The 57,671-nt window shown below is 68.1% G+C and carries 44 protein-coding genes and 1 riboswitch (2 of these 45 running past the window's edge); of the genes, 17 read left to right on the forward strand and 27 right to left on the reverse strand.

Going from position 1 to position 57,671, the window contains the following annotated elements:
- A protein-coding gene (locus BM252_RS12545; protein ID WP_093387871.1) for an inorganic phosphate transporter crosses the window boundary here: on the forward strand, positions 1–669 show its 3' portion. Its footprint begins 342 nt before the window's first position; 669 of the gene's 1,011 nt are visible here — the last part of the coding sequence; the start codon falls outside the window, past its left edge; its stop codon occupies positions 667–669.
- A 145-nt stretch (positions 670–814) separates the two neighbouring features.
- Here BM252_RS12545 and ycaO read toward each other — a convergent pair whose 3' ends face one another.
- The 4 genes from ycaO to BM252_RS12565 all read right to left on the reverse strand — a co-directional run bounded on the left by ycaO (position 815) and on the right by BM252_RS12565 (position 7,415).
- A complete protein-coding gene (gene ycaO, locus BM252_RS12550; protein ID WP_093387873.1) occupies positions 815–2,548 on the reverse strand; it encodes a 30S ribosomal protein S12 methylthiotransferase accessory factor YcaO in 1,734 nt (577 codons plus the stop codon).
- 386 nt (positions 2,549–2,934) lie between these two features.
- Positions 2,935–3,795, reverse strand: a complete 861-nt coding sequence (locus BM252_RS12555) for a transposase (RefSeq protein WP_093387874.1) — start codon at positions 3,793–3,795, stop codon at positions 2,935–2,937.
- Positions 3,796–3,947: 152 nt separating this feature from the next.
- Entirely contained in the window at positions 3,948–6,296 is a 2,349-nt protein-coding gene (locus BM252_RS12560; protein ID WP_093387876.1) for a GspE/PulE family protein, read from the reverse strand.
- 222 nt (positions 6,297–6,518) lie between these two features.
- Positions 6,519–7,415 carry an MBL fold metallo-hydrolase gene (locus BM252_RS12565; RefSeq protein WP_093387877.1) on the reverse strand — a complete coding sequence of 299 codons (897 nt, stop codon included), beginning with the start codon at positions 7,413–7,415 and terminating at the stop codon, positions 6,519–6,521.
- 395 nt (positions 7,416–7,810) lie between these two features.
- On the opposite strand from BM252_RS12565, the gene BM252_RS12570 reads away from it, so the two are divergent.
- The 10 genes from BM252_RS12570 to BM252_RS12625 all read left to right on the forward strand — a co-directional run bounded on the left by BM252_RS12570 (position 7,811) and on the right by BM252_RS12625 (position 26,245).
- Positions 7,811–9,427: an HD family phosphohydrolase gene (locus BM252_RS12570; RefSeq protein ID WP_093387879.1), complete on the forward strand. Its 1,617-nt coding sequence runs from the start codon at positions 7,811–7,813 to the stop codon at positions 9,425–9,427.
- A 36-nt stretch (positions 9,428–9,463) separates the two neighbouring features.
- Entirely contained in the window at positions 9,464–11,752 is a 2,289-nt protein-coding gene (locus BM252_RS12575; protein WP_093387880.1) for a CHASE2 domain-containing protein, read from the forward strand.
- A gap of 44 nt (positions 11,753–11,796) precedes the next feature.
- Entirely contained in the window at positions 11,797–12,087 is a 291-nt protein-coding gene (locus BM252_RS12580) for a nucleotidyltransferase family protein (RefSeq protein WP_093387882.1), read from the forward strand.
- On the forward strand, positions 12,084–12,473 hold the full coding sequence (locus BM252_RS12585) for a HepT-like ribonuclease domain-containing protein (RefSeq protein WP_093387883.1): 390 nt from the start codon (positions 12,084–12,086) through the stop codon (positions 12,471–12,473). Before BM252_RS12580 ends, BM252_RS12585 begins: the two co-directional genes overlap by 4 nt.
- A 386-nt stretch (positions 12,474–12,859) precedes the next feature.
- Positions 12,860–14,452, forward strand: a complete 1,593-nt coding sequence (locus tag BM252_RS12590; RefSeq protein WP_093387885.1) for a ShlB/FhaC/HecB family hemolysin secretion/activation protein — start codon at positions 12,860–12,862, stop codon at positions 14,450–14,452.
- Between the two features lie 27 nt (positions 14,453–14,479).
- Positions 14,480–20,095 (forward strand): two-partner secretion domain-containing protein, encoded by a 5,616-nt coding sequence (locus tag BM252_RS31655; protein ID WP_245774228.1) that lies wholly within the window; start codon positions 14,480–14,482, stop codon positions 20,093–20,095.
- Complete coding sequence (locus BM252_RS12610) at positions 20,064–20,927, forward strand: FecR family protein (RefSeq protein ID WP_093387886.1); 864 nt, start codon at positions 20,064–20,066, stop codon at positions 20,925–20,927. Before BM252_RS31655 ends, BM252_RS12610 begins: the two co-directional genes overlap by 32 nt.
- A gap of 123 nt (positions 20,928–21,050) precedes the next feature.
- Positions 21,051–23,399, forward strand: coding sequence for a heavy metal translocating P-type ATPase (locus tag BM252_RS12615; RefSeq protein ID WP_245774229.1), 2,349 nt, complete (start codon positions 21,051–21,053; stop codon positions 23,397–23,399).
- Positions 23,396–23,815 (forward strand): Cu(I)-responsive transcriptional regulator, encoded by a 420-nt coding sequence (cueR, locus tag BM252_RS12620; RefSeq protein ID WP_093387888.1) that lies wholly within the window; start codon positions 23,396–23,398, stop codon positions 23,813–23,815. The genes BM252_RS12615 and cueR overlap by 4 nt, the downstream gene beginning before the upstream one ends.
- 22 nt (positions 23,816–23,837) lie before the next feature.
- Positions 23,838–24,056, forward strand: a riboswitch (cobalamin riboswitch).
- 68 nt (positions 24,057–24,124) lie between these two features.
- A complete protein-coding gene (locus BM252_RS12625) occupies positions 24,125–26,245 on the forward strand; it encodes a TonB-dependent receptor (protein ID WP_093387890.1) in 2,121 nt (706 codons plus the stop codon).
- Between the two features lie 120 nt (positions 26,246–26,365).
- Here BM252_RS12625 and BM252_RS12630 read toward each other — a convergent pair whose 3' ends face one another.
- On the reverse strand, positions 26,366–27,127 hold the full coding sequence (locus BM252_RS12630; protein ID WP_093387891.1) for a sulfite exporter TauE/SafE family protein: 762 nt from the start codon (positions 27,125–27,127) through the stop codon (positions 26,366–26,368).
- A gap of 311 nt (positions 27,128–27,438) precedes the next feature.
- Between BM252_RS12630 and BM252_RS12635 the strand changes: the two genes are divergently transcribed.
- Positions 27,439–29,076 (forward strand): patatin-like phospholipase family protein, encoded by a 1,638-nt coding sequence (locus tag BM252_RS12635; RefSeq protein WP_093387893.1) that lies wholly within the window; start codon positions 27,439–27,441, stop codon positions 29,074–29,076.
- Positions 29,077–29,542: 466 nt separating this feature from the next.
- Positions 29,543–30,265 carry a glutathione S-transferase gene (locus tag BM252_RS12640; protein WP_093387894.1) on the forward strand — a complete coding sequence of 241 codons (723 nt, stop codon included), beginning with the start codon at positions 29,543–29,545 and terminating at the stop codon, positions 30,263–30,265.
- A 9-nt stretch (positions 30,266–30,274) separates the two neighbouring features.
- Here the strand turns inward: BM252_RS12640 and BM252_RS12645 are convergent, their stop codons facing one another.
- The 4 genes from BM252_RS12645 to BM252_RS12660 all read right to left on the reverse strand — a co-directional run bounded on the left by BM252_RS12645 (position 30,275) and on the right by BM252_RS12660 (position 32,785).
- The gene (locus BM252_RS12645; protein ID WP_093387896.1) at positions 30,275–30,475 is read right to left on the reverse strand and encodes a heavy-metal-associated domain-containing protein; all 201 of its coding nucleotides are present in this window, start codon (positions 30,473–30,475) and stop codon (positions 30,275–30,277) included.
- 73 nt (positions 30,476–30,548) lie between these two features.
- Positions 30,549–31,607, reverse strand: coding sequence for a hypothetical protein (locus tag BM252_RS12650; protein WP_093387897.1), 1,059 nt, complete (start codon positions 31,605–31,607; stop codon positions 30,549–30,551).
- Between the two features lie 213 nt (positions 31,608–31,820).
- Positions 31,821–32,105, reverse strand: a complete 285-nt coding sequence (locus tag BM252_RS12655; RefSeq protein ID WP_093387899.1) for a type II toxin-antitoxin system HicB family antitoxin — start codon at positions 32,103–32,105, stop codon at positions 31,821–31,823.
- A 212-nt stretch (positions 32,106–32,317) separates the two neighbouring features.
- Complete coding sequence (locus BM252_RS12660) at positions 32,318–32,785, reverse strand: winged helix-turn-helix transcriptional regulator (RefSeq protein WP_093387900.1); 468 nt, start codon at positions 32,783–32,785, stop codon at positions 32,318–32,320.
- A 174-nt stretch (positions 32,786–32,959) separates the two neighbouring features.
- Here BM252_RS12660 and BM252_RS12665 point away from each other — a divergent pair, with 174 nt between their 5' ends.
- Positions 32,960–34,240: an MFS transporter gene (locus BM252_RS12665; protein WP_093388101.1), complete on the forward strand. Its 1,281-nt coding sequence runs from the start codon at positions 32,960–32,962 to the stop codon at positions 34,238–34,240.
- 102 nt (positions 34,241–34,342) lie between these two features.
- Here the strand turns inward: BM252_RS12665 and BM252_RS12670 are convergent, their stop codons facing one another.
- Complete coding sequence (locus BM252_RS12670; RefSeq protein WP_093387902.1) at positions 34,343–35,407, reverse strand: SDR family oxidoreductase; 1,065 nt, start codon at positions 35,405–35,407, stop codon at positions 34,343–34,345.
- A 147-nt stretch (positions 35,408–35,554) separates the two neighbouring features.
- Here BM252_RS12670 and BM252_RS12675 point away from each other — a divergent pair, with 147 nt between their 5' ends.
- Positions 35,555–36,187, forward strand: a complete 633-nt coding sequence (locus BM252_RS12675) for a TetR/AcrR family transcriptional regulator (protein ID WP_093387903.1) — start codon at positions 35,555–35,557, stop codon at positions 36,185–36,187.
- Positions 36,188–36,344: 157 nt separating this feature from the next.
- Here the strand turns inward: BM252_RS12675 and BM252_RS12680 are convergent, their stop codons facing one another.
- The 10 genes from BM252_RS12680 to BM252_RS12725 all read right to left on the reverse strand — a co-directional run bounded on the left by BM252_RS12680 (position 36,345) and on the right by BM252_RS12725 (position 47,061).
- Positions 36,345–38,216, reverse strand: a complete 1,872-nt coding sequence (locus BM252_RS12680; RefSeq protein WP_093387905.1) for a PhoH family protein — start codon at positions 38,214–38,216, stop codon at positions 36,345–36,347.
- A gap of 272 nt (positions 38,217–38,488) precedes the next feature.
- Positions 38,489–38,968, reverse strand: a complete 480-nt coding sequence (locus BM252_RS12685; protein WP_281249351.1) for a peroxiredoxin — start codon at positions 38,966–38,968, stop codon at positions 38,489–38,491.
- A 162-nt stretch (positions 38,969–39,130) separates the two neighbouring features.
- The gene (locus BM252_RS12690; RefSeq protein WP_245774230.1) at positions 39,131–40,144 is read right to left on the reverse strand and encodes a polysaccharide deacetylase family protein; all 1,014 of its coding nucleotides are present in this window, start codon (positions 40,142–40,144) and stop codon (positions 39,131–39,133) included.
- A gap of 4 nt (positions 40,145–40,148) precedes the next feature.
- Complete coding sequence (locus BM252_RS12695) at positions 40,149–41,201, reverse strand: bifunctional UDP-4-keto-pentose/UDP-xylose synthase (protein ID WP_093387906.1); 1,053 nt, start codon at positions 41,199–41,201, stop codon at positions 40,149–40,151.
- A 20-nt stretch (positions 41,202–41,221) separates the two neighbouring features.
- Complete coding sequence (locus tag BM252_RS12700) at positions 41,222–42,208, reverse strand: formyltransferase (RefSeq protein WP_093387908.1); 987 nt, start codon at positions 42,206–42,208, stop codon at positions 41,222–41,224.
- Positions 42,205–43,194: a glycosyltransferase gene (locus BM252_RS12705; RefSeq protein ID WP_093387909.1), complete on the reverse strand. Its 990-nt coding sequence runs from the start codon at positions 43,192–43,194 to the stop codon at positions 42,205–42,207. Before BM252_RS12705 ends, BM252_RS12700 begins: the two co-directional genes overlap by 4 nt.
- Positions 43,195–43,203: 9 nt before the next feature.
- On the reverse strand, positions 43,204–44,343 hold the full coding sequence (locus BM252_RS12710) for a DegT/DnrJ/EryC1/StrS family aminotransferase (RefSeq protein WP_093387911.1): 1,140 nt from the start codon (positions 44,341–44,343) through the stop codon (positions 43,204–43,206).
- Between the two features lie 138 nt (positions 44,344–44,481).
- Positions 44,482–44,853, reverse strand: a complete 372-nt coding sequence (locus BM252_RS12715) for an SMR family transporter (protein WP_093387912.1) — start codon at positions 44,851–44,853, stop codon at positions 44,482–44,484.
- Between the two features lie 160 nt (positions 44,854–45,013).
- On the reverse strand, positions 45,014–46,672 hold the full coding sequence (locus BM252_RS12720) for a glycosyltransferase family 39 protein (protein ID WP_093387914.1): 1,659 nt from the start codon (positions 46,670–46,672) through the stop codon (positions 45,014–45,016).
- On the reverse strand, positions 46,669–47,061 hold the full coding sequence (locus tag BM252_RS12725) for an Mth938-like domain-containing protein (RefSeq protein ID WP_093387915.1): 393 nt from the start codon (positions 47,059–47,061) through the stop codon (positions 46,669–46,671). The genes BM252_RS12720 and BM252_RS12725 overlap by 4 nt, the downstream gene beginning before the upstream one ends.
- 253 nt (positions 47,062–47,314) lie before the next feature.
- Between BM252_RS12725 and BM252_RS12730 the strand changes: the two genes are divergently transcribed.
- Positions 47,315–48,547 (forward strand): pyridoxal phosphate-dependent aminotransferase, encoded by a 1,233-nt coding sequence (locus BM252_RS12730; RefSeq protein WP_093387917.1) that lies wholly within the window; start codon positions 47,315–47,317, stop codon positions 48,545–48,547.
- An 87-nt stretch (positions 48,548–48,634) separates the two neighbouring features.
- Positions 48,635–49,957, forward strand: a complete 1,323-nt coding sequence (locus BM252_RS12735; protein ID WP_093387918.1) for a homoserine dehydrogenase — start codon at positions 48,635–48,637, stop codon at positions 49,955–49,957.
- An 81-nt stretch (positions 49,958–50,038) separates the two neighbouring features.
- Here BM252_RS12735 and BM252_RS12740 read toward each other — a convergent pair whose 3' ends face one another.
- The 7 genes from BM252_RS12740 to BM252_RS12770 all read right to left on the reverse strand — a co-directional run.
- A complete protein-coding gene (locus tag BM252_RS12740) occupies positions 50,039–50,296 on the reverse strand; it encodes a Txe/YoeB family addiction module toxin (protein ID WP_093387920.1) in 258 nt (85 codons plus the stop codon).
- Positions 50,271–50,570 carry a type II toxin-antitoxin system Phd/YefM family antitoxin gene (locus tag BM252_RS12745; protein ID WP_093387921.1) on the reverse strand — a complete coding sequence of 100 codons (300 nt, stop codon included), beginning with the start codon at positions 50,568–50,570 and terminating at the stop codon, positions 50,271–50,273. Before BM252_RS12745 ends, BM252_RS12740 begins: the two co-directional genes overlap by 26 nt.
- 254 nt (positions 50,571–50,824) lie before the next feature.
- A complete protein-coding gene (locus BM252_RS12750) occupies positions 50,825–51,151 on the reverse strand; it encodes a BON domain-containing protein (RefSeq protein ID WP_093387923.1) in 327 nt (108 codons plus the stop codon).
- A 217-nt stretch (positions 51,152–51,368) separates the two neighbouring features.
- A complete protein-coding gene (locus tag BM252_RS12755; RefSeq protein ID WP_093387924.1) occupies positions 51,369–52,802 on the reverse strand; it encodes a sigma 54-interacting transcriptional regulator in 1,434 nt (477 codons plus the stop codon).
- The gene (locus tag BM252_RS12760) at positions 52,799–53,416 is read right to left on the reverse strand and encodes a hypothetical protein (protein ID WP_245774231.1); all 618 of its coding nucleotides are present in this window, start codon (positions 53,414–53,416) and stop codon (positions 52,799–52,801) included. Before BM252_RS12760 ends, BM252_RS12755 begins: the two co-directional genes overlap by 4 nt.
- A gap of 12 nt (positions 53,417–53,428) precedes the next feature.
- Complete coding sequence (locus tag BM252_RS12765) at positions 53,429–54,940, reverse strand: sensor histidine kinase (RefSeq protein WP_093388108.1); 1,512 nt, start codon at positions 54,938–54,940, stop codon at positions 53,429–53,431.
- A 191-nt stretch (positions 54,941–55,131) separates the two neighbouring features.
- Positions 55,132–57,671: the 3' portion of a putative bifunctional diguanylate cyclase/phosphodiesterase gene (locus tag BM252_RS12770; RefSeq protein ID WP_174900515.1), read on the reverse strand. It continues 607 nt past the right edge of the window; only the last 2,540 of its 3,147 coding nucleotides appear in the window; the start codon falls outside the window, past its right edge; the stop codon is at positions 55,132–55,134.

The raw sequence follows: 57,671 nt of genomic DNA on the forward strand, positions 1-57,671 counted from the left end.
GGCGGCCTGGTCGGCGCCGCCGTCGCCAAGTCCGGCACCGGCGCGCTGGCCGGCGGCGGCCTGCTCAAGACGGTCGAATGGATCGTGTTGTCGCCGCTGCTCGGCTTCATCTTCGGCTCGATCATCATGCTGATCGTCTCGTGGATCTTCGTGCGCTCGACGCCGCGGCGGGTCGACAAGTGGTTCCGCCGCCTGCAACTGGTGTCGGCCGCCAGCTACAGCCTGGGCCACGGCGGCAACGACGCGCAAAAGACCATCGGCATCATCTGGATGCTGCTGATCGCCGCCGGCCACAGCTCGGTGGCCGACAAGTCGCCGCCGTTGTGGGTGATCATCTCCTGCTACGCGGCGATCAGCTTCGGCACGCTGTTCGGCGGCTGGCGCATCGTCAAGACCATGGGCCAGAAGATCACCAAGCTCAAACCGGTGGGCGGCTTCTGCGCCGAGACCGGCGGCGCGCTGACCCTGTTGATGGCCAGCTTCTTCGGCGTGCCGGTGTCGACCACCCACACCATCACCGGCGCCATCGTCGGCGTCGGCTCGGCGCAGAAGATGTCGGCGGTGCGCTGGGGCGTGGCGGGCAACATCGTCTGGGCCTGGGTGTTCACGATTCCGGCCTCGGCCTTCGTCGCCGCCATCGCCTGGTGGGTCGGCCACCACATCATGTAATTGTTTGTCCATCCGCCGCTGGCGGACGTGAAAAAAGGGAGCCGTTCGGCTCCCTTTTTTACTGCGCGCCCATGTGCCGGCGGCGGCATTGAGGGTCAGACCCTAGGGTCTGACCCTGATTCCGTGCCGGTGGCTCGGCGCTGAACTACGCCGCGTCGGCGGCGAACAGCTTGTCGTAGGCGGCCAGCAGGGTCTGGTGCATGGCGCTGCCCTCGAAGTCCGGGCCCAGGGTGTCGAGGCCGAAGAAGCGCTCGCTGCCGTCGAGCAGGGCCTCGGCCAGCTGCAGCGTTTCGGCGCCGAACAGCAGGGCCAGCGAGCGGGTGTAGTTCTCCGACTCGTCGTCCTCGTCGAGCTTGACGATGGCCTCGACGCAGCGGTACACCAGGCGGCGCGCCGGCGCCAGGTCCTTGAAGTGGTGGATCCAGTCGCAACCCTCGAGGATCGCCTCCTGGTCGCCCACCACCAGGGCCAGCAGGGTTTTCAGCTCGCCGATGCGCAGCTGCTTCCACGGCGTGCCCAGCGGGATGGCCAGGCCGAGGATCTCCCACAGCGGGCGCTCGTCGTTCAGGTTCGAGGTCTGCAGGTCGGCCAGCAGGCTGGTGCATTCCTGCACGCTCAGATCGTGCAGGCGCACCAGCAGCGGACGCAGCTCGTTGCCGATGCTGTTGTTCTCCCACTCCAGGTCCTCGACCGGGTAGATCTCCGAGAAGCCCGGCACCAGGATGCGGCAGCTGTAGGCGCCCTGTTCGCTGAAGTCGGCCACGTAGATGTCCTTGCCCTCGGCGTGGACGGCGTCGACCAGCCACTGGTAGTCCTCGTCGGTGGTGCTGCTGAAGTTCCAGTCGCAGAAGGGGAAGTCCGGCGTGTCGCTCATGAAGTTCCAGCTGATCACGCCGCTCGAGTCGACGAAGTGGATCTCCAGGTTGGCCACGGCGTTGATCTCGCTCATGTCGAAGCCCGGCTCGGGGAAGCCCTCGAGCGAGTCGAGGGCGCGGCCCTGCAGCAGCTCGGTCATGGCGCGTTCCAGCGCGATCTCGAAGCGCGGGTGCGCGCCGTAGCTGGAGAACACGCCCTGGTCCTTGGGATGGACCAGGGTGACGTTCATCACCGGGTACTTGCCGCCCAGCGAGGCGTCCTTGACCAGGATGCCGAAGCCGGCCTTGCGCAGGCCGGCGATGCCGGCGGCGATGTTGGGGTAGCGGGCGACGACGTCGTCCGGCACCTCGGGCAGGCACAGGCCCTCGGCGATGATGCGGTACTTGATGGCGCGCTCGAAGATCTCCGACAGCGCCTGGCTGCGCGCCTCCTTGACGGTGTTGCCGGCGGCCATGCCGTTGCTGACGTACAGGTTGCCGATGATGTTGACCGGGATGTAGGCGGTGCTGTCGTCGCGCAGGCGCTTGTACGGCAGGGCGCAGATGCCGCGCTCGACGTTGCCCGAGTTCAGGTCGACCAGCACGCTGCCGTCGATCTCGCCGTCCGGGTTGTAGAAGGCGTGCAGCTCGGCGTTGAGCATCTCGGCCGGCCATTCGCCGTCGGCGCCGGGCTGGAACCATTTCTCCTGCGGATAGTGGACGAAGGGACGGGCGGCGCGGGTCGCGCCGAGGTTGAAGTGGGTCCAGAAGTAGTGCGTGCCGAGGCGCTCGAAGAACTCGCCGTAGGCGCTGGCGCGGGCGGCCAGCTCGGTGGCGCCCTTGCCGTTGGAGAACAGCATCGGACACTCGCTGTCCTTCATGTGGGTCGACCAGATGCCGTCGACCTCGTGCAGCAGCGACGACTCGTTGAGCTTGAAGCCGCGCTTGGCCAGCTTGGCCTGCATGGTGGCGATGGTCGTTTCGAGGGCGGCATCTTTGCCGGGGATAAAGGTTTCAGTAGTCATCAAGACGTCTCGTAAAGAAGGGACGGGCGGGCGCGAACGGGGCGCCCGGCGATAGGGTGGAACAGTGACGCCGGTGGCGCGCGTCGGGCATGGCGGAGGCTAGTTGCTGGCCCGGAACGGCGCGTGCCGCTGGGCAGGGTGGTCAATGCGGATGCGCGTGCTGCTCACCCGAAGCATACCATTGCCGGCGCTTGCGCGACAGCGGGCGCGGCGATTTGGCGGGGCGTGCGTCCAGGCCGTCGGCGCCGGCCCGACCTTGTCGCAAGGGCAATTCTGCGCTATGTTGGCGGCATGGAAAAGCTTGAGTACACAACTATTGTCGCGCAGGAAGACCCGGACACGGCGGACGCGTAAGGCGGGGTCAGTGCCGACATTCGGACACGACCTCAACAATGGCGCTCGGATGCCAGTAGCGCTTCGAATTTTTGTACGGCGCGGCCAACCGTCTTGTATGACACACCGAATTGTTCGCCGATCTGCCGCATGGTGAAGGCGGTCGAATAGTATGCCTGGGCCATCGCCTCGTCGCGACTGGCGTACTTCTTCTCGTACTCGCCCAGCGGCAAAGCGAGTGAACGTCTCTGCACTTTGGACACTGCGCGAATGAGATCTGGCTGTGGCGGTTGGCGATGGTGCGCGATGAAGGCCTCGTCGCCCAAGAGTACTTGGTGAGAAGTCTTGTTCAGGGGATTGGATAGGCCGTGGCCCGCAACAACAAAATTCTCATAGGCCGACATGGCTTCCTGGCGGGACGCGCCGAATTGATTGAGTAGCCAGTCGGTGTTCAGCCAAGTGGGTGCGGCTGTGCGACCCATCGTGAAATGGTGGCTACTCCATGGCCAGTCGCCCAGTTTTTTCACCACGTTCGCCCTCAAAGGATTCAGCACGATATAGCGCGCCAGCTCCAATAGGTAGCTGTCCTTCTGAACGAGGATGGCTTTATAGCGCCCTTGGAAAAGATGGCCGACTACCCCATGACGTCGGTTGAAGTGCTGCGAATACAGGCCGTTCAATTGCCGCATTCCCTGTGATAGGTTTCCTTCCCTGGTTTCAAGCAACAGATGGTAGTGGTTGCCCATTTGGCAGTAGGCATGGACCACGAAGTTAAATCTTGCGGCGGTCAATCCCATTATTTCTAACCAGGCGTATCGGTCGCCGGTATCGCAATAGATGTCCTCGCTACGATCGCCCCGTGAGGTGACGTGGTATAGCGCGCCGGGAAATTCCAGTCTGAGAGGTCGGGTCATTGTGTGAGCCTAACTGTAGGCCGAGCTGGCGGAGGTGATCCAGCTCAGGGAAATGGCAGTTTGGATTCTTAGCTACAGTCGAGCTCGTGTCCGAATGTCGGCACTGACCCCGCCGTTCTGAGGTCACAACTTGTGACCTCATTCCCGCTGGACTATTTGATGCACACCGCCCGCACCATCTTGATGTCGGTGATGCCCAGCAGCACCTTCTCGATGCCGTCCATCTTCAGCGTCAGCATGCCGTCCTCGAGCGCGGCGGCGAGCAGCTGGGCGACCCGGCTGTGCTCCTGCAGCAGGCGCTTGACCTTGTCCGTGCCGAGCATCAGCTCGTGCAGGCCGACGCGGCCCCGGTAGCCCTTGTTGCAGGCCGCGCAGCCGACGGCGCGGTACAGCGTGAAGCGGCCGTCGCGGTCGGCGTAGCGCTGGCGCCAGCCGGCCAGCACGGCGCCGCGCCCGGCCGCCGCGTCGGCCTGGAAGGCGGCGGTGTTGAGCAGCTCCTCGCAGTATTCGTCCAGCAGCAGCTCGAGCTCGGCGGCGTCCGGCTGGTAGGCCTGCTTGCAGTCGCCGCACAGGCGCTTGGCCAGCCGCTGCGCCAGGATGCCGAGCAGGGCGTCGGCGAAGTTGAACGGGTCCATGCCCATGTCGAGCAGGCGCACGATGGACTCGGGCGCGCTGTTGGTGTGCAGGGTGGCGAACACCAGGTGGCCGGTCAGCGAGGCTTCGATGCCCATGCCGACGGTCTCCTTGTCGCGCATCTCGCCGACCATGATGATGTCCGGGTCGGCGCGCAGGAAGGCGCGCATGACGGTGGCGAAGTCCATCCCCGCCTTGCGGTTGACCTGCACCTGGCGCAGCCCCTTCTGGGTGATCTCGACCGGGTCCTCGGCGGTCCAGATCTTGGTCTCGGGCGTGTTCAGGTGGTGCAGCACCGAGTGCAGCGTGGTGGTCTTGCCCGAGCCGGTCGGGCCGCAGACGAAGAACAGGCCGTAGGGCTTCTCGATGGCGCCGCGCAGCCGCGCCAGGTTGAACGGCAGCACGCCGAGCTGCTCGAGCGGGATCGGCTCGCCGGCCGCCAGGATGCGCATGACGATGTCCTCGACGCCGCCGGCCGAGGGGATGGTGGCGACGCGCAGCTCGATGTCGAGCGGGCCGTATTTCTTGAACTTGATCTTGCCGTCCTGCGGCTTGCGCCGCTCGGAGATGTCGAGGTCGCACATGATCTTGACGCGCGCCGCCAGCGCGCTGCGGTAGCTGGCCGGGATCTCGATGTAGGGCACCAGCGTGCCGTCCTTGCGGAAGCGGATGCCGGTCTTGCCCTTGCCCGGCAGCGGCTCGATGTGGATGTCGGAGACGCCCTGGCGGTAGGCGTCGACGATGATCTTGTTGAGCAGCTTGACCAGCTCGTTCTCGACCGCCTCGGACACCTCGCCGCCGCCGCCGTCCTCCTCGTCGTCGCCGTCCATGCCCGACAGCAGGTCGCCGACGCTGCCCGAGTCGGCGGCGGCGCCGTAGAACAGCTCGACCATCTGGCCGAACTCGCGGCCGCTGGTGACGCGGTAGTGCTCCTTGGCCTTGGGGAAGATCTGCTTGACGATGTGGGCCTGCGCCACCCGCTCCGGGTCGAGCGCCACCACCAGCAGGCCGTCCTTGCCGTCCTCCAGCGGCAGCCAGCCGTTCTCCTCGATGTACTGGCGCTTCAGGTGGCGCAGCAGCTCGACCGGCTTGAGCCGCTCGGCCCGGTGCGGCTCGTAGGGCACGCCGTAGAAGCCGGCCAGCGCGCGGCCCAGCGCGGCCGGCTTGAGCTGGAACTGCTCGACCAGCACTTCTTCGATGTCGCGCCCCTGCTGGCGCGCCGTGCGGGTGGCCTGCTCCAGCTCGGCGGCCGACAGCAGCGCCTCGGCGACCAGCCCGTCGTACTTGCCGCGCACCAGCTGCGGCGGCCCGAGGCGCTGGCTGAGGGCCACCGACAGCGTGTCGCACAACTGCTCGACGCCGTCGACGGCGATGGCGGGGAAGGGGCCGCCGCCCCGGTGGTTGATGAACTGCACCACGCCGAGCAGCTCGTGCGACTGCACCGCCAGCAGCGGCGCCACCAGCATCTGCCGGGTGCGGTAGCCGGTGCGCTGGTCGACGCCGCGCTGGAAGCGCAGCTCGGTCGAGTGGCGGCGCAGCTCGGCCTCGTCGTAGACGTCGGCCAGGTTGACGGTGCGCAGCGTCTGGGCGACGTAGCCGGCGATGCTGTGCGGACCGATCGGCAGCTTCAGGTCGCGGAAGGTGGTCAGCCCGGTCTTCACCTTGGAGACGATATGCTCGCCGTCGATGGCGTACAGGGTGAAGCGCTCGCAGTTGAACAGGTCGCAGAACTCCATGCCCAGGTCGAGCATGATCTCGTCGAGCTGCCGGGTGGCGTGGATCTTGGTGCTCACCGCCTGCAGCTTTTGGAGGAAGGCCAGGCGCAGGTCGAGCTCGCTGGGCGGGACGCGGTTGGCGGTGTCGTTCATGCTGGCACTCCTTGGCAGGGAAGGCGCGACAAGATGCGGAAAAGGCCCGACCGGCGGCCCGGATTGTGTAGTGTTGCGTTCTTGGGGGCGCAAATAAAAATGATGCGTTTGCCCGCCAGGCTAGGCGCACACCGGAGCGATAGCGGGCTATCGCGAGGATTTGCAACGACGCATGGCTGGCAAAGGCGCATTTTTATGCGCCAACAAGAACGTAACACTGCACTAGTGCAGCTCGACCTCCAGCCCCTCGTAGGCGAGGAACACCTGCAGCCCGCCGGGCAGCGGGGCGTGGCGGGCGATGACGTCGGCGAACACCGCCTCGAGCTCGTCGTCGCCGCGGGTCGGCTCGTGGTGGGTGCAGTACAGCCGCTTGGCGCCGGTGCGCGCCGCCAGCGCCAGCGCCGCGTCGAAGGTGCCGTGGCCCCAGCCCTGCTTGGCCGGATACTCCTCGCGGGTGTAGGAGCAGTCGACGATCAGCGCGTCGACGCCGCGCACCACGGCGTCGATGGCGGCGCTGCGCTGCTCGATGTGGGCCTGGTAGGCGGCGTGCTCGGGGTGGCCGGGCGGGTGGATGTTGTAGAAGGGCTCGTGGTCGCCGGTGAAGAAGAGCGAGCGGCCGTTGCACTCGACCCGGTAGCCGAGGTCGGTCACCGGGTGGTTCATCAGCACGTTGTGCACCACCGCGTCGCCCACGGCGATCGGCGCGCCGACGGCCAGGGTGGTGTATTCGATGGTGGCGTCCATCTGCGTCTCGCTGACCGGGAAGTAGCTGTTTTGCAACTGCACGCCCATCACGTGCTCGATGCCGTTGCCGGTCACCGGGTCGGTGGCGCCGTGCAGGCGCACCCGGCTGCCGCGGATGAACAGCGGCGAGAAGAAGGGCAGGCCGTGGATGTGGTCCCAGTGGCTGTGGGTGATGAAGATGTTGGCCTGCACCGGCGCGCGGCCGCGCGCCAGCAGCGACTGCGCCAGCGCGAAGATGCCGGTGCCGCCGTCGATGACGATCAAGGTGCCGTCGTCGCTGCGCACCTCGATGCAGGTGGTGTTGCCGCCGTAGCGCGCGGTGCGCGGCCCGGGCGAGGGGATGGAGCCGCGCACCCCCCAAAATTTGAATTTCATGCTGTGTCCCTGTCGCCCATGCGGCCCGTTCCCTCTATCGTTGTGGGTGCCGCCACGCGGGCGGCCCGATCTGTTGGCCCCGCCGCATCAACATGGTGGAATAGGCAAGGCGCGATCCCCCCGATCATAGCCTCTTTTTCGCCGCGCCTGCGGGCAAACTGCGCCCGGCCCGGCACAGTCGGTCCGTCCGGCGCGGCCGCGTGCGGCACAACAGGGGCGAATTCGGTGGCAAATTGCGACATGTCGAGCGACATTTCGCGGCCGCCGGCGCCGGCCGGCGCAATTGTCGATGTACAGGCGCTTGCGCTGCGGCTACACTTCCCATCAGCATGTCTAGGATTGCGATTTGTCAAATCCGCGGCCGCTTCCCCACCTCTACGGGCACGATCACCACCATGCAAGAGTTGAACCACATCCGGATCGCCGAGCGGCTGGACCTGTTGACCGAGCTCAGCGTCGAGCTGGGCAGCGGCCACGACGTCGACTCGCTGCTCGAGCGCATCCTGCTGGTGGCCAAGGGCATGACCGGCGCCGACGGCGGCACCCTGTACCGCCCCAGCGCCGACGGCCGCCAGCTGTGCTTCCACATCTCGGTCAACGACAGCCTGGGCCTGCGCCTGGGCGGCGCCAGCGGCGCGGCGGTCGACATCCCCGGCGTGCCGCTGTACGACGCCGCCGGCGAGAAGAACCTGGCCTCGGTGGCGGCCTACGCCGCCAACTTCGGCCAGTCGGTCAACATCGAGGACGTCTACCAGGCCGACGTCTTCAACTTCTCCGGCATGCGCTCGTTCGACCAGCACTACGGCTACCACTCGCAGTCCTTCCTGACGGTGCCGATGACCGACCACGAGGGCGAGCTGGTCGGCGTGCTGCAACTGATCAACGCCAAGGACGGCGAGAGCGGCGCCATCCACGCCTTCTCCAGCACCGACCAGCGCTTCATCGAGGCGCTGGCGGCGCAGGGCGCGGTGGCCATCACCAACCAGCGCCTGATCCTGCAGCTCGAGCAGCTGCTCGAGTCGCTGGTCAACCTGATCAACATCGGCATCGACGAGAAGTCGCCCTACACCGGGCGCCACTGCCAGTTCGTGCCGGAGCTGACCATGCTGCTGGCCGAGGCGGTGCACGACACCGAGAGCGGGCCGCTGGCCGAGTTCCGCATGAGCGAGGCCGACCGCAAGGAGCTGTGGCTGGCCGGCCTGCTGCACGACTGCGGCAAGATCACCACGCCGGTCCACGTGGTCGACAAGGCGACCAAGCTGGAGACCATCTTCGACCGCATCGGCATGATCGACACCCGCTTCGAGGTGCTGCGCCGCGACGCCGAGCTGGCCGCGCTGCGCGCCCAGTGCGGCGGCGCCGACCCGGCCGGCTGCGCCGCCGGGCTGGCGGCGCGCCTGGCCCAGCTCGACGGCGACCGCGACTTCCTGCGCCAGGCCAACATCGGCGGCGAGGGCATGGCGGCGGCCGACCAGCAGCGCGTGCGCGAGATCGCCGCCTACCGCTGGCGCGGCCCGGACGGCGGCGAGCAGGACTTCCTCTCGGCCGAGGAGGTGGCCAACCTGACGATCCGCTACGGCACCCTGACCGAGGCGGAGCGCAAGGTGATCAACAACCACATCGTGGTGACCATCCGCATGCTCGAGGCGCTGCCCTGGCCCAAGCATTTGCAGCACGTCGCCGAGTACGCCGGCGGCCACCACGAGCGGATGGACGGCAAGGGCTATCCGCGCGGCCTGGTCAAGGCGCAGATGTCGGTGCAGGCGCGGGTGATGGCGATCGCCGACATCTTCGAGGCGCTGACGGCGCGCGACCGGCCCTACAAGAAGGGCAAGACGCTGTCGGAGTCGCTGCGCATCCTCGGCAACTTCAGCCTGAACGGCCACATCGACCCCGACCTGTTCGACATCTTCATCCGCCGCAAGGTGTACCAGGCCTTCGCCGACAAGAACATGGACCCGCGCCAGATCGACGCCGTCGACGAGGCGCTGATCCCGGGCTACCGGCCCTAGCCCGATGGCGCGTCCGCACACGACAGGGGAGGCCGCTTGCGCCTGATCCCGCCCCGCTGGGCCAAGCGGCTGCGCAAGCACGGCGCGCGCTGGGCGCTGGGCCTGCTGCTGACCGCGCTGGCGGCGCTGTACACGCTGGACTACCTGCCGCTGGCGGCGCCGGCCCACCTCGACACCTTCCTGTCGGACCAGCGCATGCGGCTCGAGCCGGCCGTGCTCGACCCGCGGGTGGTGATCGTCGACATCGACGAGAAGAGCCTGAGCGAGGTCGGCCGCTTCCCCTGGAGCCGCGACGTGATGGCGCGCCTGGTGGCGCGGCTGGCCGGGCACTACCAGGCCGGCGCGATCGGCTTCGACATCTCCTTCCCCGAGCCGGACACCTCGTCCGGCTACGCCGTGCTGCAGCGCCTGGCGCAGGGGCGGCTCAAGGACGTGGCCGGCTTCGAGGCCAGCCTGGCCGGGCTGAAGGCCGAGCTGGACTACGACGGCCTGCTGGCGGCGGCCATCGCCGGGCGCCCGGTGGTGCTCGGCTACAACGTGTCGGACAAGCAGCTCAAGGGCGTGCTGCCGGCGCCGGCCTTCACCGTCGCCGGGCTCAACGGGCGCGCCGTCAGCGCCTACACGGCGCGCGGCTACGAGGCCAACATCGCCCGCCTGCAGCAGGCCGCGCGCGGCGCCGGCATCTTCACGGCGATGACCGACGGCGACGGCGTGGTGCGCTCGTCGACCCTGCTGCAGCGCATCGGCGACGGCTACTACCCCTCGCTGTCGCTGGCCGTCTGCGCCGTCTACCTGAACGCGCGCGCCATCGCGCCGTATTTCGACGAGACCGCCGACAGCCTGTCCGCCGCCGAGCTCGACAACGGCGGCCTGGACTACATCAGCCTGTTCGTCGACGGCCCGCGCGGCAGGGGGCAGATCGGCATCCCGGTCGGCGAGGGGCTGACCACCACGGTGCAGTTCCGCGGCCGGGGCGGACCGGAGGGCGGCGCCTTCCGCTACGTGTCGGCGGCCGACGTGCTGGCCGGCAAGGTCGCGCCGGCCCTGCTGAAGGACGCCATCGTGCTGGTCGGCACCACCGCGCCCGGCCTCAACGACGTGCGCGCCACCCCGGTCAACGCCGAGTACCCGGGGGTCGAGGTGCACGCCAACCTGATCAAGTCGATCCTCGACAACAGCTTCAAGTCGCGCCCCTCCTACGCCCTGGCGCTGGAGTTCCTGCAGGTGGTGGCGCTGGGCCTGCTGCTGACGGCGGCGCTGGCCGTGCTGTCGCCGCTGCCCTCGGTGCTGCTGGCGCTGGCGGCGACGGCCGCCGTCGTCGGCTTCAACTACTACCTGTACAGCGCGCAGGACGCCGTGCTCAACATGGCCGCCGCGCTGCTGTTGGTGTCCGCGCTGTTCATCGTCAACCTGGCCTGGGGCTATTTCTTCGAGGTGCGCCGCGGCCGCGCGCTGGTGTCGCGCTTCGGCGAGTACGTCGCCCCCGAGCTGGTCGCCGAGATGGCCGACGACCCGGAAAAATACACCATGGAGGGCGAGAGCCGCGAGCTGACCGTGTTGTTCGTCGACGTGCGCGGCTTCACCACCATCTCCGAGGGGCTGACGCCGAAGGCGCTGCGCGAATACATCAACCTGTACCTGACGGCGATGTCGGAGGACATCCGCGACAGCCACCGCGGCACCCTCGACAAGTACATCGGCGACGCCGTCATGGCATTCTGGGGCGCGCCGGTGGCCTTCGCCGACCACGCCAGCCGGGCCGTCGCCACGGCGCTGCTGATGCAGGCCAGCGCGGCGCGGCTGAACCTGGACTTCATCGCGCGCGGCTGGCCGCCTTTGAGGATCGGCATCGGCGTCAACAGCGGCCTGATGCACGTGGGCGACATGGGCTCGAAGATCCGCCGCGCCTACACGGTGATGGGCGACGCGGTCAACCTCGGTTCGCGGCTGGAGGGCATCACCAAGGTCTACGGCGTCGGCATCGCGGTGGGCGAGTCGACGCGGGCGGCGGCGCCGGAGTTCGCCTACCGCGAGCTGGACCTGGTGCGCGTCAAGGGCAAGCACGAGCCGGTCGCCATCTACGAGCCGCTGGCGCCGGCGGACCAGCTCGACGCCGCCACCTTGGCCGAGCTGGCGCGCTGGGACGCGGCGCTGGCCGCCGTGCGGGCGCAGGACTGGGACCAGGCCGAGCGCCTGCTGGCCGAGCTGGGCGCGGCGGCGCCCGAGCGCGGCCTGTACGCGCTGTACGCCGGCCGCGTGGCGTGGTTGCGCGCCCACCCGCCCGGCCCCGGCTGGGACGGCGTGACCACCTTCGACACCAAGTGAGGTAAGATTGGCGGCATGCTAAGGCTGATTGAAGGGAAACTTGTATGAAGCCATCCATTGCCCTGCAACTGCATCGCGAAGCCATCCGGCGCATCGTCGCGTCTCACCGCGCCGGCAATGCCCGCGTCTTCGGTTCCGTGGTACATGGCAACGACACCGAGAACAGCGATCTCGACATCCTGATCGACCCGACGTCTGAAACGACCTTGTTCGATATCGGCGCCATCCGGCACGAGTTGTTGCAACTGCTGGGCGTTCCTGTCGACGTGTTGACGCCGAAGTCGCTCCCCGAAAAATTCCGTTTCGCCGTGCTTGCCGAGGCGTTGCCGGTATGAGCCGCGACCAGCAACGGCTGGTTGATTACTTGGCGCATATTCTCCAAGCCATCGAGCGTGTCGGTCGCTATACCGAACTGATGGACGAGTTGACGTTTTTGAACAACGAACTGGTGCAAGACGCCGTGATTCGCAATTTTGAAATCATTGGCGAAGCGAGCAACAACGTGGAGCGACATTTCCCCGACTTCGCGGCGAGCCATCCAGAATTGCCGTTGGCTTTCGCATACCAAATGCGTAACGCGGTGGCACATGGCTACTTCAAGGTGGACTTCGAAATCGTCTGGAAGACGATTCAGAACGACCTGCCAGGATTGCGAAGATTAGTGAGTACGTTGGCAAATGACTTGTCAAACGATAACGCTATGTCGAGGCCGAGGCCGTAGTCATATCGCCGCGCCGCCCGCAGTGCGTCTGCCTCGACAACCCGGGGATCGCACGGAAGTTGCTGGCGAGGCGGGCAAAGCAGGCTAGACTCCGGCTAACAACAATTTCCTCCGGGCTAGTTTTGCGCGATGGCGCCGGCCGGCAGGACTCGGCCGTGCCCGCGGCCCGTCCCGCCCGGCAAAGCCGCCGGGCCGCTTCCTCGCGCCGCAGCAGGCGCGCAGCAGCATGGCGTCGCCGGCCGCCTTGTTTTTGAGATGGCGCAAGCGCTTCGTCACAATTGAAAAGTGTTGCCTCTGGACACTAAATGCAAGGCGGGAGGGGTTTTTCCGTGCCCCACTATGCTAGCATCGGAGCAGGCAACTTCATCCACAGCGCAAGAAAATCCATGACCCGACATTTGACACTGCACCTGCTGAGCTTGCTCGCGGGCTCCCTGCTGGCCACCGCGTCGGCGCCGGGCTGGAGCGCCGGGGCCGACGCGCCCATCCGTTTCGACATCAGCCGTTTCGACGTCAGCGGCAACACCCTGCTGCCGGCGGCGCAGATCGAGCAGCTGCTGGCCCGCTACACCGGCAAGGAGCGCGACTTCGGCGACGTCCAGCGCGCCCTCGAGGCGCTCGAGGCGGCCTACCACGCGCGCGGCTACAAGGTGGTCACCGTCGAACTGCCGGAGCAGGAGCTGAACCGGGGCGTGGTGCGCTTCAAGGTGGTGCAGACCAGCATCGGCCGGGTCGGCGTGAAGAACAACCAGCACTTCGACGAGGCCAACATCCGCCGCAGCCTGCCGGCGCTGCGGGAGGGCCAGGTGCCCGACCTGGGACAGATTTCCACCGAGCTCAGGCTGGCCAACGAGAACCCGGCCAAAAAGGTCAACCTGAAGCTGCAAAGCGGCGAGCGCGACGACGAGGTCGACGCCGTGCTGGAGGTGGCCGACGAGCGCCGCTGGAAGGCCATGCTCAACCTGGACAACACCGGCAGCGAGCAGACCGGCAAAACCCACGCCGGCGTGGTGCTGCAGCACGCCAACCTGTGGGGCCGCGACCACGTCGCCAGCCTGCAATACACCACCACGCTGGAACACCCCAGCCGGGTCAAGGTGTACGGCGCCGGCTACCACATCCCCCTGTACGCGCTGGGCGACGCGCTCGACCTGTACGCCAGCTATTCGAACGTCGACTCGGGCACCGTCAGCGCCGGCGTGTTCGACCTGGCCGTCAGCGGCAAGGGCGCGGTGTACGGCGCGCGCTACACCCACAACCTGGCCAAGCGCGGCAACTACGAGTCGCGCCTGCTCTACGGCGTCGACTACAAGGCCTTCAAGAACAGCGTCGAGCTGCTCGGCCAGCAGCTCGGCAACGACGTCACGGTGCGCCCGCTGAGCCTGGGCTACCTGGGCATCTGGACGCTGGACAAGGGCGAGGCCAGCGCCTCGCTGACCCTGCTGCGCAACATTTCCGGCGGCGCGAACGGCGGCCAAGGCGCCTTCACGCTGGCGCGCGCCGGCGCCAGGGCGGACTACACGGCGCTGCGCTTGGCCGCCAGCGCCAGCCGCGCCCTGGCCGGCGACTGGCAGCTGCGCGCCATCGTCAACGGCCAGTACAGCGCCGACGCGCTGATCCCCGGCGAGCAGTTCGGCGCCGGCGGTTCGAGCTCGGTGCGCGGCTTCGCCGAGCGCGAGATCTCCAACGACAGCGGCCTGGGCGCCAACCTGGAGGCCTACACGCCCAACCTGTGCGCCGGCAGGGAGGGCTGGAACTGCCGCCTGCTGGCCTTCTACGACAACGCCTGGGTGCGCCGCAGCCACGCCCTGCCGGGCGAGTTGGACAGCACCTCGATCGCCAGCGCCGGCCTCGGCCTGCGCTGGCTGGTCGGCAACAACCTCAATCTGCAAATCGACTACGGCCATGTGCTGCGGGCCGGCGCCACCGCGCGCGCCGACGCCAACCGTCTGCATCTGCGCCTCGGCCTGTCTTACTAGGCGGCCCGGCCACACCAGGACACGATGATGAAAAACCTCTACAGCCAGCACCCCCTCCGGTCCGCCAACACGGCGGCCTCCCTGCATCTGCGCCGCAAACTGCTGGCGGTGGTGGTGGCGGCCTGCTTCAGCACGGCGCAGGCCAACCCCGTCTCGCCGCAGGTGGTGCACGGCCAGGCCACGTTCAACCAGCAGGGCGCGCTGTTCTCGATCACCAACACGCCCAACACCATCATCGACTGGAAGAGCTTTTCAATCAATCCGGGCGAGCTGACCCGTTTCATCCAGCAGGGCGGCGACAGCCGGGTGCTCAACCGCATCACCGGCCAGGACCCCAGCCAGATCCTCGGCGCGCTGCAGTCGAACGGCAAGGTGTTCCTGATCAACCCGAACGGCGTGCTGTTCGGCAAGGACTCGCGGGTCGACGTCAACGGCCTGGTGGCCTCCAGCCTGGCGATCTCCAACGCCGACTTCCTGGCCGGCAAGAACAACTTCGTCGCCGGCGCCAACGCCGGCAAGGTGGCCAACGCCGGCGCCATCACCACGCCGGGCGGCGGCCAGATCTTCCTGCTGGCGCCCGAGGTGGAGAACAACGGCCTGGTCACCGCGCCCAACGGCGAGGTGGTGCTGGCGGCCGGGCGCAGCGTGCAGCTGGTCGACTCGAGCAATCCGGACGTGCGCGTGCTGCTGGCGGCGCCGGCCGACCGCGCCCTGAACCTGGGCGCCATCGTCGCCAGCGGCGGCCGGGTCGGCATCTACGGCGCGCTGGTCAGCCAGCGCGGCAGCATCAACGCCGACACGGCGGTGCGCGGCGCGCAGGGCCAGATCATCCTCAAGGCCAGCGGCAGCACGCTGCTCGAGGCCGGCAGCAGCACCAGCGCCGTCAACGCGGCGGGGCAGGGCGGCCACATCGAGCTGCTGGGCCGCCAGGTCGGCCTGAACGGCAACGCCCTGGTCGACGCCAGCGGCGCGGCCGGCGGCGGCAGCGTGCTGGTCGGCGGCGACTACCAGGGCGCCAACGCGGCTGTGCAGAACGCGCAGCAGACCTTCGTCGCGCCGGCGGCGCAGATCCGCGCCGACGCGCTGGCGCGCGGCGACGGCGGCAAGGTGGTGGTGTGGGGCGACGCGGCCACGCGCATGCACGGCGCCATCTCGGCGCGCGGCGGCGCGGCCGGCGGCAACGGCGGCCTGGTGGAAACCTCGGGCCATTATCTGGACGTGGCCGGCGCCAGAGTCGACGCCGGCGCGCCGGCCGGCGCGCGCGGCCGCTGGCTGCTCGACCCCTACGACATCGAGGTGGTGCTCGCCAACGGCAGCGCCTCGCTGGCCGACGTGGCGCTGTTCGCCAATCCGCCGTCGACCGGCCCCAGCCAGGTGAACGCCGCGCTGCTGTCGGCCGCGACCGCCGACGTGGTGCTGCAGGCCAACCACGACATCACCTTCAGCAGCGCCGTGACGATCGTCAACCCCGGCACGGGCTTGACGGCGCTGGCCGGCAACGACATCAACGTCAACGCCGCCATCAGCAGCGCCGGCGGCGCCATCACCTTGCGCGCCAACGACGCCGGCGGCAGCGAACACGGCAGCGGCGCGTTGACGATCAACGCCGGCGGCGCCATCGCCAGCGGCGGCGGCAACCTCAACCTGAGCGGCAGCAACGTCAGCATTCTCGACGCGCTGACGCTGGGCGGCGGCGCGCTGGCCGTGACGGCGAGCGAGGCGAACGGCGGCATCGTCGTGGGCAGCAACGGCAACATCAGCGGCGTGGCGAGCGCCACCCTGCTGGCCGACAACATGACCCTGGGCCACGGCATCGACGCCGGCGGCAACAGCGGCAGCGGCAGCGTCACCCTGGCGCCGCTCACGAGCGGGCGCGCCATCACGCTGGGCGGCAAGGCCGGCGGCACGCTGGGTCTGGAGTCGGGCGAGCTGAGCGGCATTTCCAGCCACACCCTGACCTTGGGCAACGGCAGCGCCGGCGCCATCGCCAGCGCCGCCAACCTGGGCCTGGACGACCTGGTCGACCTGAACCTGATCAGCGGCGCCGCCATCACGCTGAACCACAACATCACCCTGGGCGACGCCAACGCCACGCTGGGCGCCATCGCCGGCGGCGGCGTGCTGACGGTGGGCGGCGGCGCGCAGCTGCAGGCGCCGAGCATCGCCCTGCGCGCCGACCAGATGACGCTGGGCGGCGCCCTGAGCGCGGCCACCGTCAAGCTCGACACCTACGCCAGCGCCAGCGTCATCAACGTCGGCAACGGCGCCGTCGACGGCACGGGCGTGCTCGGCCTGAGCGAGGCAGAATTGAAGACCAGCAGCGGCGCCAACCTGGCCATCGGCGGCTATGGCGGCCACTACGGCGCGCTAACCGTGGTCGGCACGCTGAATTTGGGCGAGAGCGGCGGCAGCGCGCAGAGCAAGCTGAGCCTGACGGGCGGCAGCATCGCCGTCAACGGCGCCGTCACGCTGCAGGGCGCGCTGGCCCTGCACGCCATCGGCGAGGGCGGCGCCATCACGCAAAGCGCGGCGATCAACGCCGCCAGCCTGTCCGCCATCGGCGCGGCGGTCACGCTGAACGGCAACAACACGGTGGGCCACGTGTCCGGCCACAGCACCGAGGGGGCCTTCCAGTTCAAAACCGGCGGCGCCTTGACGGTCGACAGCGGCAGCGAGTTCAGCGGCATCAGCGGCGCCACCGGCGTCACCCTGGCGGCCGGCTCGATCGAGCAGAACCCGTATGCGCCGGTGGTGACCCCGCAGCTGACTCTGCTGACGGCGGGCCAGGTCCACCTGGGCAGCATCTCCAACCAGATCGCCGCGCTGACGGCGGAGAACGTCAGCTTGCTCAGCCTGAGCAACCTCGGCGCGCTGACCCTGGGCGCGGTCAGCCTGAACAACAACAACGACACCTACCTGAACATCAGCACCAGCGGCCAGCTGAAGGTCGAGCAGGCGCTGTCGAGCCACGGCGCCAATGTGCAGCTGAGCGGCGATAGCATCGTGGTCGGCAACAGCACCACGCCGGGCGCGGCCAGCGTCACCGGTGGCAACACCACACTCAGCGCGACGGGCAGCGGCGGCATCAGCCTGGCCAGCGGCGCCAGCGTGTCCGGCGCCAACATCACCTTCCACGCCGACCGCGTCGTGCTCGATTCCGGCGCGGCCGTGCACGGCGTGATGCCGTACAGCGCCGCGGAGGGTTTCTACCCCAGCGTCAATTTCGTCACCCACAGCAACAGCCGCCCGATCGAGCTCGGCGCCACCGCCAGCGACGGCGAGGGCGGCCGGCTGGCGCTGACCGACACGATGCTGAAAACCATCACCGGTGCCGGCATCGGCATCGGCCAGAGCGGCCACACCGGCGGCATAGCCGTGGTCGGCGCGCTCGACCTGAGCGGCGCGGCCAACACCGCCCACAAGTTGACGCTGCAAACGGAGGGCAACCTGACGGTGGGCGGCGCCATCACCACCGGCGGCGGCATCGGCCTGGAGGCGGGCGGCGTGCTGAGCAACAACAGCATGCTGAGCGCGTCCTACGTCTCCCTGCGCGGCGACAACATTGTGCTCGGCGGCAGCGCCGGCCAGGGCATCCTCGCCACCGGCGGGGTGGTCGAACTGGCCACCCGCTCCGCCGGCATGGCGGCCGAACTGGGCACCGACACGGCCAGCGGCGACAAGCTGCGCCTGTCGAGCGCCGGCCTGGCCAGCATCAGCGCCGCCAAGCTGCACATCGCGGCCGACGGCAATCTCGACGTGCTCGGCACGCTGTCGATGCCGGCCAGCGTGCTCAGCCTGACCAGCCAGGGCAGGATCACCATCGGCCAGGCGATCACCACCGACGTGCTCAAGCTCAAGTCAAACGAGCTGAGCATCGGCGACACCGTCACCGCCAACCTGGTCAGCATGTCGCCCGCCACCAGCGGGCGCGGCATCGTCGTCGGCGCCGCCTGCGCCACCGGCCCCTGCCTGTCGATCACCGACCTGTCGCGCCTGAACGCCGCCACCGTCGGCATCGGCTCGACCGACAACAACATCCTGACCGGCGACATCAACGTCGCCGGCATCACCGTCGGCGTCAGCGCGTCGACCGACCGCAACGCCACCACCACCCGCATCGGCCTGCTGGGCAACGGCCAGATCAGCCAGAGCGGGCCGATCGAGGTGCGCGACCTGGGCATCGAGACCAACGGCACGGTGAGCCTGGTCAACACCGGCAACAAGGTGCAAAACCTGGCGGCGCACCAGAGCGGCAACGGCAACCACTTCAGCTTCGTCAACAACCGCAGCCTGGCCATCGCCCGCCTGATCGGCGGCGGCAATGCCGACTCGCAGTCGTACGATGTCGACGGCGTCTACTCGCAGGGCAACGTGTCGCTGGCCATCGCCAGCGGCGCGCTGAGCGGCGCCATCACCCGCGCCGACGGTTCGATCGTGCCCGGCGGCAGTATCACCGCCGCCGCGCTGACGCTCGACGCCACCCAGGGCATCGGCACGGCCGCCGCGCCGCTGCTGACCCAGGTGTCCGAGTTGACGGCCGAGAACAAGGCCGGCGGCCACAGCACGGCGACGATCAACATCACCAACGTCAACAACCCGCACCACCAGGCCGAGGGGCGGCCGGTCGAGCTGCTCGTGCACAAGCTGTGGCAGACCGACGTGACGACGCCGAACGACGGCGCCATCACGCTCGACAACACCGGCGGCGTGGTCGTCGCCGTCGGCGACGGCATCAAGACCGGCGCCGGCGCGATCACCGTGCAAACCCACAGTCCGCTGACCGTGCTGGGCGGTGTTACCTCGACGTCGGGCAACATCCACCTGACGGCAGGCGGGCCGAGCAACGCCACCGACGACATCTTGACCATCTCCGGCAGTGTTGCCTCGGGCAGCGGCAACATCGCGCTGGCCGCCGGCCACAGCATCATCGGCGTCACCAACAGCACCGTGCACAGCAGCAGTGGCCAGGTCAGCAGCGCGCCGAACCAAAACGTGCCGGCGCCGACCCCCACGCCGACGCCGACCCCCACGCCGACGCCGGACCCGACCCCCACGCCGACCCCCGAGCCGACCCCGACTCCGGTGCCGACGCCAACGCCGGTGCCGACGCCAACGCCGGTCCCGACGCCCGTGCCCACGCCAGTGCCAACGCCAGTACCAACGCCGGTGCCAACGCCGGTGCCAACGCCGGTGCCCGTGCCGACGCCGGTACCAACCCCGGTACCAACGCCGGTACCGGTGCCAACACCGGTGCCAACCCCCACCCCGACCCCCACCCCCACGCCGCCACCGTCGGCCGACATTTGCACGATCGCGCCGAACTCGGCGCTGTGCCAGGTGCTGTCGCCGCCAACGGCCAGCGAGCCGGTCAAGCCGGTGCAGCTGGCCGGCAACGAGATCATCAAGACCGTCACCGCCAGCACGCCGCGTTATGACGCTCCGGTGGGCTTGGGCCAGGGCGGCTCGTCCGGCGCCGGCTCCGGCAGCAGCAGCGGCGGCGGCACCGGCAGCAGCGGCGGCGCCGCCACCGCCAGCACGCCGGACGACAGCAAGTCCGACAAGAAATCGGACACCAAAGAAACCGCAAGCAACGAAAAAACCGGAACGAAAAATGAACCAGTTAAAAAAATGTATTGCAATTAGGGCCTGGCTGCTGCTGGTCTTGTGCTGCTGCGGCTCGCTGGCGCTGGCGGCCCAGGTCGCCGGTACGGTGACCCAGCTGAGCGGCCCGCTGCTGGCGCGCAAGGCCGACGGCGCCGTCAAGATCCTCTCGCTCAAGTCCGAGGTGGAGAGCGGCGACACCCTGGTGACGGAGAAGAACACCTACGCCCTAGTCAAGTTCATCGACAACAGCGAGATCACGCTCAAGCCCGGCACCACCTTCAAGATCGACAACTTCTCCTTCGACGCCGGCAAGCCGGGCGGCGACGCCGCCTCGTTCAGCCTGGTCAAGGGCGGCTTGCGCTCGCTGACCGGCCTGCTCGGCAAACGCAGCAAGGAGCGCTTCGAACTGAAGACGCCGAGCGCCACCATCGGCATCCGCGGCACCACCTTCATCGCCGAGTGGGAGCCCGAGGCGGAGGTCAGTGTCGCCGCGCGCCAGGCCTGGCGCATGGCCAGCACCGCCGCACTGGGCGGCAGCGACGCCGCGCCGCTGATGCCGCTGCGGCCGCTGCCGCCATTGCCATCATTGTTGCTGGCACAGGGGCCGCTGCCGCCGTCGCCGGGGGCGCGGGCGCCCGGCCTGTACGTGCAGGTGATCGACGGCCTGATCCATGTGGCCAATCCCGCCGGCACGAGCAATTTTAGCGCCGGCCAGTTCGGCTTCACCCCCTCGTTCAAGGCGCCGCCGGTGCTCTTGCCGACCAATCCCGGCATCCAGTTCACGCCGCCGGCGGCCTTCAGCGCGCCCACCAACGGCAGCGCGGCCAACGGCGGCAACAAAGCAAAAACCGTCGACTGCGAAGTACGCTGAGCGGGGTGGGTGGTGGCGGGCGCGCAGCACGCCCCCGCCGCCCCGCACGCTAGAAAACGCTTGACCTTCCTATCATGGGATGGTTGATGCTACAGTGATCCCGTAGCCATCCGAGTACCGCCCATGAGCCCGTCCGACACCATCCCCTCCCAATCCGCCGCCGCCGTGGATGCCGCGCTGTCCCAGTCGATCCGCATCGAAGGCATGAGTTGCGCCTCCTGCGTCGGCCGGGTCGAGAAGGCGCTGGCCGCCATGCCCGGCGTGCGCAGCGTCAGCGTCAACCTGGCCACCGAGATGGCGCGTGTCGAATCGGCCGCGCCCTTGTCCTTCGCCGCGCTGGCCGAGGTGGTCGAGCGGGCCGGCTACCACGCCGCGCCGCCGCCCGCCAAACCCGAGTCGGCCGCCGTCGCCATGGCGCACAGCGGCAACGACGGCCGCGCCGTGGTGTTCGCCGCGCTGCTCTCGCTGCCGCTGCTGGGGCCCATGCTGCTCGACTTTTTCGGTGTGCACGCCATGCTCGACGGCCGCCTCCAATTCCTGCTGGCCACGCCGGTGCAGTTCTGGCTGGGCGCGCGCTTCTACCGCGCCGGCTGGAAGGCGGCGCGCGCCGGCAGCGGCAATATGGACCTGCTGGTCGCCCTGGGCACCAGCGCCGCCTACGGCCTCAGCGTCTACCAGCTGCTGGCCGGCAGCCACCTCGACGCCATGGGCGCACCGGTGCTGTACTTCGAGGCCTCGGCCGTGGTGATCACCCTGGTGCTGCTGGGCAAATGGCTGGAGGCCCGCGCCAAGCGCCAGACCACGGCGGCCATCCGCGCCCTGCAGGTGCTGCGCCCCGAGTCGGCGCGCGTGCGCCGTGGCGGCCAGGACTTGGAAATGCCGATCGAGCAGGTGGCGCTGGACGACCTGGTGGTGATCCGCCCGGGCGAACGGGTCGCCGTCGACGGCGTCGTCGTCGAGGGCGCCAGCCAGCTCGACGAGTCGCTGATCAGCGGCGAGAGCCTGCCGGTGGCGCGCCAGGTCGGCGAACGGGTCACCGGCGGCTCGATCAACGGCGACGGCCTGCTGCTGGTGCGCACCAGCGCCGTCGGCGCCGAGACCACGCTGGCGCGCATCATCCGCTTGGTCGAGGACGCGCAGGCGGCCAAGGCGCCGATCCAGCGCCTGGTCGACCAGGTCAGCGCCGTCTTCGTGCCGGTGGTGCTGGTGCTGGCGCTGCTGACCTTCCTCGGCTGGTGGCTGCTCGGCGGCGACGCCGAACTGGCCATCATCAACGCCGTCGCCGTGCTGGTGATCGCCTGTCCCTGCGCGCTGGGGCTGGCCACGCCGGCCGCCATCATGGCCGGCACCGGCGTGGCGGCGCGCTACGGCATCCTGATCAAGGACGCCGAGGCGTTGGAGATCGCCCACCACACCACCACCGTGGTGTTCGACAAGACCGGCACGCTGACCGAGGGCAAGCCGACCCTGGCCGCCGCCGTGCCGTATGAGATTGGCGAACGGGAGCTGCTGCAACTGGCCGCCAGCGTGCAACGGGGCAGCGAGCACGCGCTGGCCCGCGCCGTGGTCGAGGCCGCCGCCAAGCAGCTGGCCGAGGCCGGCAGCGCCGGCACCGCGTCGAACGGCATCGCGGCGGCCGGCGCGGTGCCGTTCGACGCGGCCGCGCCGGCCCAGACACAGCCGGCCGCCGCGCCGGCCTTCCGCGCCGGCCCGGCCAGCGAGGTCAGCGCCCTGCCCGGACGCGGCGTCGCCGCCGTCGTCGACGGCCGCCGCCTGCTGCTCGGCAGCAGCCGCCTGATGGAGGAACAGGGCGTGGCGCTGGCGCCGCTGGCCGCCCGCGCCGCCGCGCTGGAGGCCGAGGGCCGCACCATCTCCTGGCTGGCCGAAAGCGCGCCGCCGCGCCTGCTCGGCCTGCTGGCCTTCGGCGACCGCGTCAAGCCGAGCGCGCGCGCCGGCGTGCAGCGCCTGCACGCGCTGGGCATCCAGACCGTGCTGCTGACCGGCGACAACCAGGGCAGCGCCGACGCCGCCGGCGCCGCCCTCGGCATCGGCCGGGTGCTGGCCAACGTGCTGCCGGGCGGCAAGGCCGAGGCCGTCGCCGCGCTCAAGCGCGAGGGCCAGCGCGTCGCCATGGTCGGCGACGGCATCAACGACGCGCCGGCGCTGGCCGCCGCCGATGTCGGCATCGCCATGTCGACCGGCACCGACGTCGCCATGCACGCCGCCGGCATCACCCTGATGCGCGGCGACCCGGCCCTGGTGGCCGACGCCATCGCCATCTCGCGCCGCACCTACCGCAAGATCCGGCAGAACCTGTTCTGGGCCTTCATCTACAACCTGGTCGGCATTCCGCTCGCCGCGCTCGGCCTGCTCAACCCGATGGTGGCCGGCGCCGCCATGGCGCTCAGCTCGGTGAGCGTGATCAGCAACGCGCTGCTGCTGCGCCGCTGGAAGCCGGAGGGCGAGAAATGAACATCGGCCAGGCGGCCAGCGCCACCGGCGTGACGGCCAAAATGATCCGCTACTACGAGAGCATCGGCCTGGTCGCCGAGAGCCGCCGCAGCGGCGCCGGCTACCGCACCTACAGCGAGGACGAGCTGCACGCGCTGCGCTTCATCAAGCGCGGCCGCACGCTCGGCTTCTCGCTCGAGCAGATCCGCGAGCTGCTGTCGCTGTGGCAGAACAAGGAGCGCGCCAGCGCCGACGTGAAGGCCATCGCGCTCGTTCACGTGGCCGAACTCGACGAGCGCATCGCCGCCCTGACGGAGATGCGCGACACCCTGCAACAACTGGCCGGCAGCTGCCACGGCGACCAGCGCCCGGACTGCCCGATCCTGCAAAGCCTGGGCGCGGTGGGCGCGGATTGTTGCACGGCTAGCAAGAAGTAATAGACCCCCGGGCGGCGCGACCGTATAATCGCGCTGTTTTGGTGCCCGCGCGTCCGCCCGGACGTGCAGTTAAACGGGAAACATGGAGCCGCCCACGCGGTCAACATGTGCTGCCCCCGCAACGGTAAGCAAGCGTCGTCGTCGACGACAAGCCGCTACTCAATACCACTGTGCGTTCGCACGGGAAGGTGGAGCGGTTCGCCTTGCCAGCCCGGATACCGGCCAGGACAGGTGGAGGCGTTCGCGCGCCTTCTGTTCAATCGTGCCCACGGGGAAGTGGGTGGATTGCCGCTGTCTATCGGATCTATCATGCTGTTATTTTTCACGCCACGGCCCCGCCGCGCGCTAGCCATTCCGCGCGCCCGTTTCACCCTGCTCGCCATCCCTGCCGCGCTCGCCGCGCTGGCCATTCCCTGCGCCGCCGCGCGCGCCGACGAGGCGCCGCCGGCGGCCGCCGTTGCCGCCACGGTCGAGGTGCTGGGCCACTACGACAACGGGGTCGGTACCTCCGGCGCCGCCAGCCAGGGCATGGTGACGGCCACTTTGATCGCCAACCGGCCGGCGCTGCGGCCCGGCGAACTGCTCGAATTCGTCCCCGGCGTCATCGTCACCCAGCACAGCGGCGACGGCAAGGCCAATCAGTACTTCCTGCGCGGCTTCAACCTCGACCACGGCACCGACTTCGCCACCTTCGTCGACGGCATGCCGATCAATATGCGCAGCCACGCCCACGGCCAGGGCTACACCGACCTGAACTTCCTGATCCCCGAACTGGTCGACCGCATCAACTACAAGAAGGGGCCGTACTATGCCGACGAGGGCGACTTCGCCTCGGCCGGCGCCGCCCACCTGGGCCTGTTCAACAAGCTCAAGCAGGGCATGGCCAGCCTCACCGTCGGCGCCAACCAGTACCAACGCGGCATGCTGGCCGGCTCGACCGCGCTGGCCGGCGGCAACCTCTTGTATAGCGCCGAGTACGCCCACAACAACGGCCCGTGGCAGACGCCGGAGGCCTTCCACAAGAACATCGGCGTGCTGCGCTACAGCAGCGGCGGCAGCGACAACAACTTCAGCCTCACGGCCATGGGCTACAAGGGCGCCTGGCACGCCAGCGGCCAGATCCCGCTGCGCGCGGTGGACGCCGGCGCCATCGACCGCTACGGCGTGGTCGATCCGAGCGACGACGGCGACACCTCGCGCTACAGCCTGTCGTTCGGCCTGAAGCGGCGCAGCGCCGAGCAGTTATTCACCGCCAACGCCTACCTGGTGCAGTCCAGCCTGACGCTGTACAACAACTTCACCTACTTCCTCGACGACCCCGAGCGCGGCGACCAGTTCCGCCAATCGGAAAAGCGCCGCATGGCCGGCGGCGAGGTGGCGCAGACCTGGTTCGCCAAGCTGGGCGGTTTGGACGTCAACACCAAGCTCGGCCTGCAGGGCCGCTACGATTATCTCGACCCGCTGGCGCTGTACGCCACCGAACGCCAACAGATACTGCGCACCATCAGCGAGTCCCGCGTCAAGCAGGCCAGCCTGGGCGCCTACGTCGAGAACACCGTGCAGTGGAGCGACTGGCTGCGCAGCGTGGCCGGCCTGCGCCACGACCGCTACCGCTTCGACGTGCGCAGCAACCTCGCCGAGAACTCCGGCAAGGCCAGCGCCGGCGTCACCTCGCCCAAGCTGTCGCTGGTGCTGGGGCCGTGGCGCCAGACCGAGTTCTTCCTCAACTACGGCCAGGGCTTCCACAGCAACGACGCGCGCGGCACCACCGTCCACCTGACGCCGCGCGAGCTGGAGCCGACCGAGCCGGTCACGCCGCTGGTCAAAACGCGCGGCGCCGAGCTGGGCATGCGCAGCGAGATCGTGCCCGGCCTGCAAAGCTCGCTGGCCCTGTGGCGCCTGCGCTCGGCCTCCGAGCTGGTGTTCTCCGGCGACGCCGGCGACACCTCGGCCAGCCGCGCCAGCCACCGCTCCGGCGTCGAGCTGAACAACCACTACATCGCCCGGCCGTGGCTGCTGTTCGACCTCGACCTGGCCTACTCGCGCGCCCACTACAGCGAGGACGACCCGGCCGGCAAGCACATCCCCGGCGCGGTCGGCAAGGTGGCCTCGTTCGGCGCCACCGTCAGCGACATCGGGCCGTGGTCGGGCGCCTTCCAGCTGCGCTACTTCGGCCCGCGTCCGCTGGTCGAGGACAACAGCCGGCGCTCCGCCTCGACGGCGATCGCCTACGCCCGCCTGGGCTACCGCGTCGACCGGCGCTGGCAGCTGTCGCTGGACGCCTTCAACCTGTTCGACCGCAAGGCCAGCGACGTCGACTACTACTACGCCTCGCGCCTGCCGGGCGAGCCGGCCGAGGGCGTCGACGACATCCACACCCACCCGGTCGAACCGCGCAGCCTGCGCCTGACGCTGCGCGCCACGTTCTAAACGGCATTGGCCGGCCGGCCAGCCACGCCATCTAAGCCAGCGGCGCGCATCGAGGGTCAGACCCTGAGGGTCTGACCCTGGCACTTAGCCGGTGGGCCCGGGCGCGCCCCCTCCATCCGCCTAGCGCACAAACATCCACACCGTCAGCAGCGCGCCGATCAGCACGACGGAGCCGCGCATGATTTTCTCCGGCAGCCGGTGGATCAGCCACGAGCCGCACAGGCCGCCGGCGATGCCGCCGGCGCACAGCGCCAGCGCCGCCGGCCAGCTGATCAGCTTGGAGGTGGCGAAGATCATCGTGGCGGCGGCGTTCATCGCCATCGCCAGCATGTTCTTGGTGGCCGTCGCCATGCGCACCTGCTGGCCGGCGATGGTCAGCGCGGCCAGCATCAGGAAGCCGATGCCGCCGCCGAAATAACCGCCGTACACGGCGATGCAGCTCTGCACCAGCACCAGCACCCAGGTCGGCATGCCGCTGACGGCGTGCAGCGGCTTGCGGCGGAAACTGCCCCAGGCGAACATGCTGGTGGCGAACAGCACCAGCCAGGGCACCAGCCGGGCGAAGAAGCTGACCGGCGTGTTGAGCAGCAACAGCGCGCCGAGCACGCCGCCGACCACGCTGATCAGGAACAGCTGCTTGAAGGTCAAGGCGCCGACGTCGCCGACCAGCTTGCGCCCGGCCACGGCCGAGGTGGTCTGGCTGGGGAACATGGCGATGGTCGAGGTCATGTTGGCGGCCAGCGGATTCAGGCCGGCCAGCAGCAGGGCGGGGAAGGTGATGAAGGAGCCGCCGCCGGCCAGCGCGTTTTGTATGCCGGCAAAGAAGCCGGCGGCGGCGATCAGCAGGACGATGGGGAGCTCGAGCGGGGGAACGGGCAACATGAACAGGGCACAGACATAAAGGCAAGAGTGGAACGGCGGCACCGTCGGACGCGGGAGCGGGATCGGGCCGTTCCGGCCGGATCGCGGCGGAACCAGCGCTGGCGGAGGATCGGGTCCCAGGCTTTGATTGGTGTGGGGAATTATAACCGCCGTAAACCGCTTTGCCTTTGGAGAAGCGCCGGCGCCGTTGTTGTCATTGTGCTTAATGTAACACCAATAAATAGTTGACAAGTCTTTGCTTCGACCACAAGATGCTTGCTTAAAGTTGTTTTTTAGATATTCATATTCATCGCCACTTGCAAGGGGCCGGCATGAGCATCAAAGTACAACTTGTGCTGCAAGGCGGCGGCGCCAAGATCTACGCGATCATGGCCTTCCTCGAGGCCTTGCAGGACATCGCGGCCGACAAGAAGCAGAGGCATATCGAGGTGACCTCCATCGTCGGCAGCTCGGCCGGGGCGATCGCCGGCACCTTGTTCGCCGCCAAGATCGATCTTTGTGCCCTGCGCGCGGCGTTCAAGGCCGACGGCGCTGGCTACAGCCTGGTGAAGGAGTTTTCCGAAAGCAAAAGCCGCTTTTGGAAGTTCATCCGGCTGTGCAAACTGATCTTGCTGCGCGCGCCGTTCTGGTCGCAGCGCCCGCTCGAGGTCTTCCTGAAGAACCAGCTGGACGCGAAGAAGATCAAGACCTTCGCCGACATCAAGAAGCTGAGCAATATCGACGTGCATGTGCTGGCGACCGACCTGACGCGCCGCGAGGCCCATATCTTCAAGGAGAGCGACGATGTCGTCGAGTCGCTGCTGCATTCGGCGGCGATCCCGTTCTTTTTCCGCAGTTGGCATTCCAGGGGCGACAGCAAGAGCCAGTTGCTGGTCGATGGCGGCATCGCCGAGAACTTCCCGGCCAGCGCGCTCAAGCTGCCGTCGAATGTCTACCGGCTCGGCGTGAGCTTTGTCGAGCAGTCGACGGCGACGCCGACCTCGGCCACGACCTTCACCGTCTCGCTGCTCGACGCGGCGATGAGCGTGTCGGCGCAAAACTCCATCCGCTCCCTGCCGGCGGAGGACGTGTACCGGCTCGATTCCTCGATTTCCACCTTCGAGTTTTCCAAGCTGATCGGCGAGAACGGCGCCTTCGCCAAGGAGTACGACCTGTTGAAGCTGCAGGCCGGCGAATGGCTGCGCGCCTTCATCGCCCGGAAGTCCGACAGCCTGTCGCCGTGGGAACTGAATCCCTGGTCGGAGGAGAACCAGACGGCGGTCAAGCTGATGTGCGGCCTGTACCGGGTCTACAACGAGTACGAGAACAAGATCGCCTACAACTACCACTCGCTGCTGTATCGGGTGGTGGCCAACAGCCTGCTGCTGGGCAAGGCCGAGCCGGACGAGTTCGAGTGCGAGGTGCGCTTCTCCGCCGAGGACAATGACGTCAGGGTGCTGGGCTTGCAGTTCATGGACTCGCTGGCCTGGGGCATGGTGCGGCGCGACAGCGCGATCGAGATTCTCGACAGCAATCAAAACCACCGCAACTTCGAAGTGCTGCCGGTGATGGACCAGGAGCGCTCCGGCCATCGCATCCTGCTGGTGTTCCTGGCGGAACCGATCGCCGCCAAGGACGGCGTCTTCACCATGCGCTACCGCGACAAGGCGCGCACCTTCTTCCCCGGCCTGGTCGACAAGGCGGCCGTCGGCTTGCCCGGTTGCGACGAAATGGTCGTCAATCCCAGCCGCGCCAAGTCGGGCATCGACAAGGTGCAGTTCCTGCTGGAGATTCCCGCCGCCATGTACAACAAGGTCACGCTGGCGGACAAGCCCGACAGCCAGCCGGGCAAGGCGATGAGCCAGCAGGAATGCAACGCCCATGGCATGGTCAAACACAATTTCAAACGCATAGGATGGGTCGGCACGGGCATCGCCGGCCGATGGGGCGTCGACGTCAGGCTTGGCTAGCCGGCATTGCGCAGTCGGGAAATATGCACTATGCTTTAGACAGCAATTTGATTTCCGTACGGCAATCCATTTGGGCAAGGAAGCATTCAAACTATGGAGGTGCTAATGTACATTGAACTGCGTATTTGATGTAGGCCGCAAGGATGCCAGGCATCCTACCGCCTTGGATATGACCAGGCAGAATTCAAGCTGAAGAGGTGTGAAGCGCGTCATTCCATGCTTCCGCGTCGTCGCCCATGCTTAGGTCGACCGACTGGGTCTGTCGATCGAAGCATGGACGGTGGCCGACCCGCTTTCCTCCCTTCCAGCCTGACACGACGGCCTGCCCTGTTCCGCAGAACCCCTTCCCACCGCCCGTCCGCCCGTCCGCCCCGCACACGTCGCTGCCGGCCACGCCGCGCCCGCGATCTGGCCATTGCTGAAATCCAGTACATGGATCAAGCGCGGGAGGTGATATCATAAAAACATGACAAATCCATACGAACTCTACTACTGGCCCGGCATCCAGGGGCGCGGCGAATTCGTCCGCCTTGCCTTGGAGGAGGCCGCCGTGCCCTATCGCGACGTGGCGCGGCGCAAGAGCGGCATGCCGGCCTTGCTGGCCAGCCTGGACGGCGACGCCGTCGAGCACCCGTCCTTTGCGCCGCCGGTATTGAAGGCGGACGGGTTGCTGATCGGGCAGACCGCCAACATCCTGCTCTTCCTCGGCGCCAAGCACGGCCTGGCGCCGCGCGCGCTGGCCGGGCGCTTGTGGGCCAACCAGCTGCAGTTGACCATCGCCGACATCGTCAACGAGGCGCACGATACCCACCATCCGATCTCGACCAACTTCTACTACGAGGACCAGAAGCTGGCCGCGCGCCGGCGCGCCGCCGACTTCACGGCGCGGCGCATCCCCAAGTATCTGGATTATTTCGAGGGCGTGCTACAGCACAACCGCAGCCGTGGCGGCTACGCGGTGGGCGCCCGCTTGTCGTATGTGGATTTGTCGCTGTTCCAGTTGCTCGAAGGCTTGCACTACGCCTTCCCGCGCGCCATGGAGCGCCTGGCGCCCGGCCACCCGGGCTTGATGGCGCTGCGCGAGCGCGTCGCGCAGCGGCCGAATGTCGCCGCCTATCTGAACTCGAAGCGGCGCATCCCCTTCAACGAGGACGGCATCTTCCGCCGCTACCCCGAGTTGGACGAATAGTCCGCCCGTTCAAGCCGCGCTGGTGACCGGATAGCCGGCCGCGACAATGGCCGCGCTGATCTGCGCCAGCGCGCTGGCCGACTCCACCGTGACCCGCTTGCTGGCCAGGTCGACCTGCACCGTCGCGCCGGCGTCGAGCGCCTGCACGGCCTTGGTGACGGCGCCCACGCAGTGACCGCAGCTCATCTTTTCCACTTGTAGTTGGTACATGGTCCGACTCCTTAACTCGTTTCGATAGCGTCACTGTAGCCCTTCCCGCCATGGGAAGGTCAAGCGCAATCGCTCAATCTATTTTCAGCTCGTGCATGCACACGCCTGGCCTGGCTACGTGCTCGAGTCGGGCACGCAGGGCATCGATAAAGCGAGCCGGATCGTCGACGGCCAACACAATGGTGTCATAGTCCTTGGTTCCGAACAGGCCGGCGATCTGCGTCATGGGTCTGAGGGCGATCCGGACATTCGCTGTGCCGCCGGCGGGCGTGCGGCGCAGCAGGCCGCGCCGGCGTCGCAGTCGTATCGCGCAGCGTTCCACGGCGTCGATGGCGGACAAGGGGACGCGCTCGTCGCCCAACAAGCCGTAGCGTAGGTGGAGGTCTTGCTCGTCCACCGAGACCGGACGCAGCAGCGTGGCGCGGTATTCGCCCAGCATCCACGCGAAACCGTACAGCGAGAGGCCGGTCAAGACAAGTGCCGCTGTGGGACTCCACAGCCAGACGAAAAAGTGGACAAACGGAATTTCGACGCCGAGCACGACCAGGAAGCCGACCTGGTTGCTGGCGTTCCCCTCATGCCGGTGGATACTGAAGTGTTCCCGGCCTGCGTAGCGGTAGTCCTTGGCACGCCACGACAACAAGGCGTAGAACCACATCAGCAGTTCGACGGTCAGCAGGCGGGTGCCGGCCTTGTCGCCCAGCGCGCCGCGCATCGCCTCGGCAATGTCGGTGTCCGGCGTGGTGCTCGAGCGCAGCTTTCCCAAGGAACGGAACAGTATCAACATCACCCACAACTCGCCGGCGCCGAACCCTAGCACCACCACCCAGCGCAACTGGTCGATATAGTGCCAGACATGCTTGGACTCGGCCGGCAACACGAGGCTGCCAAAAAGCATACCTGCGGCGACGGGCAGTATCGCCGACCGTGCCTTGCGATTCTGCGGATTGCGCAACAAGAAAAACAATAACGGCCAGAGCACGAACACCTGGACCAGAAGCAGCAATTCGAATTGCTGCAGGGCGCCTGGCGGGAGCGGCATTCGCAGCGCCAGGTAGTTGGCCGCCATGGAGACGGCGACAAAGCCGGCCAGCCATGCCGTGCGGCGGTTTGCGCCCACGCCCGCGCTCATATCGGGGCTGCTCGGTAGTGTGCATCGGGAAGATGCCGCGCCAACTTGGCGGGGGAAGAACGGGACTGGTTCCGCATGGAAGTGGCTTCAATATTGCTGAATTTGCACTATATCATGCGGACGGCACGGTGCCGGGTGGTCGTGTTGACCTGGACCTGCGGGGGGTGTGGCACAGTCCGAATGCGTCGGCTCGGCGCTTAGGACGAGGGCGCTTCAGACGTCGAGCTTGGCCAAGTCGACGCTGACCAGCGCCCAGATGCCGCCGGCATAGTCCGGCTCCTTGGACAGCTCCTCGAATGGCGAGGGCTTGATCTCGAACGCCCGGCCTAGCCGCAGCAAGGTGCCGACGTGGCCGTAGATGGCCTGGGTGACGTTGCGCATGGCGTTGTCGACTGTGTCGCCGGACGAGGTGCAACCGGGGATGTCGGGCACTGTCACCCCGTACTTGCGGCGGCTATCTCTCGCGCTGTCGGTCTGGATCAGGATGGGAATGTCCATGGTCTTGCCTCGGTTGCGATGGCCAGTCTGAGGGGTGAAAATTCCTGTGTTGTGTGTAGTGTCATACAGCTTGCCGCCGGTATCAAGCACTTTCGTGCTTGGGCTCGCATGCCAAACGCGGCGGAATTGCATTCCGGAACCAACGCTGGCAAGGCTGCCAACGCTTTGTTTTTGCTAGATTTTTCTCCCGAGCCAGATTGCCGCGCCGCCCGCTACGTTTCCGGACGGACCTTCGGCGGCAGTTTCTTGAGCACCGTGTCGGCGGCGCGCAGCACGCGGCCGTCGCGGCTGTGCGGCAGCATGGGCGGCAGCGCCGCGCCGCTGTCCTTGTCGAGCAGCAGCGAGTGCTTCTCGCCGCGGCGGAACAGGTGCTGCTCGCCCCACTGGCGCAGCGCCAGCACCACCGGGAACAGCTGTTCGCCTTTCGCCGTCAGCACGTATTCCTGGTAGGCGCTGCCGTCGGAGGCCGGCTGCACGGCCAGAACGCCGTCCTCGGTCAGGCCGTGCAGGCGGTCGGTCAGGATGTTGCGGGCCACGCCGAGGTTGCGCTGGAAGTCGCCGAAGCGGCGGCTGCCGTCGTAGGCGTCGCGCACGATCAGCATGGCCCAGCGGTCGCCGATCACCTCGAGTGCGCGCGCCACGGGGCAGGGGTCGTCCTTCATGCTCTTGCGTTTGGCCATGGTGTGCAGATTCTTGTGGACGGTTTCGATGGTTGCATTTTAAAACCACTCTGCCTATACTTCAACTGGTTTTAATTTGAAACTACTTTTGAAGGACGCCACATGCCCCGATCCACATCCTCCCCGCCCGCCGACGCCGGCATCAACCACGGCGCGGCGCGCGCCGACAGCGCCATGCCGCGCGGTGTGCTGCTGCTGTTCGCCTGCGCCAGCGGCCTGAGTGTCGCCAACGTCTACTATGCCCAGCCATTGCTGGATTTGTTGGCGGCCGACTTCGGTATCGGCCTGGGGGCCGTCGGCGGCGTGGTCGGCGCCAGCCAGGCCGGCTGCGCGCTGGCCCTGCTGTTGTTGGTGCCCTTGGGCGACCGGCTCGAGCGCCGTCGGCTGATGCTGGCGCAGTTGCTGGCGCTGGTGGCGGCGCTGGTCGCGGTGGCCATGGCCGGCAGCGCCGTGGCGCTGCTGGCGGCCATGCTGGCGGTGGGCCTGCTGGGCACGGCGATGACGCAAGGCTTGATCGCCTACGCCGCCACGGCGGCCGCGCCGGCCGAGCGGGGGCGCGTGGTCGGCGCGGCGCAGGGCGGCGTGGTCATCGGCCTGCTGCTGGCGCGGGTGATGGCGGGGCTGGCCGCCGACCTGGCCGGCTGGCGCGCCGTCTACCTTGGCGCGGCGGCGGCCATGCTGCTGCTCGGCGCCGCCTTGTGGCGCGCCCTGCCGGCGCTGGCGCCGCCGGCCGCGCCGTTGTCCTACGCGCGCCTGCTGGCCTCCATGTTCACGCTGCTGGCGCGCCAGCGGGTGCTGCAAATTCGCGGCGCGATCGCCTTGCTAATGTTCGCCGCCTTCAGCATTTTCTGGAGCGCGCTGGTGCTGCTCTTGAGCGCGCCGCCGCATGCCATGTCGCACACGGCCATCGGCGCCTTCGGCCTGGTCGGCGTGCTGGGCGCCCTGGGCGCGGCGCGCGCGGGGCAGTGGGCCGACCGGGGGCAGGGCCAGCGCACCAGCGGGCTGGCGCTGGCCCTGCTGCTGGCGTGTTGGTTGCCGCTGTGGTTCGGCGCGACGTCGCTGTGGGCGCTGCTGCTGGGCATCGTCGCGCTCGACCTGGCAGGGCAGGCGATCCACGTGACCAATCAGAGCATGATCTTCAGCGTGCAGCCGCAGGCGCACAGCCGGCTGGTGGGCTGCTACATGCTGTTCTACGCGGTCGGCAGCGGCCTGGGCGCGCTCGGCGCGACCGCCGCCTACGCCCGCGCCGGCTGGGGCGGCGTGTGCCTGCTCGGTGCTGGCGTCAGCTTGCTGGCGCTGCTGTTCTGGGCCGCAACAGTAGGCGTAGGCGGGGTCAGCGTAGGCGGGGTCAGTGCCGACATTCGGACACAGACTCAGCAGCGTAGGCGGGGTCAGTGCCGACATTCGGACACAGACTCAGCAGTGAAGAGCCTCTGTGGCAGAGACAATGGTTGAGGTCGTGTCTGAATGTCGGCACTGACCCCGGGGGCTGACCCCGGGGGCGCGGGGGCGCAGGGCGGGCGGCGGGACGGCGCGCCGCGCCGCCACGCTAGATGGCTAAGCCGCGCCGGCCTTGTTCGTCGCCGCCGGCTGCGGCAGCCAGCCGTGGCCGCGATACCAGGCCAAGGTGTCGGCGATGGTCTGTTCCAGCGGACGGAAGCCCAGGCCGAGCTCGCGCTCGCTCTTGGCGTGCTCGAAGTGGCTGCGGCCGGCCTCCCTCACCATCAGCCGCACCGTGGCCAGGCTGAGCAGCACGGGCTTGCCGCTGATCCGCGCGTACAGCTCCTGCGCGCCGGCCAGCGCGTACAACAGCGGCAGCGGCAGGCGGCGCGTCGGCGTCTTCACGGCGGCGAGGCGGCCCAGCAGCGGCACCAGCTCGCCCATCGTCATATGGCGGCCGGCGGCCAGGTAGCGCTCGCCGCTCCGCCCCTGCCGCGCCGCCGCGATCTGCGCCAGCGCCACGTCGCGCGCGTCGACCACGGAAAAGCTGCCGGGCACCAGGCCGGGCAGCTTGCCCAGCACCACGTCGGTGACGAACTGCCCCGACGAGGTTGGGCCGATGTCGGCCGGCCCCCACATCCAGCCCGGCAGCACCAGGCTGGCGTGCATGTCGGCGTGGCGCGCCAGGAAGGCCAGCACGGCCTCGTCGGCCAGGATCTTGCTGCGGTAGTAGTCGTCGGCGTCGGCCGGCGCGCGCAGGCAGGTCTCGTCGATGGGCCGGCCCGGTTCGCCGTTGAGCACGGCGATCGACGAGGTCTGCACCAGGCGCCGCACGCCGGCCAGGTAGGCCTGCTCGATCAGCGCGCGGGTGCCGTCGACGTTGATGCGCTGCAGCTCGGGCCAGTGGCTGCCGCCCTTGTAGTTGTCGCGGAAGTAGGCGGCGGTGTGGAACACCACGTCGCAGCCGACCATGGCCGGGGCGAAGGCGGCCACGTCGGCCATGTCGCCGCGCACCAGCTCGACGCCGTCCAGGCCGGCGAACTGCTGTTCGCCCTTGGCCAGCGAGCGGACCAGGGCCTTGACGAGGATGCCGCGCGCGCGCAGCTCGCGCACCAGATTGTTGCCGAGCAGTCCGGTGGCGCCGGTGACGAAGGCGCAATGCAGTGTATGGGTTTGGGTCATGGTGTGGTTTCAAAGTTCATGTGATATGCGAATGTAGCGCGATCCATTCCGGATATCAAGTGATATTTGAAAATGGTGGCGCCGTGCCGCTCAGCCGGAATCCGAGGTTCGACCGATATCCAGGGTGCGTGTGATATCTTTACGCCCATGAAACCAAGCATTGCCACCCCGGCCACACCGACCACCGCGCCGCGCCTGAGCCGCGAGCAAAGCCAAGCGCGCACCCGCGAGCGCCTGATCGAGACGGCGCGCCAGCTGTTCGTCGCCAACGGCTACGGCGGCACCTCGCTGCGCGACATCGCCGAACAGGCCGGCTATTCGCAGGGCGCCTTCTATTCCAACTTCGCCGGCAAGGAGGCGGTGCTGCTGGAGCTGCTGCGCCGCCACATGGAGGCCGAGGCGCTGCAGCTGGCCGGCCTGACCGGCGCCGCCGGGCGCAGCCCCGAGCAGCTGCTGGCCGGGCTGGAGGCTTGGGCCGCCACGCTGAACCACGACGCCGACTGGTCCATGCTGTCGATCGAGCTGCAGCTGCACGCCAGCCGCAGCCCGGCTTTCGCCGCCGAGTACCAGCAGGTGTGGGACCGCCACCGCGCCGCGCTGGGTGGCGTGATCGCCGCGCTGTTCCGCCAGCTGGGCCGCACGCCGCCGGCCGCGCCCGACGAGCTGGCCGCCGGCTTCATGGCGCTGGCCCATGGCCTGGCGCTGCAAAGGGTGGCCGGCCGGCCCGACCCGTCGGGCCGCTTGATCCTGTTGTTCCTGCGCGGGCTGCTGGCGACCTAGCCTAAACCCGCACAGCAAAGGGGGCTGACCCCGTGCGGGGTCAGACCCCGGCTTCGATGTCCCGGGGTGGGGCGACGTAAAAAAGCCCCGCGTGCATCGCTGCGCGCGGGGCTTTCTGGACTCTGCCGGCACGGGGCCGGCGTCTGCCGCTACTGCCTTACAACACTTCGCTGGCGTGGTCCGCCAGGCGCGAACGTTCGCCGCGCGCCAGGGTGACGTGGCCGCTGTGCGCCCAGCCCTTGAAGCGGTCGACCACATAGGTCAAGCCGCTCGAGCCTTCGGTCAGGTAGGGCGTGTCGATCTGCGCGATGTTGCCCAGGCAAAGGATCTTGGTGCCCGGACCGGCCCGCGTGACCAGGGTCTTGACCTGCTTCGGCGTCAAGTTCTGCGCCTCGTCGATGATCAGGAACTTGTTCACGAACGTGCGGCCGCGCATGAAGTTGAGCGACTTGATCTTGATGCGCGAACGGATCAGGTCCTGCGTTGCCGCCCGACCCCACTCGCCGCCGTCGGAGTCCGACTTGTTGAGCACTTCGAGGTTGTCGTCGAAGGCGCCCATCCACGGCGACATCTTCTCCTCCTCGGTGCCCGGCAGGAAACCGATGTCCTCGCCGACCGGCACCGTGACGCGGGTCACGATGATTTCGTTGTAGAGCTTGGTTTCCAGCACCTGCGCCAGACCGGCCGCCAGGGCCAGCAGGGTCTTGCCGGTGCCGGCCTGGCCGAGCAGGGTGACGAAGTCGCATTCCGGATTCATCAACAGGTTCAAGGCGAAGTTCTGCTCGCGGTTGCGCGCCGTCACGCCCCACACATTGTTCTTGTTGTGGCTGAAGTCGCGCAGGGTTTGCAGCACGGCGGTCTTGCCGGTGATTTGCTTGACCTGGCCGTAGAACGGCGTTTCGCCGTTTTTCGGCTCGAGGAAGATGAACTGGTTGACCAGCATCGACGGCACGAACGGGCCGGTGACGCGGTAGAACGTGGCGCTCTGGCCGTTCTTGTTCTCCTGCCAGGACTCCATGTCCTTGCCGTGCTTGTTCCAGAAGTCGTCCGGCAGCTGCACGATGCCCGAGTACAGCAGGTCGGTGTCTTCCAGCACGTGGTCGTTGAAGTAGTCCTCAGCCGGCAGGCCCAGGGCGCGCGCCTTGATGCGCATGTTGATGTCCTTCGACACCAGCACCACCGGACGGCCCGCCTGCTCCGACTCGAGCGAGCGCACCACGGCCAGGATCTGGTTGTCCGCCTTGCCGACCGGCAGGCCGACCGGCAGGTCGGCGCTTTGCAGGCGGGTCTGGAAGAACAGGCGGCCCTTGGCGTCCTTGTTGCCCAGCTTGGACAGCGGGATGCCTTTTTCGATGGCGTCGTCGTCGGTGTTGGAGACCAGGCCGTCGAGCGTGCGCGAGACTTGGCGGGCGTTGCGCGCCACCTCGGTCATGCCCTTCTTGTGGTTGTCCAACTCCTCCAGGGTCATCATCGGCAGGTAGACGTCGTGCTCCTCGAAGCGGAACAGCGACGAGGGGTCGTGCATCAGCACGTTGGTGTCGAGCACGAACAGCTTGGTCTGGCCGGTTTGGTCGGCGTGGCGGCTGGTGGACGACTTCAACGGCACTTCGACCGGCTTGTGCTTGGCCGGATGCGGCGCCTCGGCGACGACCGGGGTCAGCTTGCCGCGACCGGCCGGAACCGCCTTGGCCTTGACCTTGGCCGGCTCCGCAGCCGCCACTGGCGCCGGGGCGGCAGCGACGACGATAGGCGCCGGCGCGGCCTTCAGCACGGCGGCGACGGCCTTGCCCTTGGCGGCGCTTTTCGGCGCCGCCTTGGCGGCGGCGACGGCCACGGTGGCAACAACGGGCGCCGGCTTGACCGCCTTGGCCGTCGGCGTGGCTTTGACCGGCGCGGCTTTGACAGACGCCGCTTTCTTCGGCGCAGGCGCTACGTCCGCCAAGGACGCTGGCCGCGTCCCTGTCGATGTTGGGTAATCTTTCGCCAGCAGTATAGTCGCTGGCTTACTTGGTAGTTTTGGCAGTGGCATCAGGATCTCAATCAAAAAATATCTGGAAGAATCCGCCCATGGGCAAGGCACACGCGCTTGCGTGCTCCTGGTCGCCGGATGGGGTGGATGCGAGGTAAAACGGAATATAAGGCTGCCAACGGGCGCTCGTCTGGCCCGGGGAAGGTACCGCGTGGCGACCGGCTGGCCGCCAGGGAGGGTAGGGAGAGGTACAGTGTTGACTCAAAATCAGGCTGATGCACTCAAAGTTCTGCTGCGGTTGGGCAACTCTTCCGGAAAGGCTGCAACGCGCATTAGTCCTGACGCGCTACAAATTCCAGCACTTCGTCGACGTGACCTGCTACCTTCACGCCTCTCCATTCTTTCACCAATCGGCCCTGGGCGTCAATGACAAACGTGCTGCGCTCGACGCCGCGCACGGTCTTGCCGTACATCTGCTTCATCTTCATGACGCCGAACTGCAGGCAAACGGCCTCGTCCGGGTCGGAAATCAGCTCGAAGGGCAGGCCCAGCTTGGCTTTGAAGCTCTCGTGCGAGCGCAGCGAGTCGCGGCTGACGCCGTAGATCTCGGCGCCGGCCGCAGTGAACTGCTCATGCAGGTCGCGGAAGGCCATGTTTTCGGTGGTGCAGCCGGGCGTGTTGTCCTTCGGGTAGAAGAACAGCACGGTGTGGCGCGCCGGCCGGCCGCGCAAGGTGAAGGTCTGGCCGCTGGTCATGGCGGCGGAAAAATCGCTGATCGGGGCGTCGGGTGCTACGGATTGGCTATCAGCCACAGGCTCTCTCCTGAACGGTGAACATCAGCGCTGTTGGGAGCCTGCAGCGCAAGCAGGCGGAACAATTGGCGGGGCGGGGGCGGCTTGGCTTCTTGCCAGCCACTGGGATGACAATCCAGGGTCAGACCCTAGGGTCTGACCCTGCTTCGTTGCCGCAGCGCCTTAACTTAAAGTCTTCGATGCCGGGCCCTGCACGATCAACTGGCCGGAACGTCCCGGCAGCTCGCCCCAGGTGATCGGACAGACCGGCATGGCCTGGTCTTTCACTTTGGCGTACAAATCGGCCATCGAGGCCAGCTGGTAACCCTGCGCCTTCCATCCCGCCAACAACTGCTCGAAGATGGGGGCGAGTTTTTGTCCTTCAAGCTCGGCGTGCAAAGTATACACGTGGTCGCGCGTGGCGCCCTCGGTCAGCTTGAGCAGGAAGGCGGCGATGTTGCCGGTCGTGATGGTGGCGCCGTCGATCTCGCGGCCGAGCAGCTCGTCGAGCGTCGGCAGGGTGGTCGGCAGCTGCACGCAGGACAGCACCCGGGCGCCGTCGGCCAGCCGGTGCGGACCGAAGGCCGGGTCGGCCAGGCGGCCGTCCGCGCGCAGCACGGCGCGGCCGTCCGAGGCGTAGGCGTAGCCGGCGCCGGCACTGGCAACCTCGTGTTCGGCGAAGGCGGCGGCGTTCATCTGCCAGCCGGCCGCGCCGTGGGTGAGCGGCGCCGTGCCGAACACCTGGGCGTAGCGGGCGGCGGCCTTGCGCATCATGGCGACGGTCCACTCGGCGCCCTTGTTGGCGACGTTGTCCTGCCACAGCACGTGGTCCCAGGTGTGGATGCCGCATTCGAAGCCGGCGTCGCGCACCGCGCGCATCTCGTCGGCGCAGTCCTTGCCGATGTCCGGTCCCGGCAGCAGGGTGCCGTACATCAGCGTTTTCAGGCCGTAGTGCTCGACCACCGAGGTGCGCGAGACCTTGCTGAAGAAACCGGGCCGCAGGGCGCGGCGCAGCGCCCAGCCGGTGTGGTCCGGGCCGAGCGAGAACAGGAAGGTGGCGTGGGCGCCGTGCGCCGACAGCGTGCGCACCAGATTGCCCACGCCCTCGCGGGTGCCACGGTAGGTGTCGACGTCGATTTTCAGCACCAGCAGCGGCGCCTGCCGCTGCTGTGTGCCGGCTTGCAGAGTGTCGGTCAAATCATCAATCCATCAAGGCTTGGGCTTGTGCCACCTGGCCGCGGTAGGCGTCGAAGATCTTCTTCAGCGCGTCGGCCATGCTGGTGGTCGGCGCCCAGTTCAGCTCTTCGCAGGTGTTGGTGATCTTCGGCACGCGGTTCTGCACGTCCTGGTAGCCGGCGCCGTAGTAGGCGCCCGAGGTGGTTTCGACGATCTTGACCTGCTTGGCGCCGGCGGCGTACTCGGGGTAGTGGTGCGCCAGTTCCAGCATCATGCCGGCCAGTTCGCGGATCGAGTAGTTGTTGACCGGGTTGCCGATGTTGTAGATCTTGCCGGAGGCGGCGCCGTCCTTGTTGGCGATGATCGCCATCAGCGCGTCGATGCCGTCGTCGATGTCGGTGAAGGCGCGCTTCTGGGCGCCGCCGTCGACCAGCGAGATGTTCTCGCCACGGACGATGTGGCCGAAGAACTGGGTCACCACGCGCGAGGAGCCTTCCTTCGGCGTGTGGATCGAATCCAGGCCGGCGCCGATCCAGTTGAACGGACGGAACAGGGTGAAGTTCAGGCCTTCCATGCCGTAGCCCCAGATCACGCGGTCCATCAGCTGTTTGGCGTTGGAGTAGATCCAGCGCGGCTTGTTGATCGGGCCGCAGACCAGTTCGGAGTTCTCCGGGTCGAACTCGGCGTCGTGGCACATGCCGTAGACTTCCGAGGTGGACGGGAACACCAGGTGCTTGCCGTACTTGGCGGCCGAGCGGACGATCGGCAGGTTGGCCTCGAAGTCCAGTTCGAACACGCGCAGCGGCTGCTTGACGTAGGTCGACGGCGTGGCGATGGCCACCAGCGGCAGGATCACGTCGCATTTTTTGACGTGGTACTCGACCCATTCCTTGTTGATGGTGATGTCGCCCTCGAAGAAGTGCATGCGCGACTTGTAGGCCTCGTTCTCCAGCACGTCGGTGATGCGGTCGGTGCTCATGTCCATGCCATACACGTGCCAATCGGTCGTTTCCAGGATGCGTTTCGACAGATGGTGGCCGATGAAGCCGTTGACGCCGAGGATGAGGACTTTTTTCATGGGATATTCTCTGGTTATGTTCATTGTCCGCTGGCGGATGCGGCCAGGCGGGAGTGCAACTGCTGGGCCGAGACGGCGGCGCCGTCGGCCGACAAGGCGGAAATCGTGAGCATGCGGCCATCGCCGCACACGCCAAAGATGCAATTATCCACTACTGCCAAGCCCGGTGGCAAACTTAGCGCGGCAACGTTGCTTATCTGCTCACAGGTGTCCTTGCCCAGGCGGGCCCGCTCGATGACGTAGCGCACGCCGGCCACATCGGTGAAGGCGCCGGGGTAGGGCGGCGCCACGGCGCGGTGCAGATTGTAGACCTGCTGGGCCGGCAGCTGCCAGTCGATGCGGCCGTCCTCGGGGGTGCGGCCGCCGAAGTAGCCGCCCCGCGTCAAGTCGTTGGGCAGGCGCGGCGCCGTGCCGGCCAGCAGCGTGGGCAGCACGCGCCACAGCGCCTGTTCGGCCGCCACGGTGACCTTGCCGAACACCTCGAAGGCGCTGTCGTCGGGCAGGATGGGCACCTCCATCTGCGCCACGATGGCGCCGGCGTCGGGCTTGACGGTCATCTCGTGCAGGGTGGCGCCGGTGACGTCGGCGCCGTGCAGCACCGCCCAGTTGACCGGCGCGCGGCCGCGGAACTCGGGCAGCAGCGAGCCGTGCATATTGTAGGCCGGCGCCACCGCCAGCAGCTCGGCCGGCAGCATGTGGCGGTAGTAGAAGCTGAACATCAGCTCCGGCTGGGCCGCGCGCACCCGCGCCAGCAGCTCGGCCGACTTGGCGTCGGCCGGCGTGGTGTAGGCGATGCCCTCGCTGCGGCACAGCGAGACGACCGACTCGAACCAGATGTTCTCGTTGGCGCTGTCCTCGTGGGTGACCACCAGGGCGACGTCGACGCCGCCGGCCAGCAGCACCTTCAGGCAGCGCACGCCGACGTTGTGGTAGGCGAACACCACGGCGCGCCGGCCGCGCGCCGGGTGGCGCAGCGGAGTGGCGACGGTGATGCCGGCGGCGCTCATCGGCCCACCGTGCGTTTTTCCAGCGCGTCGGCGGCCAGCGGCTCGTGGCCCGGCGTCGGCTGTTGCAGGATGGTTTGCACGACGTAGCGCGGCCGGGCGCGCACCTGCTGGAAGATGCGGCCGATGTACTCGCCCAGGATGCCGATGCCGAACAGGATCACGCCCATCAGGAAGAAGGCGATGGCGAACAGGGTGAACAGGCCCTCGGCCTCGGCGCCGAGGAACAGGCGGCGCACCAGCAGCACGCAGACCAGCACGCCGGAGATGATCGCCAACAGCATGCCCATCATCGAGAACAGTTGCAGCGGCACCAGCGAGAAGCCGGTGACCAGGTCGAAGTTCAGGCGGATCAGGCTGTACAGCGAGTATTTCGACTCGCCGGCCGAGCGCTCCTCGTGCTCGACCATGATCTCGGTCGGCTTGCGGGCGAAGCGGTAGGCCAGCGCCGGCACGAAGGTGTTGACCTCGCCGCACTGGTTGACCAGGTCGATGACGTTGCGGCCGTAGGCGCGCAGCATGTTGCCCTGGTCGGTGATCTTGATGTTGGTGATCTTCTCGCGCAGGTGGTTCATGGCCTTCGAGGCGTAGGTGCGCCAGGCCGAGTCCTGCCGCTTGCGGCGGATCGAGCCGACGTAGTCGTAGCCCTCGCGCATCTTGGCGACCAGGTGGTGGATCTCCTCGGGCGGGTTCTGCAGGTCGGCGTCGAGGGTGACCATGATCTCGCCGCGCGAGGCCTCGAAGCCGGCCAGGATCGCCATGTGCTGGCCGTAGTTGCCGTTGAACAGCACCACGCGGGTGACGTCGGGGCGGGCGCGGAACTGCTCGGCCAGGATGGACACCGAGTTGTCGCGGCTGCCGTCGTTGACGAAGACGATTTCATAGCTGCTGCCGATGGCGTCGAGCGCCGGGTACAGGCGGTCGAACAGGGCCTGCAGGCCGGCCTGCTCGTTGTAGATCGGGATGACGACGGATATTTCTGGTTTCATTGCGGAACTTTACTTGGTCAGGATGGCCTTGACGGCGGCGGCGGCGCGCTCGACGTCGGCGCTGGTCATGGCATAGAACATCGGCAGGGTGACGGTCAGGCGGCCGATCTTCTCGGACACCGGCAACATGCCCTCGGTGAAGCCGCGCTCCTGGTACAGGGTGAACAGGTGGATCGGCGCGTAGTGGAAGCCGGTGCCGACGTTGAACTCGTCGGCCATGCGGCGCATGAAGGCGGCGCGCGTGCCGGGGCCGTGGTCGGGCAGGATGATCTGGAACAGGTGCCAGTTGCTGTTGTCGAAGTCGGCCAGCGGCAGCTGGGCGCCGGTCCGCGCCTCGAACTCGCTGCCGAACTGGGCGAAGTAGTGGCGCGCCAGCGCGCGGCGGTGGGCGGTGACCGCCTCGATGTGGGCGAACTGGCCCAGGCCGATGGCGGCGGTGATGTCGGTCATGTTGTACTTGCCGCCGAGCACGTCGACGTCGATGCCGTCGACGCCGCTGCGCGAGACGCCCTGCAGGCGGTACTTCTCGGCGAGGCGGGCCTCGTCGGCGTTGTTGAGCACCAGGCAGCCGCCCTCGCCGGTGGTCAGGTTCTTGTTGGCCTGGAAGCTGAACGAGACGAAGTCGCCGAAGCTGCCGATGCGCCGGCCGTTCCAGCTCGAGCCGAAGGCCTGGGCGGCGTCCTCGACCACGCGCAGATTGTGCTTCTTGGCGATGGCGTACAGGCGGTCCATGTCGACCGGCAGGCCGGACAGGAAGACCGGGATGATCGCCTTGGTGCGCGGCGTGATGGCGGCCTCGACCTTGTCGAGGTCGATGTTGCGCGTCACCGGGTCGATGTCGGCGAACACCGGGGTGGCGCCGACCTCGATGATGACGTTGGCCGTGGCGACCCAGGAGATCGAGGTGGTGATGACCTCGTCGCCGGGGCCGACGCCGGCGATGCGCAGCGCGATCTCCATGGTGCAGGTGCCGGAGTTGAAGGTGCGCACCGGCCGGCCGCCGAAGTACTCGGACAGCTGGGCCTCGAAGGCCGCCACCTTCGGGCCGCTGGTGAGCCAGCCGGAGCGCAGCACCTCGCCGACGGCGGCGATGGTGGCCTCGTCGATGGTGGGTTTGGAGAAGGGCAGGAAGGGCAGGGCAGCGCTCATACAGTGTTCACTCGCAGGTAAATTCGGGTCGCTCGGCCGCATGGGCCGCCCGGGGCAGCGCATATTTTAAAGCGTTATCGATTTGAGGGGCGGATTTGTTAATCGCTTGTCAGTGAAGATTATCTGAAATGCAATGGCTCAGCTGCGTGCCAGCAGGGCCACGCCGAGCAGGATGATGCCGATGGCCAGCAGGCGCTGCCAGCTCAGGGCCTCGCCGAACAAGTACCAGGCGCCGACGGCGGTGACGACGTAGCCGAGCGAGAGCATCGGGTAGGCGATCGACACGTCGACGCGCGACAGGGCGATGATCCACAGCACGACCGAGGCGACGTAGCAGGCCAGGCCGCCGATGATGGGCAACTGGGTGGCCACCTGCAGGCCGACGCTGAACCAGTTGTCCATGCTCAGGTGGATGGCGCCGACGTTGCGGGTGCCGGCCTTGAGCAGCAGCTGGGCCAGGGCGTTGAGCAGCACGCCGCTGACGATGAAACTGAAGGTTGCGAGGTTCATGAGGTGTGTTTGCTTGAGTGGTGTGAAGTGGCGGCATGGGCGCCGCGAACGGTAGGGCAACCCCGAGGCGCAAACCCGGGGTCAGACCCCGTACGGGGTCTGACCCCCGCTTCACGCCTCGGGGTAAGGTTGGCGCCGCCGGCGCCTTGGCCGGGCCGGACTACCGGTTGGCGACCACCATGCGGCGGCTGTCCTCGGCCACCACGCGCATGGCCACGCCGCGCTGTTTCAGCTCGGCATAGGTGTCGTGCTCCATGATGGCCAGCGCCTTGACGCCGGCGCCGGCGGCCTGGTTCCACTGAGCGACGAAGCCGTCGACGGTGGGAATCGACAGCTCGGGCTGCTGTTTCAGGCCGAAGGTGAACTCGTCCCAGTAGTCGACCAGCACCACGGTGCGGCGCAGGTAGAAGGTGAGCGACTGTTCGTAGGTCGACACCGAGTAGATCTTGGTGTCGGCACTCAGCTCGGCCTGGATGGCCGGCACCAGCGCGGCGCCGGCGCGCATCTTGCCGTAGGGCTCGAAGCCGGCCAGGATGGCCTGGGTGGCCAGGAAGCCGGCCAGCGCCAGGGTCAGCACGGTGGCGTCGCGGCGCAGGTGGCGGGCGTGCATCAGCGCCAGCGCGCCGCCGCCGGCGGCCAGCAGCGCGGCGGCCAGCACCCAGGGCTGGTAGGCCTCGAGCAGCGCCGTCTCGGACGGGTGGCGCACCTGCATGCCGGCGATGCCGGGCACGAAGGCCAGGCCGACCAGGCCGACGGCGACCAGCAGGCCGGCGGCCAGCATGCGTTGGCGGCGCGAGGCGTTCTCCAGGTAGACGGCGACCAGCAGGGCCAGCGCCGGGAAGATCGGCAGGATGTAGCCTGGCAGCTTGGAGCTGGAGTAGCTGAAGAAGAAGAAGATGAACACCGCCCACACCAGCAGCATCAGCTTGGGCTGGAAGGTGCTGCGCTCGCGGCGCAGCGCGGCGAACAGGCTCTGCGGCAGCACGCCCAGCCACGGCAGGATGCCGGGGATCAGCATGACGAAGAAGTAGTACCAGGCGCCCTCGCGGTGGTGGGTCTTGAGCAGGAAGCGCTCGAAGTGCTCGTGGATGAAGAAGAAGTGCGGCTGCTCCGGGTTCTTCAGCGCCACCAGCACGAACCACGGCGTGGCGATGGCGAAGAACAGCAGCAGGCCCTTGACCAGGTGCAGCCGGGCCCAGATGGCCCAGTCGCGCGCCGCCAGGGTGTAGAGCACCAGCACGGCGCCCGGCAGCACCAGGCCGATCAGGCCCTTGGCCAGCACCGCCAGCGCCATGCCGGCCCAGCACACCAGCATCCAGTTGCGCCGCTCGGCCGCGCCGGCGTCGTCGCGCTGGGCCAGCAGCAGGGCGCACAGGGCGATGGTGGTCATGCCGGACAGGCCCATGTCGAGCGAGTCGATCTGGCCGCAGGCGACCCAGAACAGGCTCGAGCCGAGCGCCAGCGCGGCGTAGAAGCCGGCGCGCGGGCCGAACACCTTGTGCCCGGCGTAGCCGGTGAGCAGCACGCCGCCCAGGCCGCACAGGCCGGTCCACAGGCGCGCCTGCCAGTCGCCCAGGCCGAAGGCGGCGAACGACAGCGCGTTCATCCACGCTTGCAGCGGCGGCTTCTCGAAGTATTTGATGCCGTTCAGGCGGGTGGTGACCCAGTCGCCGGTGGCGAGCATTTCGCGCGCCATCTCGGCGTAGCGGCCCTCGTCGGGCGGCACCAGGGTGCGCACGCCGAGCACGTAGAGCCAGACGATGACGAAGGCCGCCAGCAGCGACCAGACCAGTTTGCGGGAGTTGTACAGGTCGTTCATCCGGCGGACTGCTCCGCAGGGTCGATGATCAGCGCCAAGGTGACCTTGCGGCCCTCGCCCATCAGGATGTTGTAGGTGCGGCAGGCGGCCTGGCTGTCCATGCACTCGACGCCGATGCGGCGCATGGTCAGCGCGGCGGTCAGCCTGGGGTGGATGAAGCGCTGGCGCGCGCCGGTGCCGAGGATCACCACGTCCGGCGCGTCGGCCAGGATGGCGGCGAAATGCTGCTCGGTGAGCGCCTCGAAGGTGGCCGCGTGCCAGGCGCGCGGCGGGCTTTCCGGCATTACCACCAGGCTGTAGTCGTAGCGCTGGGCGTTGATCTCGACCCCGCTTTGATCGTAGCCGGTGACGGTCTGGTATTGTCTGGTGGAGCTGGCGTGGAGCTTCATGTGTCGTGTTTGTAATGTTGTTGCGCGATGGTGTCGTGATCGCTTACGGCGCCCCCGGCGTGGCCGGGGCGGCAAAAAGAAGCGCCATTGTAGCGTTTTTCCCGTTCGCGCCGCCCGCAAAGGTTGATTAAATGGGATGCTTTCGGCAGAATGGGTCTTTTCGCATTGCAGCATTGGCCACCGTCCGTCGCCGCTCCGGCGCGGCGCGACGCGGCGCGGCCACGCGTTTGCTTCACCACGACAGGGATTTATTTTGCGACCGATTCAGAAATCGAACAAATTGGCGGATGTCTGCTACGACATCCGGGGTCCGGTGTTGGAGAAATCCAAGCAGATGGAGGACGAGGGCCACAAGATCACGAAGTTGAACATCGGCAACTTGGCCGTGTTCGGCTTCGACCCGCCGGACGAGATCGTGCAGGACATGATCCTGAATTTGCACAACTCGGCCGGCTACACCGACTCGAAGGGCCTGTTCGCGCCGCGCAAGGCGGTGATGCACTACACCCAGAGCAAGAACGTGGCCGGCGTCGGCATCGACGACATCTACCTGGGCAACGGCGCCTCCGAGCTGATCGTGATGGCCATGAACGCGCTGCTCAACACCGGCGACGAGGTCTTGGTGCCGGCGCCCGACTACCCGCTGTGGACCGCCGCCGTCAGCCTGTCGGGCGGCACGCCCAAGCACTACATCTGCGACGAGCAGTCCGACTGGTATCCGGATATCGAGGACATCCGCAGCAAGATCACCGCGAACACCAAGGCCATCGTGGTGATCAACCCGAACAACCCGACCGGCGCGCTGTACCCGGTCGAGGTGCTGCAGCAGATCATCGAGGTGGCGCGCCAGCACCAGCTGATCATCTTCGCCGACGAGATCTACGACAAGGTCTTGTACGACGAGGCGCAGCACACCTCGATCGCCTCGCTGGCCGACGACGTGCTGTGCATCACCATGAACGGCCTGTCGAAGAACTACCGCTCCTGCGGCTACCGCTCCGGCTGGATGGTCGTCTCGGGCGAGAAGAAACACGCGAAAGACTACATCGAGGGCCTCAACATGCTCGCCTCGATGCGTCTATGCGCCAACGTGCCGGGCCAGTTTGCCATCCAGACTGCGCTCGGCGGCTACCAAAGCATACAAGACTTGGTCAAGCCGGGCGGGCGCCTACTCAAGCAACGCGACCTGGCGCACAAGTTGTTGACCGACATCCCCGGCATCACCTGTGTCAAGCCGAAGGCCGCGCTGTACATGTTCCCGCGCCTCGATCCGAAGATCTACCCGATCGTCGATGACCAGCAGTTCGCCTACGAGCTGCTGGAAGAAGCAAAAGTCCTGATCGTCCAGGGCACCGGATTCAACTGGATCGCGCCGGACCACTTCCGCGTCGTCTTCCTGCCGAACTCGGACGACATGACAGAAGCCTTCGGGCGGATTGCCCGCTTCCTCGAAGGCTATCGCAAGCGCCATAGCCTGGGATATTAGGAGGCTGCCTCACCCCCGATCAACCGGGCGGACGGCGCGCGCACGAGGCGCGCCATCCGCCGAGTCACGACAAATGAAACGATATTTATGAATCCCATCAAAGTAGGCTTGCTCGGCGTCGGCAACGTCGGTTCCGGAACGTTCAACGTGTTGCAACGCAACCAGGAAGAGATCCGCCGCCGCGCCGGCCGCGGCATCGAGATCACCATGGTATCGGCGCGCAACACCGAGCGCGCCCGCGCCCGCACCGGCGGCAGCGTGCAGGTGGTGGCCGACCCCTTCGAGGTGGTCAACAACCCCGACATCGACATCGTCGTCGAGCTGATCGGCGGCTACGACCTGGCCAAGCAGCTGGTGCTGCAGGCCATCGCCAACGGCAAGCACGTGGTCACCGCCAACAAGGCGCTGCTGGCCGTGCACGGCAACGAGATCTTCGCCGCCGCCCAGGAGAAGGGCGTGATGGTGGCCTTCGAGGCGGCCGTCGCCGGCGGCATCCCGATCATCAAGGCGCTGCGCGAGGGCCTGACGGCCAACCGTATCGAGTGGTTGGCCGGCATCATCAACGGCACCACCAACTTCATCCTGTCCGAGATGCGCGACAAGGGCCTGGACTTCGGCACCGCCCTCAAGCAGGCGCAGGAGCTGGGCTACGCCGAAGCCGACCCGACCTTCGACATCGAGGGCGTCGACGCCGCGCACAAGGTGACCATCATGTCGGCCATCGCCTTCGGCATCCCGGTGCAGTTCGACAAGGCCTACGTCGAGGGCATCTCCAAGCTCGACGCCATCGACATCCGCTACGCCGAGCAGCTGGGCTACCGCATCAAGCTGCTGGGCATCGCCAAGCGCGCCGTGGTCAACGGCACCGAGGGCATCGAGCTGCGCGTGCACCCGACCTTGATCCCGAGCAAGCGCCTGATCGCCAACGTCGAGGGCGCGATGAACGCCGTGCTGGTGCAGGGCGACGCGATCGGCGCCACCATGTACTACGGCAAGGGCGCCGGCGCCGAGCCGACCGCCTCGGCGGTGATCGCCGACCTGGTCGACATCACCCGCCTGGCCACGGCCGACCCGGAGCACCGCGTGCCGCACCTGGCCTTCCAGCCCAACGAGATGACCGACATCGAGATTTTGCCGATGTCCGAGGTGACCACCAGCTACTACCTGCGCATGCACGTGGCCGACCGTCCCGGCGTGCTGGCCGACCTGACCCGCATCCTGGCCGACGCCACCATCTCGATCGACGCCATGCTGCAAAAGGAGCCGGCCGAGAACGAGAGCCACACCGACATCATCATGCTGACCCACCAGACGCAGGAGAAGAACGTCGAGGCGGCGATCCTGAAGATGGAGGCTTTGCCTAGCGTGGTCGGCAGCGTGACCAAGATCCGGTTGGAAAACCTGAGCTGATTGGCTGGGGGTGTTTTCGCAGTAACAAAAAACCGGCCGAGGCCGGTTTTTTTATGCGAGGAGAATCAGCTCCGCAATCTATTAGTAGTGATGGCGACACGAAATGACGATGAGCTCATCATCATGCACTTCGTAGACGAGTCGGTTGGTCTCGTCAATTCTCCTCGACCAGCAGCCACTGAGGCTGTGTTTCAATGCTTCAGGTTTGCCAATGCCGACAAAAGGATCTTTCTGGGTGGCCTGGATCAGATCGTTAATGCGTTTGAGCGTTTTCTTATCTTGAGTTTGCCAGTAGATGTAGCTTTCCCAAGCCTCATCCGTGAACTTCAGGCTGCGCATGTCGCGGTTCCTCCTGGTCGGAAATGCTGATCAATTCCCGCTGCGTCGCTTGGCCCGAGCGCGCCTGCGCGATGGATTTGGCAAGGTGGGCCGCATTGGCTGGCGAGCTCAGCAGGTGCACAGTTTCCATGAGGCTGCTGTAAAAATCGAAGGACATGACTACGGCATCCGGCGCGTCTCTACGCGAGATAACGGTGACGTCGGCATCCTCAACCACTTGGTCGATAACAGCGCGTAGGCTGTTGCGAGCGTCAGAAAAATTGATGATTCTCATTTGTCACTCCTGGCTTGAATGCTTTTTCATACGTCGTCAGTGTCAGTAGTAGTCGACAGTAGCAACATCATATCGCGAATGGCCATACTTGTACTGTAGATGGTACAAGTGGAAGTGTAGCGTAGTTTTCGCAGATAGCAAGCTTGCCGGCGTCTCAGAGAACTTCCCCCCCCCAAAAAAAACGGGCCTCAATGCTGAGGCCCGGAAAGAGTCTTACATGGTGCGACTACCCGGCGCAGCCGGGCATGGGGGAATTACTTCGCGACGGTCAGCTCGCTTTTGACTTCCTTGACGCCGGGAACCGCCGAGGCGACCTGGATGACCTTGGTGCCGACTTCGGTGTTGGCCACCGAGCCGCTCAGTACGACCACGCCTTCCTTGGTGCTGACGCCGATTTTTTCGCCCAGCGCGGACTTGATCTGCGCGGTGATGGCGGCATCGGTGGTATCGCTGCTTGCCTTGGTGGCGCCGGCCATGGCGGCTTCGGCTTGCGGCACGGCGAAGGCCGGTGCGGCGGCCAGGGCGGCGGTGGACAGGGCGGCGGTGGCCAGCAGACGGGCGATCAGTTTCGAGTTCATCATGATGTGTTTCCTTTTGCTAGTTTAGGGTGGCAACGCTTTGGCGTTATCCAGTACACTGCAAGCGCCGTGCCAGGTATAGAAACATCAATAATATCAAACACTTATCGGCGCCGGCCGGGTGCCGGCCGGGCCGGCGGCGGCGACAACCCTCCGCCGCCCCCGGTTTCTGTCGTGTGGCGGCGACAGATAAACCGCTTGAGTATTCAAGTGCTTGATTTCACAGGGATTCATCCTGTCGCTCGGAGACGACAGCGGGGTCGGCGCGGAACAGGCTAGCGTCCAGTTCGTGCTTCTGCAGCAGGCGGTAGAACTCGGTGCGGTTGCGTTCGGCCAGGCGGGCGGCGTCGGCGACATTGCCGTCGGTCAGCTTGAGCAGCTGCACCAGGTAGTGCCGTTCGAAGCGCTGCTTGGCCTCGGTGTAGCTGAGCACCTCCAGCGAGGGCACGCGCAGCGCCCGCTGCACCAGCGACAGCGGCACCAGCGGCGCGGTGGCCAGCGCGCAGACGTGCTCGACGACGTTGTACAACTGCCGCACGTTGCCCGGCCAGGCCGCCGTGGTCAGCGCCTCCAGCGCGCCGGGGGCGAAGCCGTTGACGCGCTTGCCGTATTTGGCCGCCAGCGTCTGTAGGAAGCGGCTGGCGAGCAGGGCGATGTCCTCGCGCCGCTCGGCCAGCGGCGGCAGGGTCAGGGTGATGACGTTGAGGCGGTAGTACAAGTCCTCGCGGAACTGGCCGTCGAGCATGGCCGCCTCCAGGTCGCGGTGGGTGGCCGAGAGGATGCGCACGTCGATGCTGCGGCCGCTGTCGGCGCCGAGCTGGCGCACCACGCGCTCCTGCAGCACGCGCAGCAGCTTGACCTGCAGCAGCAGCGGCATGTCGCCGATCTCGTCGAGGAACAGGGTGCCGCCGTCGGCCGCTTGCAGCAGGCCCTCGCGCGCCGTGGCGGCGCCCGTGTAGGCGCCCTTGACGTGGCCGAACAGCTCGGACTCGAGCAGCGCCTCGGGGATGGCGCCGCAGTTGACGGCGATGAAGGGCGCCTTGGCGCGCCGGCTGGCGCGGTGGATGGCGTTGGCCAGCAGCTCCTTGCCGCTGCCGCTCTCGCCACGGATCAGCACGCTGGCGTCCGACACGGCGACCAGCTTGGCCTCGGCCAGCAGCTCGGCCATGCACTGGCTGCGGCTGATCAGGCCGGCGCGCCACTGCTCGTCGCCGGCCTCCTGGCCGGGCGTGGGCGCCGACAGGCTGAGCGCCTGGGCGATGCGTTCGAGCAGCACCTTGGCGTCGAAGGGCTTGGTCAGGTAGGCGTAGGCGCCGAGCGAGGTGGCCTCGACGGCGTCGGGGATGGTGCCGTGCGCCGTCAGCAAAATCACCGGCAGGGCCGGGTACTGGGCGCGGATGGCTTGGAACAGCGCCAGGCCGTCGCGGTCGGGCAGGCGGATGTCGCTGATGACCAACTGCGGCAGCTCGACCGCCAGGCGGGCCAGCGCCGCCTCGGCGCTGCCGGCGGCGGAGACGCGGTAGCCGCTGGCGCCCAGGCGCATGGTGAGCAGGCGCAGTAGGTCGGCGTCGTCGTCGACTAGCAGCAGGTGGGCGCGCGGCGCCGGCGCCGGCGCGGACGGGGCGGCGGACGCGTTGATGGGCGCGGCGCTCATTTGCTGCCCGCCGCCGCGCTGGCCGCCGGCCGGGTCGGCAGGCTGCGCTCGATCGCCTTCAGGCCCTCCAGCATGTCGCTGAGCTGCTCGTTGCGGCGCTGGCTGTCCTTCAATTGCAGGGCCAGCTTGTCGGCGTGCTCGGCCAGCCGGCGCGCCTCGGCGCAGTTGCTGGCCAGCAGTTGGCTGAGCGGCTTGAGCGGCTCGGCCTCCGGCTCGGCCGAGGCGGCCACGCTGTCGAGCAGCAACTGGGCGCGCGGCAGGTCGCCGTTGCCGCGCGTGAGCATCAGGATCATCGCCGTCTGCAGCGACAGCTTGGGCGACTTGGCCAGCGCGTTGAAGCCGCTGAGCTCCTTGAGCAGCTCGCCCTGGCTCATGCGGCGCAGCGCCTGGTGGTAGTTGAGCAGCGGCGCCACCGGATCGGGCGGCGGCGGCGGCGCCAGCAGCACCGGCGCCACCACGATGCGGGTGGGCGGCGGGGTGGCCGGCGCGGCCGGGCGCAGGGCGCAGCCGGCCAGCGCGGCGGCGAGCAGGGCCAGCGCCAGTTGGGCGCCGAGGCGGCCGGCGGCCGGCGGTGGAGTGGGGGCAGGCGCTGGGCGCCGGTTGGTGGGTGTCATAGGGAGTTGCAGCTAGGTTGAAAAAACCACAGGCGAAAATCTAGGGTCAGACCCTAGGGTCTGACCCTGGCTTGGTGCCGTTGGGTGGTGTGTGGCCGCCGGCGTGCCGGGGTCGTACGGCAGTTCGATGCGGAAATGGGCGCCGCGCGCCGACGGCAGCAGTTGCAGTTGGCCGCCGTGGGCGGCGATGTACTCGTGCACGATGGACAGGCCGATGCCGTTGCCCCGGCGCGCGCCGGGCGGCTGGCGCTGGCCCTGGTAAAACGGTTCGACGATGCGCGCGGCGTCGTCCGGCGCCACGCCCGGCCCCTGGTCGAGGCAGTCGACGCGCAGGCGGCCGTCGACCCGCGCCAGTTCGAAGCGCACGCTGCCGCCGGGCGGGCTGAAGCGCACCGCGTTCGACAGCAGGTTGCCCAGCGCCACGCCGAGCTGGTCGGCGTCGAGCGCCAGCGGCGGCGCGCTGCCGGCCGCCGTCACCGTCAGGCCGGCGGCCATCCACTGCAGGCGCTGGCCGGCGATCACCTGTTCCAGCAGCGGCGCCAGGTCGGTGCTGGCGCGCCGTGGATGCTGGGCCTGGAAGGCGGCGGCGTTGTAGCGCAGCAGGTCCTCGATCTGGTTTTGCAGCGAGGCGGTGTTCTGCCGCAGGATGGCGGCAATCTCCGCCTGCTGCGCCGAGAGCGGCCCGGCGACGCCGTCCTCGAGCAGGGCGACGCCCTCGCGCAGCGCCGCCAGCGGCGTCTTCAGCTCGTGCGAGATGTGGCGCAGGAAGCGCGCCTTGTCCTGCTCCAGCGCGGCCAGGCGCTGGCGCAGCCAGTCGAGCTGGCGGCCGACGCGGCGCAGGTCGCCCGGGCCGCGCACGTCGATGGCGGCGTCGTAGGCGCCGCCGCCGAGCCGGTCGATGGCCGTCTCGATCTGCGCCAGCGGGCGCGACAACCAGGCGCCGAAGCCGAACGCCAGCGCGGCGGCCAGCGCGATCGAGGCCAGCACCTGGCCGGTGAGCACGCCACGGCGCTGCTCCAGCTCGGCCAGCAGGGCGGCGTTGCGCCGCTCGACCTCGCGCTTGACCTCGTCCTCGAGGCGGGCGTGGATGGCCGCCAGCGGCGCCAGCGCGCGGCCCAGCGCCTGCTGGCGCGCGCCGCGCGGGCCGGCGCCGCGCAGCACCTCCCAGGCCGCCGCCGTGTGGCGGCGCCAGTCGGCGAACAGCGCCGGCGGCGCCTGCGGCAGGCCGGCGGCCACCGCGTCGAGGGCGGCGCCGGCCTCGCGCCAGGCGTCGGCGTAGCGGCTGCGGAAGGCCGGGTCGTTGAGCACCAGGTATTGGCGCGCGCTGCGCTCCATCGCCAGGCCGCGCTCGGCCAGGCGCTGCGCCTGCTCGCTCAGGGCGATGGCGTGGCGCGCGCCGTCGCGGCTGTGCGCGGCCAGCCGGTCCAGCGTCCACAGCGCGTGCAGCGAGGCGGCGCTGAGCAGCAGCGCGATCAGCAGGAACACGCCCAGCAGCAACTGGCGAAACGATAGTCTCGAAGGCATCATCATGGCAAATAGGGGAGGGGGCGCCGTGCGCGCTGGTCCCGCGATGATAGGGGAAAAGCGGGCGGGGCCGCGCCCGATTGGCCGGCGCCGCCGCTGCGGCAAGCGGGCTTCGCCGTGGTCGCCCCGGAGGTGCGCAAGCCGGCGCAGCGCTCGGCCGGCGCCGTCCCGCCGCCGGCCGCCCGCCGGCGCTACTGCCGGGCGCGGGCGAACTGTTCGAACTGCTCGGCCGGCAACGGCTTGCTGAAGTAGTAGCCCTGCATCTCGTCGCAGCCCTGCTCGCGCAGGAACTCCAGCTGGCCGGCCGTCTCGACGCCCTCGGCGATGGTCTGCAGGCCCAGGCTGCGGGCCATCTGGATGATGGCGCCGACGATCGCCTTGTCCTCCGGGTCGGTGCAGATGTCGCGCACGAAGGACTGGTCGATCTTCAGCTTGTAGATCTTGAACTTCTTCAAATGGCTGAGCGAGGAGTAGCCGGTGCCGAAGTCGTCGATCGACATGCGCACGCCGCGCTCGTGCAGGCTGTTCATGATGGCGATGGCGCCCTGCGGGTCGTGCATCGCCACCCCCTCGGTCAGCTCGAGCTCGAGGTACTCGGCCGGCAGGCCCTCCTCGTCGAGGATCTGGGTCACCAGGCGCGGCAGGTCGGCCTGGCGGAACTGCACCGCCGACAAGTTCACCGCCATCACCAGCGGCGCCAGGCCGGCGTCCATCCAGCGGCGCGCCTGGCGCGCCGCCTGGCGCAGCACCCAGGCGCCGATCGGCAGGATCAGGCCGCTGTCCTCGGCCGCCGGGATGAACTCGGCCGGCGACACCTGGCCCAGCTCGGGCGAGTGCCAGCGCAGCAGCGCCTCGGCGCCGACGATGCGCCCGTCCTGCTGGGAGAACTGCGGCTGGTAGTGCACCTGCAGCTGCTCGCGCTCGAGCGCGTGGCGCAGCGCCGACACCAGCTGCAGGTTGCGCGCCGAGCGCTGCTGCATCTCCGCCGTGAAGAAGCGCAGGTCGTTGCGGCCCTCCTGCTTGACGCGGTACATGGCCGCGTCGGCGCACTGGAACAAGGCCTCCAGGTCGGCGCCGTCGGCCGGGTACAGCGCGATGCCGACCGAGGCCGTCACGTTCAGGTCGTGCGGCGCGATGTGGCAGGGCGCCTCGATCAGGCCGAGCAGGCGGCGCGCCGCCAGCGCGGCGCCGGCCGCGTCCACGCCCGGCAGCACGAACATGAACTCGTCGCCGCCCAGGCGCGCCAGCAGGTCGCCCGGGCGCAGCGTCTGGCGCAGCCGGCCGGCCAGCTCGACCAGCAGGGCGTCGCCGGCGCTGTGGCCGAGCGAGTCGTTGATGTCCTTGAAGCGGTCCAGGTCGAGCAGCATCACCGCCGCCGTCTGGCGGCTTTGCTGCGCCAGGCTCAGCGCGTAGGCGGCGTGGTCGAGCAGCTGGGTGCGGTTGGGCAGGCCGGTCAGCGCGTCGAAGTGGGCCAGGTACTGGATCTGCGCGTCGGCCCGCTTGCGCTCGGTGACGTCGCGCGTGATCCCCAGCAGCATCGGCGGCTCGCCCGGCTCGCCTTCCATCGGCGCGGCGTGCGTCTCCATCCAGCGGGTGCCGCCGCGCAGGCCGCGCACCTCGAACTCGAGCGTGCCGCTGCCGCCCTGCATGACGCGCTGGTGCAGCGCCGTGAAGTCGGCGCGGTAGGCCGGCAGCACCAGCTCGACCAGGTCGTGGCGCTGCAGCTGCTCCAGGCTGTCGGCCTCGAGGATGGCCAGGCCGGCCGCGTTCATCTCCAGCAGGCGGCCCTCGCTGTCGAGCACCTTGATGCACTCCGGCTCGGTCTCGATGATGGTGCGCAGGTGCTGCTCGCTCTTGCGCAGCAGCGCGCTGGACTGCTCGCGCTGGGCCTCGCGGTCGAAGTTCTTCAGGGCGAACTCGATGTCGAGCACCATCTCCAGCAGCAGCTCGCGCACCTCCTGGTCGAAGGCCAGGCGCAGCGCCGAGTACAGCGAGAAGAAGCCGACGATGTGGCCGTCGCGGCGCAGCGGCAGCGCCGCCGAGGCGCCCCAGCCGAACTGCGCGCCGCGGGCGTGCCAGGCGGCGGTGGCCGGATCGGCCTGGAAGTCCTGGCACCAGTAGGGCTGGCCGGCGCGGAACGAGCAGCCGATCGGGCCGCGGCCGTGCGGGTTGGCGGCGTCGAGCGACAGGCGCAGGCCGTCCAGGTACTCGATGCCGTCGCCGTGCGCGGCGGCCGGCACGACGTGGCCGTCGGCGTCGGCGATCATGCCGATCCAGGCCATCGTCATGCCGCCGTGTTCGACCACGGCGCGGCAGATGCGCTCGAACAGCTCGGCCTCGCTGGTGCTGCGCACGATCGCCTGGTTGCACTGGCTCAGCGCGCTGTAGAGCCGGCTGACGCGCTGGTGGCGCGCCAGCGCGGCGCCGCGCTCGGCGTCGATGCGCTGCAGGCTCTGCTGCATCTCGGCCAGCCAGCCCAGCACGCTGTGGCGGCGCCCGGCCGGCACCGGGATGGCGCCGGCGAAGTCGCCGCCGCTGAGCCGCTCGATGCGCTGGTGCAGCAGGTCGGCGCGGCAGCCGAGGATGGCGTCGAGGTCGCGCTTGCTGCGCCACAGCAGGTAGAGCAGCAGCGCGCCGGCCAGCAGCACCGCGGCGCGCATGCTGCGCGCGTTGCCGGCGGCGTTGCGCACCGCCTCCAGGGTGCGCTGCTCGACGCTGTTCTGCACCTGGC

It is taken from the genome of Rugamonas rubra, from assembly GCF_900114705.1.
Taxonomy (GTDB): domain Bacteria; phylum Pseudomonadota; class Gammaproteobacteria; order Burkholderiales; family Burkholderiaceae_D; genus Rugamonas; species Rugamonas rubra.

Excerpts from the sequence above, each read along its gene's own strand:
- ycaO (WP_093387873.1), bottom strand. The coding sequence starts at position 2,548 with ATGACTACTGAAACCTTTATCCCCGGCAAAGATGCCGCCCTCGAAACG.
- BM252_RS12555 (WP_093387874.1), bottom strand. The coding sequence starts at position 3,795 with ATGACCCGACCTCTCAGACTGGAATTTCCCGGCGCGCTATACCACGTC.
- BM252_RS12560 (WP_093387876.1), bottom strand. The coding sequence starts at position 6,296 with ATGAACGACACCGCCAACCGCGTCCCGCCCAGCGAGCTCGACCTGCGC.
- BM252_RS12565 (WP_093387877.1), bottom strand. The coding sequence starts at position 7,415 with ATGAAATTCAAATTTTGGGGGGTGCGCGGCTCCATCCCCTCGCCCGGG.
- BM252_RS12570 (WP_093387879.1), top strand. The coding sequence starts at position 7,811 with ATGCAAGAGTTGAACCACATCCGGATCGCCGAGCGGCTGGACCTGTTG.
- BM252_RS12580 (WP_093387882.1), top strand. The coding sequence starts at position 11,797 with ATGAAGCCATCCATTGCCCTGCAACTGCATCGCGAAGCCATCCGGCGC.
- BM252_RS12585 (WP_093387883.1), top strand. The coding sequence starts at position 12,084 with ATGAGCCGCGACCAGCAACGGCTGGTTGATTACTTGGCGCATATTCTC.
- BM252_RS12590 (WP_093387885.1), top strand. The coding sequence starts at position 12,860 with ATGACCCGACATTTGACACTGCACCTGCTGAGCTTGCTCGCGGGCTCC.
- BM252_RS31655 (WP_245774228.1), top strand. The coding sequence starts at position 14,480 with ATGAAAAACCTCTACAGCCAGCACCCCCTCCGGTCCGCCAACACGGCG.
- BM252_RS12610 (WP_093387886.1), top strand. The coding sequence starts at position 20,064 with ATGAACCAGTTAAAAAAATGTATTGCAATTAGGGCCTGGCTGCTGCTG.
- BM252_RS12615 (WP_245774229.1), top strand. The coding sequence starts at position 21,051 with ATGAGCCCGTCCGACACCATCCCCTCCCAATCCGCCGCCGCCGTGGAT.
- cueR (WP_093387888.1), top strand. The coding sequence starts at position 23,396 with ATGAACATCGGCCAGGCGGCCAGCGCCACCGGCGTGACGGCCAAAATG.
- BM252_RS12625 (WP_093387890.1), top strand. The coding sequence starts at position 24,125 with ATGCTGTTATTTTTCACGCCACGGCCCCGCCGCGCGCTAGCCATTCCG.
- BM252_RS12630 (WP_093387891.1), bottom strand. The coding sequence starts at position 27,127 with ATGTTGCCCGTTCCCCCGCTCGAGCTCCCCATCGTCCTGCTGATCGCC.
- BM252_RS12635 (WP_093387893.1), top strand. The coding sequence starts at position 27,439 with ATGAGCATCAAAGTACAACTTGTGCTGCAAGGCGGCGGCGCCAAGATC.
- BM252_RS12640 (WP_093387894.1), top strand. The coding sequence starts at position 29,543 with ATGACAAATCCATACGAACTCTACTACTGGCCCGGCATCCAGGGGCGC.
- BM252_RS12645 (WP_093387896.1), bottom strand. The coding sequence starts at position 30,475 with ATGTACCAACTACAAGTGGAAAAGATGAGCTGCGGTCACTGCGTGGGC.
- BM252_RS12650 (WP_093387897.1), bottom strand. The coding sequence starts at position 31,607 with ATGAGCGCGGGCGTGGGCGCAAACCGCCGCACGGCATGGCTGGCCGGC.
- BM252_RS12655 (WP_093387899.1), bottom strand. The coding sequence starts at position 32,105 with ATGGACATTCCCATCCTGATCCAGACCGACAGCGCGAGAGATAGCCGC.
- BM252_RS12660 (WP_093387900.1), bottom strand. The coding sequence starts at position 32,785 with ATGGCCAAACGCAAGAGCATGAAGGACGACCCCTGCCCCGTGGCGCGC.
- BM252_RS12665 (WP_093388101.1), top strand. The coding sequence starts at position 32,960 with ATGCCGCGCGGTGTGCTGCTGCTGTTCGCCTGCGCCAGCGGCCTGAGT.
- BM252_RS12670 (WP_093387902.1), bottom strand. The coding sequence starts at position 35,407 with ATGACCCAAACCCATACACTGCATTGCGCCTTCGTCACCGGCGCCACC.
- BM252_RS12675 (WP_093387903.1), top strand. The coding sequence starts at position 35,555 with ATGAAACCAAGCATTGCCACCCCGGCCACACCGACCACCGCGCCGCGC.
- BM252_RS12680 (WP_093387905.1), bottom strand. The coding sequence starts at position 38,216 with ATGCCACTGCCAAAACTACCAAGTAAGCCAGCGACTATACTGCTGGCG.
- BM252_RS12695 (WP_093387906.1), bottom strand. The coding sequence starts at position 41,201 with ATGAAAAAAGTCCTCATCCTCGGCGTCAACGGCTTCATCGGCCACCAT.
- BM252_RS12700 (WP_093387908.1), bottom strand. The coding sequence starts at position 42,208 with ATGAGCGCCGCCGGCATCACCGTCGCCACTCCGCTGCGCCACCCGGCG.
- BM252_RS12705 (WP_093387909.1), bottom strand. The coding sequence starts at position 43,194 with ATGAAACCAGAAATATCCGTCGTCATCCCGATCTACAACGAGCAGGCC.
- BM252_RS12710 (WP_093387911.1), bottom strand. The coding sequence starts at position 44,343 with ATGAGCGCTGCCCTGCCCTTCCTGCCCTTCTCCAAACCCACCATCGAC.
- BM252_RS12715 (WP_093387912.1), bottom strand. The coding sequence starts at position 44,853 with ATGAACCTCGCAACCTTCAGTTTCATCGTCAGCGGCGTGCTGCTCAAC.
- BM252_RS12720 (WP_093387914.1), bottom strand. The coding sequence starts at position 46,672 with ATGAACGACCTGTACAACTCCCGCAAACTGGTCTGGTCGCTGCTGGCG.
- BM252_RS12725 (WP_093387915.1), bottom strand. The coding sequence starts at position 47,061 with ATGAAGCTCCACGCCAGCTCCACCAGACAATACCAGACCGTCACCGGC.
- BM252_RS12735 (WP_093387918.1), top strand. The coding sequence starts at position 48,635 with ATGAATCCCATCAAAGTAGGCTTGCTCGGCGTCGGCAACGTCGGTTCC.
- BM252_RS12740 (WP_093387920.1), bottom strand. The coding sequence starts at position 50,296 with ATGCGCAGCCTGAAGTTCACGGATGAGGCTTGGGAAAGCTACATCTAC.
- BM252_RS12745 (WP_093387921.1), bottom strand. The coding sequence starts at position 50,570 with ATGAGAATCATCAATTTTTCTGACGCTCGCAACAGCCTACGCGCTGTT.
- BM252_RS12750 (WP_093387923.1), bottom strand. The coding sequence starts at position 51,151 with ATGATGAACTCGAAACTGATCGCCCGTCTGCTGGCCACCGCCGCCCTG.
- BM252_RS12755 (WP_093387924.1), bottom strand. The coding sequence starts at position 52,802 with ATGAGCGCCGCGCCCATCAACGCGTCCGCCGCCCCGTCCGCGCCGGCG.
- BM252_RS12760 (WP_245774231.1), bottom strand. The coding sequence starts at position 53,416 with ATGACACCCACCAACCGGCGCCCAGCGCCTGCCCCCACTCCACCGCCG.
- BM252_RS12765 (WP_093388108.1), bottom strand. The coding sequence starts at position 54,940 with ATGCCTTCGAGACTATCGTTTCGCCAGTTGCTGCTGGGCGTGTTCCTG.